The sequence below is a fragment of the Hydrogenophaga sp. genome, assembly GCF_019264445.1.
Taxonomy (GTDB): domain Bacteria; phylum Pseudomonadota; class Gammaproteobacteria; order Burkholderiales; family Burkholderiaceae_C; genus Hydrogenophaga.
Genome location: NZ_JAHVAB010000055.1, coordinates 1 through 54,763 on the forward strand (window position 1 = coordinate 1; position 54,763 = coordinate 54,763).

The window sequence follows — 54,763 nt, forward strand, 5'->3', positions numbered from 1 at the left end:
CCGTCGCGCGCTCCTTCACCGTCGCCGACTTCGACTTCCACCTCCCCCCGAGCTGATCGCCCAGCACCCCGCGCCCGAGCGCAGCGCTTCGCGCCTGCTTGATGGCACCGGCCCCGCGCCGGCCGACCGCGTGTTCCGCGAACTGCCCACCTTGCTGCGCGACGGCGACCTGCTGGTGTTCAACGACACGCAGGTGGTCAAGGCCCGCCTCTTCGGCAGAAAAGCGCCCCCCCTGCAGCCGCATTCGCGGCCGCTCCCCCAGGGGACTGGGGAAGGCTTGGGGCGGCCCGGCGCCTCCCCGGCCAGCGGCGGCAAGCTGGAGATGCTGATCGAGCGCGTGCTGCTGCCGCAGGAAGCCAGCGACGGCACCGCGCACGAAGTGGTGGCACACCTGCGCGTGAGCAAAAAGCCGCAGCCCGGCGGCCGGCTGCACATGGCCGGCGGCGTGACGGGCGGCGGCTTTGACGCCGTGTTCCTGGGCCGCTGGCCCGACGAACAAGGCCAGCTGTTTCGCTTCCGCCTGCACGGCCCGGCCGGCGAAACGCCCTACGAGCTGATGGCGCGCCACGGCCATGTGCCGCTGCCGCCCTACATCACCCACGCCGACGAAGCCGACGACGAACGCCGCTACCAGACCGTGTTTGCGCGCGTACCCGGCGCCGTGGCCGCCCCCACCGCCGCACTGCATTTCGACGAGGCCGTGCTGGCCGCGCTCGAAGCACGCGGTGTGCGGCGCGCCAGCGTCACGCTGCATGTGGGCGCGGGCACCTTTGCGCCCATGAAGGCCGGGCGCATTGAAGACCACGTGATGCACCACGAGCGCTACGCGATCCCGCCCGAGACGCTGCAGGCCATCGCCGACTGCCGCGCTCGCGGCGGCCGCGTGGTGGCGGTGGGCACCACCACCGTGCGCACGCTGGAGAGCTGGGCCCGCAGCGGCGACACGCAGGGCGACACCAACATCTTCATCACGCCGGGCTTCGACTTCCGCGTGGTCGACCTCATGGTCACCAACTTCCACCTGCCGCAGTCCACGCTGATGATGCTGGTGAGTGCCTTTGCCGGCTACGAACACATCCGCGCGCTGTACGACCACGCCATCGCACAGCGCTACCGCTTCTTCAGCTACGGCGACTCGATGTTGCTGCAACGCGCATGAGCCCCTTCAGCCTGCGCCGAGCCCTCGTCGCCCTGGTGGCGGCGCTGCTGTGGCCCGCCGTGCACGCCGCCGGCCCGCTGTACGCCGAGCAGGGCCGCTGCAGCGGCCACCCCGGCGTGGCCCTGAAAGTGCCCACGGGCTGGTGCGCCGGCCTGGTGGCCGACGCGCGCGACGGCCTGCGCATGCCCCGCCGCCTGCTGCAGGTGGCGCCGCACCGCTTCTGGATCGTGGACATGGGCAACTGGGAGCCGCGCCGCGGCCGCCTGCTGGAGCTGCGCACCGACATCGAACGCGGCCAGCCCGGGCGCGTGCGGGTGCTCGCCTCCGGCCTGGACCGCCCGCACGGCCTGGTCCGGGGGCCTGACGGGCGCCTCTACATCGGCGAAGCCGGCACCGTGTGGCGCACGCCGCCGGGCGATGCCGTGCAGCGGCAGGACGTGATCACCGGCCTGCCCGCCGACGGCGCGCACCCCCTCAAGGAACTCGCCTTCACGCCCGACGGCCGCCTGCTCGTCAACATGGGCTCGGTCACCGACGCCTGCCGCAGCGACGACCAGCAGCAACCCGCGCCCTGCCCCGAACTCGCCGGCCCACAGCCGCGCGCGGCGGTGTACGTGGCCAGCTTCTCAGGGGCCGACTTCGCCCTGCAAAGCTTCCAGCCGCTGGCCACCGGCCTGCGCAACTCGCTGGGCCTGGCGAGCACCACCGCGCGCGACGGTACGGTGCACCTGTGGCAGGCGGAGAACTCGGTGGACTACACCGACGCGAACCTGCCCGCCGAAGAACTCAACGACCTCAAGGCAGGTGCCTCGTACGGCTGGCCCTACTGCGTGAGCGATGCCCGCGGCCAGGCCGTGCCCGCGCGCGGCTACGAAGGCCGCGCACGCTGCGCCAGCCACACGGCGGCGCACGCGGCGTGGCCGGCGCATGTGGCGCCGCTGCAGTTGCTCACCGCTCCTGCGAACCTGGCCACCGGCAGCCCGTTTTCGGGCCGGCTGCTCGCGGTGTGGCATGGCTACCGCCAGAACGGCCAGCGCATCGTGGCTTGGCGGCTCGACGAACAAGGCCGGCCCGGCGGCACACGCGAAGACCTCGTGAGCGGCTGGCACGCCCAGGCCGGTGTGCGCCCGCTCGGCACCCCGGCAGGCGCCACCTTCGACACCGAGGGCCGCCTGTGGATCGTTGAAGACCGCAACCGCAGCGTGATCGTCGTGGCCCCGCGCCAACCCTGAACCCTTTTCCCGAGAGTCCCACCATGCTCCAGTTCGACCTGCTCAAGACCGACACGAACAGCCACGCGCGCCGCGGCCAGCTCACGCTCAACCACGGCGTGGTGCAAACCCCCATCTTCATGCCCGTGGGCACCTACGGCACGGTCAAGGGCGTGATGCCGCAAAGCCTGCACGACATGGGCGCACAGATCATCCTGGGCAACACCTTCCACCTCTGGATGCGCCCGGGCCGCGAGGTGATGCAGAGCTTTGGCGGCCTGCACGCCTTCGAGCAGTGGCACAAGCCCATCCTCACCGACTCCGGCGGCTTTCAGGTGTGGAGCCTGGGCGCCATGCGCAAGATCACCGAAGAAGGCGTGACGTTTGCGTCTCCCGTCAACGGCGACAAGCTCTTCATGTCGCCCGAGGTGAGCATGCAGATCCAGACCGGGCTCAACAGCGACATCGTGATGCAGCTCGATGAATGCACGCCCTACGAAACCAACGGCCACCTCACCACCGAAGCCGAGGCGCGCAAGAGCATGGAGATGAGTTTGCGGTGGGCCAAACGCTCGCAAGACGAATTCGCGCGGCTGGAAAACCCCAACGCGCTCTTCGGCATCGTGCAGGGCGGCATGTTTGAGCACCTGCGCCAGGAGTCGCTGGACGCGCTGGTGGAGATGGATTTCCCCGGCTACGCCATCGGTGGCGTGAGCGTGGGCGAACCCAAGGATCAGATGCTGCAGATCATGGCGCACACGCCGCACCGCCTGCCCGCGCACAAGCCGCGTTACCTCATGGGCGTGGGCACGCCCGAAGACTTGGTGCAGGGCGTGGCCGACGGTGTGGACATGTTCGACTGCGTCATGCCCACGCGCAACGCGCGCAACGGCACACTGTTCACGCGCTTTGGCGACCTGAAGATCCGCAACGCCCGCCACAAGACCGACCACCAGCCGCTCGATGCCACCTGCACCTGCATGGCCTGCGCCGGCAAGAGCGGCGTGAGCTGGGCCGACGGCGGGCGCGACGGCTTCAGCCGCGCCTACCTGCACCACCTGGACCGCTGCGGCGAAATGCTCGGCCCCATGCTGGCCACCATCCACAACCTGCACTACTACCTGAACCTCATGCGCGAAGTGCGCGAAGCGCTGGACGCCGGCACGTTCAGCGCCTTCCGGGCGCAGTTCAAGGCGGACCGCGCGCGCGGGGTCTAGCCAAACTGCAGGCAGCGCATGCTCAGCGTGCCGCTGTGGAATGCCTCGAACACATGCCGGGGCACCTGGCCCGCGTCGGCCGCGCCCAGGGCGTACAGGAAAGGCCAGTAGTGGTCCGGCGTGGGCACCGCCATGTGCGCGGACATGTCCAGCCCGACGTAGTCCTGCAGCGCGCGGTCTTCGCGCTGGTCCAGCGCGCGCTTGACGCGGTCGTCAAACGCCTGCGCCCAGGGCCGGCTGGCCGCCGCCTGCTCGGGCGTGTCGCGGTCGGTGGCGCGCAGGTTGTGCACGATGTTGCCGCTGCCGATGATCAGCACGCCCTGCTCGCGCAGCGCCTGCAGCTCGCGCCCCAGCGTGTAGTGAAACGCGGCGGGCTTGTCGTAGTCGATCGACACCTGAAACACCGGCACATCGGCCTTGGGAAACAGGTGGTGCAGCACCGTCCAGGTGCCGTGGTCCAGCCCCCATTCGGTGGTGGGCACGCTGGGGTTGCTGCGAACGAGGCGCGCCGCTGCGCGGGCCAGCGCGGGGTGGCCCTTGGCGGGGTACTGCATCTCGTGCAGTTCGCGCGGGAAACCGCCAAAGTCGTGAATCGTGGGTGGCACTTCGTTCACCGTCACGCCCGTGGCGCCCCGCGTGAGCCAGTGGGCCGACACGACAAGCACCGCGCGCGGCGTGCCCAGGCGCTGCCCCCACGCCGTCAGCGCACGGGTGAAGCGGTTGTCCGAAATCGCGTTCATGGGGCTGCCATGGCCGATGAACAGGACAGGCTGCCGCTGCGGCTTGCCCGCTGCGTGGGCGGCGGGCACCGTGGCGCTCAGCGAGACCAGCGCGGCGCTGACGCCGCTCAGGGAGGTGGATTCGAGGAACAGGCGGCGGGAGTACATGGGTGAAAGCGGGAGGGCAAAGAGCTACCCGGTGATTACCAGGCAGATCGTAGAGCCGCCGCTGCGAGGCCGGGTTCCCGCGCTGTTGACGAAAGTCGCGGTCAGAGTGCGTGCGAACGGGGCGAAGCGGCCAGGCCGCCGCGCGACAACCACTCGAACACCGAATCCACCGTCACGGTCTCGATGCGGGCGGAAAACCGCTTGTCGTTCGGGTGGTCGTCAAAGGCGACATTGGCCGTACCGGCGCGCGCACCCAGTCGCGTGAGCGCACCGAGGCGCAGCACCGTGGGCTGGTAGCCCTTGAAGCGCAACCAGGCTTGGGCCTGCTCGCGCGTGGTCACCGCGGGCTCGGCGGCCATGGCCAGCGTTTCGATGGCCCACTGGTTGGACTGCTGGTAGCGCTGGCTCCAGGGATAGCTCACCAGGTTGTAAGCGCGCTCGTGCAACAGCACCGAGCGGCGCGGATCGTTCAGCAGCGCAAGCAAGGGGGCCTGCAGTGTGGGCGCGGGCACAGCCCAGGCCGCCTCCTGGCGCCAGAGGTCGTCCAGAAAAAACTCGCCCAGGCCTTGGCGGTACAAATCACCGGTGGCGGTGCCGCACTGGTTGAGCTTGTGCAGCACGCGCCAGGGCCCCTCGTCGGTCTTGTAGGCCCAGCCCAGGTGCGAGTAGCGCAGCTGGTATTTGCTGAGGTCCTGACCAGCCCTCGCGAGCACCACCACCCGCGCCCCGCTGCGCGCATGCTCGGCGTCGAGCGCCTGCGCGGTGCGCTGCGCCAGCGCCATGCCTTGCTCGACGGTGTGCAAGGTAAGCGGCTTCTGTTCGCAGGAGCGGCCGGCGTGGACCGCGCCAGCAAACCCCAAAGCAAGGGTCAGGCTACAGACCAGGCGGGCAACGGCGCTCATCGCGTCACCCGCTCGTTGTGCAACAGCGCGCGACCCAGTTCGTTGGGGATGAAGGCCAGCACCTCGCCCGCCGTCGACAGCAGCACCCCTGTGCCGATCACGCTCAAGGCCACCACCGTGCCCACACCAATGACCACGCCCGACGCGGCCTTGCCGACCACCTCCACACTGGCCTGGGCGCCATCGGACGCACGCTCCAGCACGTACACCGTGCCCCGAGCGGTGCTCTGTACGGCTTTGACCGTCAGCACCGCTCCGGCGGTGGACAGTGCCACCGGCAGCACACTGACCGCGGCTGCACCGGCTGAAGCGGTGCCGACCACAGAGGCCATCGGCAGGAGGGACAACGCGGCAGAGGCCTCGCTCTGCGCATGCACGGGGGTGCTGGCCATCGACAACGCCAGACAGAGGCTGGCCAACACGGATTTCACATTGAACGACTTCATGAATGACTCCAGATGAATGGACGGTGGAGGAAGGGCGCCGCTCATTCGGCGTGAGCGACCGCGCGCTCCTGCAGGGCTTGCTGGCGCCCCAGCAACTCGCCGCGCACTTGCGCTTCGCTGAGGTCCGCCTCATGGCGATCGCGCAGCGTCTTGGCCAGCGTGAACGCAGAGGTGACGAGGTAGAGCCAGCTCACGCCGAGGTAGGCGCGGTAGGTGTCGTTGATGTCCATGCGCAGCAGGCCCCAGCCGGTCAGGCCCATGGCCACGGCAAAGCCACCCCACACGACGAAGCGCCACATCGGCGTTTCGCCCTCACCGGCATGGGCGGCCTTCTGGGCGTCGCGCACCGCCTTGGACAACACGAACACGGTCGACAGACAGAACACATAGCCCATCACCATGAACGCGCGGTCCAGCGCCTGACCGGGCAGGTACGCCAGGCCCGTAGCGCACAGAAACACAGCCACGCCAAACGAGACCCAGACCTGGAGCTGCCAGGCACGGGTGTCGCGCATCACGATGAGGGGGGAACGGTTCGAGGCCATGTAAAAACCCTTGGGGTTGTTGAGGAGCCGCGATGGTGCCGAGGGCCCACTCAAAAAGGCCCGAAAAACTCAACCCGTATCAAGGAGCGCGCAAGAAGGTATCGATTTGAGATACCGGAGGGCCGGGCCACACCCGGCCCAGGCTCAGTGCAGAAGTTGCCCGACGCGTGCGTGCAGGGTGTCAAGCGTGGCAGCAGCAGGCTGCATCGGCGCGCCCACGTTGAGTCCGACGCGGTTGAACAGGCCGCGGCGGAATGGCCGCACCATGGCGGTCTTCTCACCGTTGCGCACCTCCACACGACTGAAGAACGAGCCCCAGAGGTTGGTGAGCGCCATCGGGATCACCGACACGACAAGGCCGTCGGCCTCGGCCCGCTCGAGGATCTTTATCACCCCACCCTTGAACGGCTTGAGCTGGCCGTCGGCGGTGATGCCGCCTTCGGGGAAGATGGCCAACAGCTCGCCGTCGCGCAACACGGCGGCAGCGGCGTCGAACGCAGCGTCGTAGGCTGCCGGGTCTTCTTTTTGCGGTGCGATCGGGATGGCTTTGGCCAGCCTGAACAACCAGCCCAGCAACGGCACACGGAAGATGCGGTGATCCATCAGGAAGCGAATGGGGCGCGGGCTGGCGGCCATGAGCAGCACGGCATCGACAAAGCTCACGTGGTTGCACACGATCACAGCAGCCCCCTCGGTGGGAATGTGCACATCGCCCTGAACCCTGAAGCGGTAGACACAGCGCGAGGCCACCCAGGCCACGAATCGAAGCAGGTACTCGGGCACCAGCAGGAAGATGTAGAACGCCACCACCGCGTTGGCCAGGCCCACCAGCAGGAACATCTGCGGGATGGTGAAGCCCGCCTTGAGCAGCGCACCGGCGATCAGGGCGCTGGCGATCATGAACAGCGCGTTGAGGATGTTGTTGGCCGCAATGATGCGGGCGCGGTGCGTGGGCTGGCTGCGCATCTGGATCAGTGCGTACATGGGCACGCTGTACAGGCCGGCAAAAAGGCTCAGCAGCATCAGGTCCACCAGCACGCGCCAGTGGCCCGGCACCGCCATGAATTGCGACACGCCCTGGCTGGCCACAGGAGGCAGGCCGCGCGAGGCAAAGTACAGGTCGATGGAGAACACGCTCATGCCGAAGGCACCCAGCGGTACCAGGCCGATCTCCACGTGCCGGCGCGAGAGCACCTCGCACAAGAGCGAACCCGTGCCAATACCGACAGAGAACACAATCAGCAGCAGCGAAGCCACCTGCTCATTGCCGTGCAGCACCTCTTTGGCGAAGCTGGGAAACTGGCTGAGAAACACCGCACCAAAGAACCACATCCAGCTGATGCCGAGCACCGAGCGAAACACCACGGTGTTGCCATGCGCCAGCTTGAGGTTGCGCCAGGTCTCGGTGAAGGGGTTCCAGTTGATCTTCAGCCCTGGGTCGGTGGCCGGCGTGTCGGGCACGTAGTGCGCCGTGACGCGGCCGAGCACCGCCAGCGCCACGCAGCTGAAGCCGACGTGGTGCGCGCCAATCTCCGGCACCGCGATGATCAGTCCGCCCGCGAGGTTGCCCAGCAAGATGGCCACGAAGGTACCCATCTCGACCATGCCATTGCCGCCCGTGAGCTCTCGCTCGCCCAGGTGGTGTGGCAGGTAGGCGAACTTCACCGGACCGAACAGCGTGGAATGCAGCCCCATGAGAAAGGTGCTGACCAGCAGCAGCGGAATGTTCGTGCTGAAGAACGCCCAGGCGGCCAGCGCCATGATGAGCACCTCCAGCCGCTTCACGAACACGATCAGCGTCTTCTTGTCGTACTTGTCGGCCAGCTGCCCGCTGGTGGCGGAAAACAGCAGAAAAGGCAGGATGAACAGCGCACCAATGACGAGTCCGGCCAGCGCTGGCGGCAACCAGGCCACTTGCAGTTGGTACGTCACCAGCACGGTGAACGCGAATTTGAAAAGGTTGTCGTTTGCCGCGCCCAGGAACTGGGTCCAGAAAAATGGGGCGAAGCGGCGCTGGCCCAGCAGCGCAAACTGCCCGCCCTCGTGGCTGGGCGTGGGCGGGGCGTGGGCCACAGCGGGTGTAGCGGCGGTGCTGCTCATGCGGGTCTCCTCCTGTTGCGTTGTATTCATGAGGCGGCGAGCGCGGTGGCGCGGTCCGCCGCTCGCGGATTCTGCCGCAAGGCCCGCCATACCGGCCAAGCCGCCAGCGCCGCCACCAAGTGCTTGAGACTGTGGCCCGAGACCGTGCCACTGGTGAGGTGGAACACGGCCTCGTCGCCCAGCTCGAAGAGCTTGGCCAGCGCGTAGATCCCGACGAGTGCGCCCAGGTGCACGCCCAGCGCATCCGGACGCGGTGCGCGCCACGCCATGGCCACGATGAGCGCCATGCCACCGAACTGCACGATCACCCAAGGGAGCACGTTGTCGTGCGTCAGGGGCAACCATGCCGAGATTGAGGCCATCACCAGCGCGAGGCCCAGCGCAATGGCTGCGGTGCGCGGGCCGCCACGCTCGGCCACCGTCAGTGCGATGGCACCAGCAAACGTGATGGCCATGCCCATCCGGTCCAGCGCCAGACCAAACGGATCAGGTGCCCAGTGGTACCAGGCGGAGCCGACCGACGTGACCAGCAAGCCAGCAAAGAAAACCTGCAGGGGACGTCGCGTGTGGGCTCCGAGCCAGACACGACGCAAGGCCCAACTGCCGCACAAGCCGACGATGGTCAGGGGCAGATTGCTCAGCACGTCCATCGCATTGGGAATACCCCACAGCGTGCGAGCGTCCGCAAACGGATGGCCATGCGCATACAGGTGGGCATGACCATGGACGTTCACATCGGCACCCGCCGCAGACAAGAGAGCAGGACCGAACAGGCAGGCGATCAGCCAGACGGTGATGAGCGCCAGCGCAAGGCGAAAAGCGTTGTTGGACAACATGTCAAACACTCCGAACGTTGAGGTGCGCCGCAGTGTCTGGCCCGGGACCGGCGCAGGGCACAGCCTTCCGATACAGTCGCGCCAATCCGCACTTCAAGTACCGCGTCCCGGTACCGGACACCCGCATGAGCACCACCGCCGACCTCGTCACCGCCTTGAAGAAGGAACTCAAGGCAGCCCAGATGACCTACGCCGATCTGGCCCAGGCGATCGGCATGGCCGAGTCCAGCGTCAAGCGCATGCTGGCCGCTGGCGACATGTCCCTCTCGCGGGTGGACGAAATCTGCCGCGCGCTCAAGCTTGATTTCGCCGACCTCTCGCGCCGGGTGGCCGACGCCCAGCCGTTGCTCCGCGAAATGACACAGGAGCAGGAGCGTGCGGTGGTGGCCGACAAAAAACTGCTGCTGGTCGCCATTTGCGTGCTCAGCCAGTGGACGCTGGAGCAAATGACTGCGCAGTACCGCCTGACCGATGCCGAATGCGTGAAGTACCTCGCGCAACTTGACCGCATCGGCATCATCGACCTGCGCCCGCTCAACCGCTACCGGCTCAAGCTGGCCAAAACCTTCCGCTGGCGCCCACACGGCCCGGTGATGAACTACTTTCGTGAGCACGCTTTGCTGGACTACTTTGCGGGCGGCTTTGATGGTCCTGGCGAAGGCGTGATGCTGGTACACGGCTCGGTGAGCCGCACGCTCGCGCCGGCCTTCCTCGAACGACTGCAGCGCGTGGCCCAAGACTTTGCCCAACAGCATCAGACCGATCAGAAGCTCAGCGACAAGGACCGTGAGGGCTACACCCTGGTGCTGGCCATGCGCAGCTGGGAATTCGAGGCCTTCACGCAGCTGAGGCGCTGACCCCGCATGACACACCCACCGGGCGTTCCCCGCCACGTCCTGCCGCTGCTGGTGCTTGCCCAGTTCATGGGCACGTCCCCGTGGTTCGCGGTCAATGCGGTCATGCCCGACCTGCAGCGCGAGCTGGGATGGCCCACCAGCGCGGTGGGCACGCTCACCTCGGCGCTGCAGTTCGGCTTCATCCTGGGCACGCTGGTGTTTGCGCTGCTGGCCATTGCCGACCGCTTCGCGCCGCGCCGGGTGTTTCTGGTGTGTGCGCTGGCGGGGGCGGCCTGCACGGTGGGCGCGTGGTGGATGGTGCGCGACTTCACGGCTTTGCTGGGGTGGCGGTTTGCCACGGGATTCTTCCTCGCGGGCATCTACCCCGTGGGCATGAAGATCGCCGCGCAGTGGTACACGCGCGGCCTGGGTGCGGCGCTCGGTCTGCTGATTGGTGCGCTGGTGCTGGGTTCGGCCAGTGCGCACGCGCTGCGCGCCCTCAGTGGCGCCCTGCCCTGGCCCACGTTGATGCTGGGCGTGGCGGCGCTGGCCGCCGCCGGAGGTGTGTTGCTGTTCTTCGGCACCGGGGACCCGCCGGACGCACAGGCGCGCGTGACCACGCTGCAATGGCGCGCACTGGCCACGCTGTGGACCGATGCCCGCGTGCGCAGCTCGGTGCTGGGCTACTTCGGCCACATGTGGGAGCTCTACACCATGTGGGTGCTGGTGCCGCTGGTGCTGGCCACGCGGCTGCAGGGCACTGCCCTGTCCTGGGCGGCGTTTTTCGTGCTTGGTGCCGGGGTGATCGGTTGCGCGGGTGGCGGGTGGTGGGCACAGCGCTGGGGCAGTGCGCGGGTGGCGGGCACTCAGCTGGCGATCAGCGGGCTGTGCTGCCTGGCCGCGCCCTGGGCCATCGGTGCGCCGGCGGGGCTGTTCTTTTTGTGGCTGGTGCTCTGGGGCATCACCGTCTCGGGCGACTCGCCCCAGTTCTCCACCCTGACGGCGCGCAACGCGCCGCCGCAGGCCGTGGGCAGCGTGCTGACACTGACCAACAGCATCGGCTTTGCGATCTCGATCGTGAGCATCCTGCTGTTTGTGTCGCTGGCAGAGCGCGTGCCCTTGGGGCAGCTTCTGCCCTGGCTGGCCCTGGGCCCTGCGCTGGGCTTGTGGGCGCTGCGGCCCCTGTGGAAGGAAGAGAGCGGCGCGCGGCGCGCCTGAAGGCTCAGCCTGCGCGCTGCTCGCGCAAGACGCTGGCGAAGCCCCTCACCGCGGAGCGCAGCGACACCAGCGACAGCGGCTCGGCCAGGCCCGCCGCGGCGTGCACCGGTGAATAGGGCGGGTCCTGGGCGTCGTCAAACACATGCAGGCGCGCCTGCGGTGCGGCGCGCGAGAGGAAGCGTTCGAAAGCCGGCACCAGCAGGTTGTCCATGGACATGTCCAGGATCAGCAGGTGCATGGGCAAATAGGGCGCCTGGGCCATCGCGTCGAGGTACGAATCGACCATGTGGACGTGGCAGTCGGGCGCCTCCTGCGTCACGCAATCGCGCAACTGGTCGCGCCGATGGGCGCTGGTGGCCAGCACCAGCACGAGCAGCCGGTCGTCTTGGGTTTGCAGGCGGTGTGGAATGTCTCCGAGGGAGCGCATGGGCAGCGGGCGCAGCAGCCGGGGGCGGGAGGCGTTCGCGCTCCCGCCCGGGGTCCGTCAGCGCTTGCGGATCAGGCCCATGACGACCGACACCAGCGCCATCACCAGGAACACCACGAACAGCAGCTTGGCAATGCCCGCTGCGCTGGCGGCAATGCCGCCGAACCCGAGCACGGCAGCGATCAGGGCGATGACGAAGAAAACAACGGCGTAGTGCAGCATGGCGGACTCCTGTGGGAGGGTCGGTGGACCGACCTTTCGGGTTTGTTCACAACGACCACCGTTGTGATGGCTCCACTGTAGGGACGCCTGCCCGCCGCCCATGACGGCCAGCGTGCCGACTCCGCGTAGGAGAAGGCCGACAGCCCGGACCGCCTTGCGGCTTTTACTGGATGAGCCCGTTCTTCAGCGCGTAGTAGGTGAGGTCGCTGTTGCTGGTGAGCTTGAGTTTTTCGAGCACGCGCGTGCGGTAGGTGCTCACCGTCTTGATGCTCAGGAACATGGCCTCGGCCATGTTGCCGATGGTCTCGCCCTTGGCCAGGCGCAGGAAGACCTGCAGCTCGCGCTCTGACAGCAGTTCGTGCGGCGGGCGCTCGGCGTCGCCGGCGGCGTTGTCGGCCAGCAGCTCGGCCACCGCCGGGCTGATGTAGCGACGGCCGCGCGCCACGGTGCGGATGGCGTTGACGATGTCGTCGGGCGCGCAGTCCTTGTTCAGGTAGCCGCTGGCGCCGTAGCGCAGCAGCGTGGTGGCGTACTGGGCCTCCGGAAAGCCGCTGAGGATGAGCACGGGCAGATCGGGAAAGCGCGCCTTGATGGCCTGCAGCGCATCGACGCCGCTGTGGTCGGGCATGGAAATGTCCATCAGCAGCACGTCGACTTCGCCGGCGCGCACCAGCTCCAGGGCTTCGCGCCCGTTGTTGGCTTCGCCGGTGACACGGATGTCCACATGCTCGCCGAGGAACTGGCGAAGGCCAGAACGCACGATGGCGTGGTCGTCAACGATTCCTACTTTGATCATGTTGTCCTTGGCGCTCGTTGAAATGGGGGCCGCCGCAATTTAACAGGGACGCCTGGCAGGAGCCGTCAGACGGTTCCTACAAAAGCGGCGGGCGCATCGGCGATGTCCTACACGCGGGCGGCCATCCGCCCGACATCGCGCGGGCCGCGGATTTTCTACAGTGACCTCACGGCACAACGCAACCAGCGTTCAAGCCGCAGCCAGTCTCTCGACCGGCACTCTGCAACCCAACCATTCAAGGAGTCACTATGAACTGGGACCGCATCGAAGGCAACTGGAAGCAAGTCAAGGGAAAGATGGTCGAACAGTGGGGCAAGCTCACCGATGACGACTTCGACGTCGTCGCAGGCCGCCGCGAACAGCTCGCCGGCAAGATCCAGGAACGCTATGGCGTGGCCAAGGACGAAGCCGAACGCCAGGTGGCCGACTGGGAGCGCCGCGTGACGGACGACTGGTTCGAGAAGCCCAACAGCAAGAAGCCGCACTAAGCCGGTTTCACGCCCTACCCCTCATCACCCAGCGTCGGCCCCGGCCGGCGCCATGAAAGGAAACACACCATGAAACGCAATACCCGACTCGCCGCCCTCGCCGCCGCCGCCATGGCCACCTCGCTCATCGTGGCTTGTGGCCAGCGTGAAGACGAAACCGTGGGCCAGCGCCTGGATGGCGCGGTGGAACAAACCCAGAGCGCCACCGCCGAGATCCGCGCCGACGCCAACAACGCCGCGCAAGACATGAAGGCCGCCGGCAGCGAAGCCGCCGACAAGATGGCAGTGGGCGCAGCCGACGTGGCGATCACCGCCAAGGTGAATGCCGCACTGGCGGGCGACTCGCAGCTCAGCGCGCTGAAGATTGATGTGGACACCACCAACGGCATGGTCGAACTCAAGGGCACCGCACCGGACCCGGCCGCCCGTGACCGCGCCACCGTGCTGGCTGCTGCCGTCGAGGGCGTGGTCAAGGTGGAGAACCGCCTGACCGTGGAAGCCAAGGGCTAAGCCCCGCGTCCATTCCCCATTGATTCCATGACCTCTGCCGAGCCGGGCGGGCACTGATGACAGTGACCCGCCCGCCAGGCAGCCCCGAACCCCCTGGAGGAGAAATTCCATGAAACTCGCTCACGCCCTGCTCGCTACCGCCGCCGCATTCACCCTCGTGCAAGTCACCGGCTGTGCCGTGGCTCGAGACCAACAGACCGTGGGTTCGTACATCGACGACGCCACGCTCACCACCCGTGTGAAGGCCGCCTACGCCAAGGACCCTGTGGTCGCCGCCACCTCGATCAACGTGGAAACGCTCAAAGGCACCGTGCAACTCTCGGGCTTCGCCAAGTCCGATGCGGAGCGCAGCACCGCAGAGCGCCTGGCACGCAGCACCGAGGGCGTGAAGTCTGTGCGCAACGACATCGTGGTGCGCTGACCCAGCCTGCGCCGCCCATGTAGGACAACTCCTACGTGAGAATCAGATGTTCTGAAGGCGCAGACGCGCACAAACGCGGCATGATGGCCGCGTTTGTGCTGAAGCGAAGGCTTTTGCCCCGATCCTTGCAACGGACTCATTGACCGAACAAAGCCCCCCGCTCTCCCATGTCCCCGCTCCGAACTTTCATCGTCGAAGACAACAAAGTCATCTACGACAACCTCGTGTCCACGCTTGAAGAGCTGGCCAACGTCGAGGTGATCGGCCACGCGGTGGACGAACAAGGCGCGGTGCAATGGCTGAGCCAGGGCGACCGGTTCGATCTGATGATCGTGGACATCTTCCTGCTCAGTGGCTCCGGACTGGGCGTACTCAAAGCCGCGCAAGAGGCCCAGGTGCCCGCGCGGCGCGTGGTGCTCACCAACTACGCCACCGCCGACATTCGCAAGCGTTGCACGCTGCTCGGCGCCGATCGCGTGTTCGACAAGTCCTGCGAACTTGAAGACCTGATTGCCTACTGCGAACGCATTTCCGACGGTTCGGCCACGAAGCCGGGCAGTCTGCAGTAAGCGGGTCGACCCCAGGTACTGCGAACGCGCGATCCATGCCCTCCACCCTCCCCAGGCCCGCCGCGCCATGGCGCACGCCGCTGGCCATCTTTCTGGCGGCGGTGCTGGCATTGGGCGTGGTCATGGGCTCGGAGTGGACGTACCAGCGCGCGCTGCAGTCACTCGCCAGCGTGGGCGCTCGCGACAACGCGCGCACCGCCATCCAGACCGTGATGCGCCGCCTGCTCGATGTGGAAACCGCGCAGCGCGGCTACCTGCTGACCGGGCGCGCGCAGTACCTGGCGCCGTACCAGGCGGCGGAGTCCGACATGGCACATGCGATCAGCCGCCTGCGGGAGCACTACCGCGACGACAAGGAGCTGCTCGCGCTCGTCGACAACCTCGAGATCCGTGTGCTTGAGAAAAGCTCGGAAGTCGCCGAGACCATTGCGCTGTACAACGCCGGCTCCGGCAACGCCTGGCGCGAGCTCATGCTCACCGACATCGGCCGCGAAAAGATGGAGGGCGTGCGCCGTGTGGCCGACGTGCTCCTGGTCACCGAAGAGCGCCGCGTGGCGGGTGAACGCGCCGAGGTGTACCGCACGCTGGCGATTGGCCGGGTGGGGGTGCACAGCCTGGCGTTGCTCAGCCTGCTGGCCTATGTGTTTTTCCTGCGCAAGAACGCCGCCCTGCAGACCAGCCAGGTCGAGCACGCCCGCCACCTGCAGGCCGAGCGCGACTCGCTGGAGCGCCAGGTGCGCGAGCGCACCGAAGAACTCGCGCACCTCAACCTGAACCTGCAGGAGCTGCGCGATGGCGAGCGCAGCCGGCTCGCGCGCGCCCTGCACGACGACCTGGGTGCCCTGCTCACCACCGCCAAGCTCGATCTCACTCGGCTGCGCCACGCCCTGCGCAACACGGAGCCCGAGGTGGCCGAGCGCCTGCAGCACCTGAGCGTGGCGCTGGACGACGGCATCGGCACCAAGCGCCGCATGATGGAGGAGCTCATGCCCTCCACGCTGCACAACCTGGGCCTGCAAGCCGCCATCGAGCAGCGCGCAGACGAATTCCAGCAGCGCACCGGCGTGCCTGTGGAACGGGCGATTCAATCGATGCAGCTGGATGTGTCTTCCGGCCAGGCGCTCTTTGCGGTGGTGCAAGGGGCGCTCGCCAATATCGAACAGCATGCGGGCGCCCGGCACGTGTCGTTGCGGCTGGCGTCCGAAGGCACGCAGGTGCTGGTGGAAGTGATCGACGACGGCAGAGGCTTTGACGGGCACATGGGCTCGACCTCTGCCAGCGGCTTGAAAAACCTGCGTCACCGCATTGAATCCCTGGGCGGCCAGTTCCTGGTGCGCTCCGTTCCCGGCTCGGGCACCCGCATCGAAGCGCGTGTGCCAGGCCTCCCCCGTCCGTCCCCCTCCACCCCTCACAGCGCGATGAGCAACCCATGATCAAGTCGTCGATCGAACGCGTGGCGCGCAACCGCTACGGGATGCCCATCATCCTGGCGCTGGCCCTGATCATGGTGGTGGTCAATGAGAGCAGCTACCAGCACTCGCGCTCCACACTGGCGCAGGGCATCACGCTGAGCGATGCCCGGCAGAAGGCCGCGCGCACCCTGCAGGCGCTCACCGATGCCGAAGCGGCGGCCCGCGCTTTCATGCTCGGGGCGCAGCAGGTCGACCTGGCGAACTACCGGGAGGCCATCAACGAGATGGAGGGCGTGCAGCAAGACGCCTTTCAGCGGCTGGCCGAGCTGGACCCGCAGCGCACGGTGTCGGTGGACGACGTGCGCAAGCGCCTGGACGAGCGCAAGGCCACGCTGGACGAATGGATCCGCATGACCGAGCAGGGCCGGCGCACCGCTGCGCAAGCGCTCGCCGTGAGCGACCAGGGCCGCCTGCGCTACGCCGAGCTGCGCCAGGCGTTCGAATTCGTGCTGGAGCGTGCGGCGGCCATCCAGCAGACCGCGCGCGTGTCGCTGTACGACGCGATGATGATCAACCGGCTGGCCATTCACCTGCTGGTGCTGGTGGCGCTGGTGGCGCTGGTGCTGTTCATGCGCCAGTTGCGCGAGAGCGATGCACGCAAGGCCGAGGAGCACCAGCGGCTGGCCACGCAAGTGGCCCTGCGCACCGCCGCCCTGCGCAACCTGGCGGGCCACCATGTGCACGCCCGGGAAGACGAGCGCGGCCGCGTCGCGCGCGAGCTGCACGACGAAATGGGCGGCCTGCTCACCGCGATGAAACTGGAGATCGCGCGCCTGCGCCGCGTGCCCGACGTGCCCGCCGCCGCCATGGAGCGCCTGGCCAGCATCGAGCTGCGGCTGAACGAAGGCATTGCGGTGAAGCGCCGCATCATCGAGCACCTGCGTCCCTCTTCGCTGGACCAGCTGGGCCTGATTCCCGCGCTGGAGATGTTGTGCGAAGACGCCGCTGGCCGCCTGGGCATTGCCGTGAACACCCGGCTGGCGCCGGTCCAGCTCGACAAGGACGCCGAGCTCACGGTGTACCGGCTGGTGCAGGAGTCGCTCACCAACGTGCAGAAGTACGCCAAGGCCCGCGAGGTGCAGGTGGTGCTGGAGCAAGAGAGCGACACCGTGCGCATTTCGGTGCAGGACAACGGGCGCGGCTTCGACATCGACAGCGTGCCGTCCGGCCATCACGGCCTGCTGGGCATGCGGGTGCGCGTGGAGTCGCATGCCGGCCAGCTGCACATCCGCAGCAATGCGCGCGAAGGCACGCGCGTGGAGGCCGAGCTGCCCGCGCGCAAAACGCCGGACGCCGCGACCGCCTGATGGGTGCACACTCCAGCCCATCGTGTCCCACCCACCCCCGGCCCACCATCGCCTGACCCACCTCTCGGCCTGGCAGCGCCAGGCGGCGGCGCTCCTGCCGGCTGCGGTGGTGGGCATGGCCGGCGCCACCTGGGTGCCCGGCGCAGGGGTGGTGCCCTGGCTGATGGCGTGGGTGGCCTACTGCCTGGCTTATGTGGGCCTCGTGTGGCACCTCGCCTCCAGGCTGGATGCCGCGGCCACGCGCCAACGCGCGCAGCGCGAAGACCCGGGCGCCGTGATGCTGTTTGTGCTGGTGACCGCCGCCGCGTGCGCAAGCCTGATGGCCGTGGCCATGAACGTGAACGCGACGCAGGCGCTGCAGGGATGGTCGAAGGCGCTGGGGCTTGTGTTGATGGGCCTGTCGCTGACGGGCGCGTGGCTCCTGATCCAGTGCGTGTTCACGCTGCACTACGCGCGGGTGTACTACCGCAGCGCGGTGGGCGATGGCGAGCCCCGGCGCGGGCTGGCCTTTCCCGACCACAAGGACCCGGACTATCTGGACTTGCTGTACTACAGCGCGGTGGTGGGCATGACCTCACAGGTGTCTGACGTGTCGATCCGCAGCCGCGCCATGCGGCACCTCACGCTGCTGCACGCCCTGCTCTCTTTCGCTTTCAACCTGGTGGTGCTGGCCACAGCGGTCAACGTGTTTGCCGGCGCGGGCCACTGACCCGAAAAAGACGCAGGAGACACTCAGGGCGAGGGCGTGAAAGTCAGGGACGTGACGGCCGTGCCCAGGCTGGACACCGCCCGCACGAAATGGGCTTCGACATCAAACCACGGGTGCACCGCCGCCGCGGACAGCGCGATCAGCAGCGTGGCGACATAACCAACAACGGCGCGGGCAGGTAGGTGCATGACTCCTCCGGTACAGGGGGCTTGAGCGGAGGGCATTCCTGGCCGCATGAGAGCACTGTAGGGGCGGGGACCCGGCTGCAACACCGGACAAAATCCTGTCGCTGCGTCAGCGCATTCCTACATCGAAGGACCGCAGGCAGGCGCTGCGTAACCGGGCCGTAACTGGTTTCACAGATAATTGAAACCAAATTACAAACCGGCCTTGACGGCCTTTTCGGAGACCCCTTCCATGAAGATCATGCGCGCCACCAAAATCGTTGCCACCCTGGGTCCTGCATCGAGCGATCCCGACCTGCTCGAGCGGATGATCCGCGCCGGTGTCAACGTGGTCCGGCTCAATTTCTCCCACGGCACCGCCCAGGACCACATCGACCGCGCCGAGCTGGTGCGCGCGGCCGCCCAGCGCGCCGGCCGCGAGGTCGGCATCATGGCCGACCTGCAAGGTCCCAAGATCCGCGTGGGCAAGTTCGCACAGGGCAAGGTGTTCCTGGAACCGGGCATGCCGTTCGTGCTGGATGCCTCGCGCACGGAGCTGGGCGACATCGAAGGCGTGGGGCTGGACTACAAGGAACTCCCGCGCGACGTGGCCGCCGGCGACACCCTGCTGCTCAACGACGGCCTGATCGTGCTCACCGTGAACAAGGTGGTGGGCCCGGCGGTGCACACCAGCGTGAAGCTCGGCGGTGAGCTCTCGAACAACAAGGGCATCAACAAGCAGGGCGGCGGCCTGACCGCGCCCGCGCTCACCGCCAAGGACATGGACGACATCAAGACCGCCATGGGCCTGAAGGCCGACTACGTGGCGGTGAGCTTCCCCAAGAACGCCACCGACATGGAGCTGGCGCGCCAGCTCTGCAACGTGGCCGGCGCCGCGCTGGGTCACAAGCCTGCCCTGATTGCCAAGATCGAACGCGCCGAAGCCATTCCCGAACTGGCCAGCATCCTCAAGGTGTCCGACGGCATCATGGTCGCGCGGGGCGACCTCGCGGTGGAGGTGGGCAACGCCGCGGTGCCGGGGCTGCAGAAGCACATGATCCGGCTCGCCCGCGAGATGGACAAGGTGGTGATCACCGCCACGCAGATGATGGAATCGATGATCGTCAACCCGGTGCCCACGCGCGCCGAGGTGAGCGACGTGGCCAACGCCGTGCTCGACGGCACCGACGCGGTGATGCTCAGCGCCGAAACCGCCGCCGGCCGCTACCCGCTGGAGACCGTGATGGAGATGGCCAACATCTGCTCGGAGGCCGAGAAGGCGGAGTACCGCGAGCTCTCCGCCGACTTCCAGGGCAAGACCTTCAAGCGCATCGACCAGTCCATTGCCATGGGCGCGCTGTTCACGGCGCACCACCTGGGCGCCAAGGCCATCGTGGCGCTGACCGATTCGGGCTCCACCGCGCTGTGGATGAGCCGGCACAACGTGCGCATGCCGATCTACGCCATGACGCCCAACCTCTCGACGCAGCGCCGCATGACGCTCTACCGCAACGTGCGCCCGCTGCTGATGGACAACAGCACCGACCGCGACTCGGCCCTGCTCGATGCCGAGGCGCACCTCAAGAAGCGCGGCATCGTGCAGACCGGCGACGTGTACGCCATCACCGTGGGCGAGCCCATGGGACAGCCCGGTGGCACCAACACGCTGAAGATCTGCAAGGCGGCCTGAAGCCCTGCACGGGTGTCGCCGCGGTCCTCAGTCCAGGCGCAGCGACACACCCGTGACGAACATCGCGTCACCCTTGCGCAGGGTGCCGCCCGGATCGCTGTCGTAGCGGTAGCTCAAGCCCGCCGAGAGGTTGAGCGACTGCGTCATGGCGACGGTGAGGCCGGTGTCGAACACGGCGCGGTACTTGCCCGAGTCGCGCAGGTCGGGGTACAGCGCAAACTTCTGGCGCAGGCTCGTCGTCTCGGTGAGCTTGTGGCTGGACTCCTCCGCCAGCACCAGCTCCAGCCGGCCATAGCGGTCGCGCTGCGCGCCCGCGATGTCGGTGGCGTTGACGTAGCGGTCGTAGGTGTAGCCCAGACCGCCGGACACATCGAAATACCCGCGCTCATTGGCCCAGACGTGCCGGCCCACACCGCTGGCCACCGAATAGCGCGCCGAGATGTTGGCCAGCTTGTCGCGCAAGGTTTCCCCCGAGCCGAAGCCGAACCAGTCGGTGGAGAAGTCGCGGTTGTACTGGGTGCGCAGCGCGTAGCGCTCGGTCGTGTTCACGCCATCGTTGCGCGCGTAGTCGGCCTTGGCGTTCCAGGTCCATTTGTCGTAGGTGGTCTGGTTCGCGCCCTCGGCCGCGAGGTTCAGCGTGCCGGCGTTGTTGTTGCCGGACGAGACGTTGGCGCCTGCGGTGAGCAGGTAGCGCCACTGGCCATCGGGTTTGAGCGTGACCTGCGCCTGGGACAGCGCCGGCAAGAGAAGACCAGCGGCAGAGGACAGCGTCACGATCAGGGTGCGACAGGGCATGAAAATCCTTTCTTTTTGTGCATCGAAGTGGCGGGTTCACACTGGAGGACTCCCCGTTGCCCCGTCGCAGTTCCCCGGGTTTTGTGACGATTCGTATCTGCAGCGCCCCCCGCGCTGAATCCAGGCGCAGCGCAACTGCGTATGTCCAAGATGTCCCAGCCGTCCTTCTCTTCATCTGCCACCCCGATGTCTCGCCGCCGCCGCTGGCTCGCCGCCCTCGGCCTGCTGCCGCTGCTGCAGGCGTGTTCGCCCCTGCGCCTGATCAACGCCACCGTCGCCCGCGACACGCACACCGTGCAGCGCGACCTGGCCTACGGCAGCGAACCCCGCCAGCGCGCCGACGTCTACCTGCCCGCCGTCACGGCCAGCCACGCCCCCATCGCTGTGTTCTTTTATGGCGGCAGCTGGAGCAGCGGCGAGCGGGGCGACTACCGCTTCGTGGGCGAAGCGCTGGCCTCGCGCGGCATCGTCACCGTGGTGGCCGACTACCGCCTCAGCCCCGAAGTGCGCTACCCGGTCTTTCTGCAGGACAGCGCGCAAGCGGTGCGCTGGGCGGCCGAGCGCGCAGCTTCGTTCGGCGCCTCGCGCGAGCGCCTCTTCATCGTGGGCCACAGTGCCGGGGCCTACAACGCGGCGATGCTCGCGCTCGACCCGCGCTGGCTGGCCGGGGTGAAGCTGTCGCCGCAGCAGCTTGCCGGCTGGGTCGGCCTGGCCGGCCCCTACGACTTCCTGCCCATCGGTATCCCCGAAGTGCAGGTGGCGTTCGAGTGGCCCAAGACGCCCGCCGACTCCCAACCCCTCTTTCATGCGCAGGCCGGCCATGCCAAGCCGCACCGAACGCTGTTGCTCGCGGCCAGGAGCGACCTGCTCGTGAACCCGCAACGCAACACCGTGGCGCTCGCGCAGACCTTGCAGCAGCAAGGCGCTGCCGTGGACATGGCGCTGTTCGAGCGCGTGAACCACGCCACCCTGATCGGCGCCATGGCCCGCCCACTGCGGGGGCTCGCACCCGTGCTCGAGCGCGTCAGCGGGTTTCTGAACCCGCCATCGGCCTGAGCGCGGGCGCGGCACGTCGACGACCCACCCAGGCCAGACATTGCCGCGCAGTCACGGCGCTCGCGATGCCCAAGGTCACACCGGCCGCCAAGTCCGAGACGAAATGCAGGCCCAGAAACACGCGGCTCCAGGCGATGGCCAGCGCCATCCCGCCCGCCACCACCAGCCACACCCGGGGGTGCCTGGGCGCAAACAGCGCCAGACCCAGGGCCCAGGCGGCGGCCACGGCCGCATGAAAGCTGGGAAAGCTGGCGCTGGCCGAATGCGCCAGCCACTGCTGCCCCACCCCCAGTTCGAACGGCCGCGCGACATGCACGGCCTCCCGGATGCCACGCACCGTCAACCAGGCCAGCACCATGGCCAGGCACACGCCCAGCAACTGCCGGCGCGCAGCCGGCCCGAACAGCACCAGCGGCACCAGGGCCACGATGGCCAGCGGGGGCAGATCGGTGGACACCCAGCGCCCCAGCGCGAGCAGCCAGCTCGGGGTGTGGGCGGTGGCGTTGAGGGCGAGAAAGAGCCAGGTGTCGAATGCGGTCATAGGCTGCCTTGGGTTGGCAACCAGTCTGGCTCGCACATATGAAGGCCGTGTGAAATGACACGCGCCGCCAGCTTCCCCGTTGCAAGTCGAAAGTTAAAATGCCGGGTTACATCACGGTTACCAACTGATTAAGGGGAATCTCATGGCGCTCGTTTCCATGCGCGAACTGCTCGACCACGCCGCGGCCAACGGCTACGGCATTCCGGCGTTCAACGTCAACAACCTCGAACAGGTGCAGGCCGTGATGGCCGCCGCCGACGAAGTGGGCGCGCCGGTGATCCTGCAAGCCAGCGCCGGTGCCCGCAAGTACGCGGGTGAGCCCTTCATCAAGCACCTGATCCTGGCGGCCATGGAGGCCTATCCGCACATTCCGCTGGTGATGCACCAGGACCACGGCACCTCGCCCAAAGTCTGCGAAGGCGCGATCAACCTGGGCTTTGGCTCGGTGATGATGGACGGCTCGCTGATGGAAGACGGCAAGACGCCCGCTTCCTTTGAATACAACACCGAGGTCACCCGCAAGGTGGTGGAGATGGCGCACAAGGTCGGCGTCACGGTGGAGGGCGAACTCGGTTGCCTGGGCAACCTGGAAACCGGCGAAGCCGGCGAAGAAGACGGCATTGGCGCCGAAGGCAAGCTGGACCACAGCCAGATGCTGACCGACCCCGAAGAGGCGGCCCAGTTCGTGAAGGCCACGCAGCTCGACGCGCTGGCCATCGCCATCGGCACCAGCCACGGCGCCTACAAGTTCAGCCGCCCGCCCACCGGGGACATCCTGGCCATCAGCCGCGTGAAGGAAATCCACAAGCGCATTCCCAACACCCACCTGGTGATGCACGGCTCGTCTTCCGTGCCGGCCGATCTGCTGGCGATCATCAACCAGTACGGCGGCAAGATGAAGGAAACCTACGGCGTGCCCGTGAAGGAAATCCAGGAAGCCATCAAGCACGGCGTGCGCAAGATCAACATCGACACCGACATCCGCCTGGCCATGACCGGCGCCGTGCGCAAGTTCCTGGCCGAAAACCCGGACAAGTTCGATGCCCGCGAATGGCTCAAGCCCGCCCGCGAAGCCGCCAAGCAGATTTGCAAGCAGCGCTACCTCGAGTTCGGCTGCGAAGGCCAGGGCAGCAAGATCAAGGGCGAGAGCCTGCAGGTGATCGCGGCAAAGTACGCCAAGGGCGATCTGGCCCAGGTCGTGAACTGAGCGCCACCCGCCTCTGCCAACGCCACCCTCGCGGTGGCGTTTTTCATGGGCATCAAGATGCGAAGTGCTTTGCTCCAGAGGCACCGCCGGGCCGGCTTTGCCGGACGGCCAGTGCCGCCCCCTTGAGGGGGTCGCGCGGAGCGCGGCAGGGGTGTTCAGTCTTCCCAACCCGCCGCCTGAATCGCCGCCACGATCTCGCGCCCCGTGCGCACCAGCGCAGGGCCGAAGTCGTCGTGCAGCAGCGCGCCCTGCAAGCGCGAAGCCGGCCCGCCGACGGTGAGCGCCAGCGGCTCGCGGCCGTCGCCCAGGTCGATGCCCACGCCAATGGCGGCGATCTCGCTCTCCCACTCGGACTCGGACGTGGCGTAGCCGAGCTCGGCGCAGTCGGCTTCGGCGCGCCGCAAGCCGGCTTCGCGGGCCGGCCAGCGCGCGGCATCCTGCGCCTGCAGGCGCCGCGCCATCAAGGCCCGGCTGCCCGCCGGGGCAGCGCACCAGATGGCGCGGCCCATGGCGGTCTCGGCAAACGGCAGGCGCGTGCCCACGTCCAGCCCGAGGATGAGCCGCGCCGTGCTGCGGCAGTGGGCCACGTACACCACCGAGGTGTCGTGCCGCACACCCAGCGAAATGGCGGCCTGGGTGTGCTCGGCCAGCGTCTCCATGAAAGGCCGGGCAATGCGCCCCACCTCGAAGTTGGACAGCACGCTGAAGCCCAGCGCCAGCACGGCCGGGCTCAGCGCGTATTCGCCCGTGGCCGCGCGGTGGCGCAGGTAGCCCAGGCTGGTGAGCGTGAACGTGAGGCGCGACACCGTGGCCTGCGGCAGGCCGGTGCGCCGCGCCAGCTCCTGGTGTGCGAGCCAGCGGTCGGCCGGGCCAAAGCTGCGCAGCACCGTCAGCCCGCGCGCCAGCGCGGTGACAAAACGGCGGTCTTCCGACGGGTCTGCCTGCACAAGCGGCGTGGAGGCGGTGTGGCGCTGGCGTCCCATGGTGCGTGTCCTTTTTCTGCAGATCGGAATATGGCGAGCCCCATCGGCGACCTGTATTCCGCACATCGGAATTCTCTGCCCAGACACACGGGCAACCGATGCTCGCTTTCCCTGATGAGCATTTACATGCCTCATCGTCGCGCCGTATATTGTGAATGCGATCACATGGTTTTCCGCTCAGCGGAATGACCGCCAGCCCACACCAGTCGCATGACGCCCTCCCTTTCGGCCCACTGGCCCCCCGGCCTGCCGCGCCACCTGACGCTGCCGCAGACGCACGTCTTCCACAACCTCGAGGTTTCGGCCCGGCGCTACCCCGACAAGCCCTTCATCGTCTTCTACGACACGCCGCTGACCTACGCCGATTTCCTGCGCGAGGCCGAGCACATCGCCGGCTACCTGCAGCAGGTGTGCGGCGTCAAGCCGGGCGACCGCGTGCTGCTGTGCATGCAGAACAGCCCGCAGTGGGCGCTGGCGTTCTACGGCATCCTGCGCGCCAACGCGGTGGCGGTGCCGGTGAACCCGATGAACCGCGTCGAAGAGCTGCGCCACTGCCTCACCGACAGCGGCGCGCAGGTGGCCTTCGTGGCCCAGGACCTGTTGCCACAGGTACGCCCGCTGCTCGCACCGGCCGGCGCGGCCGATGGCCTGCGCCATGTGGTGGTGGCCACCTACAGCGACCACCTCCGCGGCCCGACCGACCTGCGCGTGCCCGAATTCGTGGCCGCGCCACGCATGCCGGTGGCGGGTGAAGGCGTGGTGGCCTGGGCCGACGCCATTGCCGCCAAACACACGCCCGGACCCGTCATCACCGGCCCGGACGACCTGTGCACCATGCCCTACACCTCGGGCACCACCGGCCTGCCCAAGGGCTGCATGCACACCCACCGCAGCGTGATGAGCACGCTGGTGGGCGGTGCGCGCTGGTTCGGCACCTCGCAGGACACGGTGTGCCTGGCCGTGCTGCCGTTCTTTCACGTCACCGGCCTGGCCGGCAGCCTCAATGGACCCCTGTATGCCGGCGCCACGCTGGTCGTGCTCTCGCGCTGGGACCGCGAAGTCGCCGCCATCTGCATGCAGCGCTACCGCGTCACGGTGTGGCAGGCGATCTCCACCATGGTGATCGACTTCCTCGCCCACCCGCAGATCGAACAGGTGGACCTCGCCAGCCTCGCGTGCATTCGCGGCGGTGGCGCAGCCATGCCCGACGCGGTGGCCGCGCGCCTCAAGGCCCTCACGGGCCTGGACTACATCGAGGGCTACGGCATGTCAGAGACCATGGCTGCCACCCACATCAACCCGCTGCACCGGCCCAAGGCGCAGTGCCTGGGCATTCCGGTGTTCGATGTGGACGCCCGCGTGGTCGACCCCGACACGCTGGCGGAGCTCGCGCACGGCGACACCGGCGAGATCGTGGTGCACGGCCCGCAGGTCATGCAGGGCTACTGGCGCAATCCGCAGGCCACGCGCGAGTCTTTCGTCGAGATCGACGGCCGGCGCTTCCTGCGCACCGGCGACCTCGGGCACGTGGACGCGGACGGCTACTTCTTCATGACCGACCGCCTCAAACGCATGATCAACGCCAGCGGCTTCAAGGTGTGGCCAGCCGAGGTGGAGGCGCTCATGTACCACCACCCCGCCATCCAGGAAGCCTGCGTGATCGGCGTGCGCGACCCGCGCCGCGGCGAAACCGTCAAGGCGCTGGTGGTGCTGCGGCCCGGGCAGCGCGGCCAGGTCAGCGAGCAGGACGTGATCGACTGGGCGCACGGCCACATGGCCGCCTACAAAAGCCCCCGCATCGTTGAATTCGTGGAGGCGCTGCCCCGCTCGGGCAGTGGCAAGGTGATGTGGCGCGAACTGCAGGAGCAGCAAGCCGCTCGCGATGCCGCCCACCCTCCCTGACACCCACAGCACCCGCGCAGCGCCCACCCCCCCGCGCCGCATCCCCCGCCGACCCGGCACCCCCAAGAAGGAGACAACACCATGAAGAACACGACACCCCCATCGCAGCGCCGGCGAGCCCTGCTGCTGGCGGCCGCCGCTGCCACCGCCGGCGTGGCCCCGTTCAGCGTGGCCCAGGCGCAAGCCCAGGCCTACCCCAGCCGACCGGTCACGCTCATCATTCCGTGGCCCGCCGGCGGCTCCACCGACCGCCACCTGCGCGCACTGGCCGAGATCGCCAGCAAACACCTGGGCCAGCCCATCGTGGTCGAAAACCGCCCGGGCGCCGGCGGCACCCTCGGCCCCAGCACCATGGCGCAAACCGCCAAGCCCGACGGCTACACCATCGCCCAGTTCCCGCTCGGCCTGCTGCGCATGCCGCACATGCAGAAGACCAACTGGGACCCGCTGACCGACTTCACCTACATCATCGGCGTCTCGGGCTACACCTTCGGCCTCACCGTGAAAGCCGACTCGCCCTACAAGACCTTCAAGGAATACATCGAGGCCGCGCGCAAGCAACCGGGCGCCATCAACTACGGCTCCACCGGCACCGGCAGCAGCCCGCACCTGCTGATGGAAGAACTGGCCGGCAACGCCAAGGTGCAACTCACCCACGTGCCCTTCAAAGGCAACGCCGACCTGCAGGCCGCGCTGCTCGGCGGCCACGTGATGGCGCAAAGCGATGCCAGCGGCTGGGACAAATACGTCGACGGCGGCCAGATGCGCCTGCTGGTCACCTTTGGCGAGCAGCGCACCCAGCGCTGGCCCGAAGTGCCCACCGCGCAGGAGCTCGGCTACAACGTGGTGTCCACCTCGCCCTACGGCCTGGCAGGCCCCAAGGGCATGGACCCCGCCATCACCAAGGTGCTGCACGACGCCTTCAAGAAAGCCATGGAAGACCCCAAGCACATCGAAGTGCTGGGCCAGCTCAACCAGGCCATGTGGTACCGCAACGGCGAGGACTACCGCAAGTGGGCCGCCGAGACGTACGCCAAGGACAAGGCCCTCATCGAACGCCTCGGACTGGCGGCGAAGTAAGCGCAGCGCAGGCGGACCGCGCGTTCGACCCGGGCCGCCGCCAACTTGCGATAATCGCCCGGAATGGTTCAAAGCCCGTTGGCTGTTCAACGGGCTTTTTTCTTGTCCCGCTTATCCCCGATCCGACCATGACCTCTGCCTTGCACACCTCGGCCCTCACCTCCCTGCCCTTGCTGGCACGCGGCAAGGTGCGCGACAACTACGCCGTGGGCGACGACCGCATCCTGATGGTGGCCAGCGACCGCATCAGCGCCTTCGACGTGATCATGGGTGAGCCGATCCCCGGCAAGGGCGAGCTCCTCACCCGGCTCTCGCTGTTCTGGTTCGACCAGCTCGGCCCCAAGGGCCTGAACATCTGCCCGATCCACCTGACGGGCGAGGCGCCCGAGAGCGTGGTTTCCGCGGCGGAAGCCCCACAGGTCACCGGCCGTTCGATGCTGGTGCAACGCCTCAAGCCGATCCCTGTGGAAGCCGTGGTGCGCGGCTACCTCGCGGGCAGCGGCTGGAAGGAATACCAGGAGAGCCGCTCGGTCTGCGGCGTGAAGCTGCCCGAAGGCCTGCAAAACGCCTCGCCGCTGCCCGAGCCGATCTACACTCCGGCCGCCAAGGCGGCCATGGGCGAGCACGACGAAAACATCACCTTCGAGCGCACGGTGGAGATGATCGGCGCCGACCTGGCCGCGCAGATCCGCGACGTGTCGATCCGGCTCTACAAGGCGGCTGCGGCGATCGCGCTCAAGAAGGGCATCATCATTGCGGACACCAAGTTCGAGTTTGGCCTGGACCCGGCCGGCCAGCTCGTGTTGATGGACGAAGTGCTCACCCCCGACAGTTCGCGCTACTGGCCCGCCGAAAGCTACGTGGTGGGGCAGAACCCGCCCAGCTACGACAAGCAGTTCCTGCGCGACTGGCTGGAAACCGCGCAGGTGGGCGGCAAGCCCTGGGACAAGACCCCGCCAGCGCCGCGCCTGCCCCGCGAGGTGATCGAGAAAACCTCGGCCAAATACCAGGAAGCGCTCACGCGCCTGATGGGCTGAGCGCAACGCGCTCGGGCCAAGCCCCACTCCGCCGGACGGCACGCCCATCCGTTCGGGCTGAGACCCCACTCTGCTCGAACCGAGCCCCACTCCGTTCGGGCTGAGCCCCACTCCGTTCGGGCTGAGCCTGTCGAAGCCCCCGCACGCCAGGCTTCGCCAGCGCCCCTCACCAAGCTCGGGACGAACGGGGGCTTTTCAGCTCAGCTCAAGACGACGGACGACAGCCGGCGGCGGTAGGTCGCCACCGTCGGGTCTTCGGGTGGCACCTGGCCTTCGGCCACCTTGGGCTTGGGCGGGTCGATGATGTCCAGAATGGCGATGAAGGTCTTGCGCGCCAGGTCTTCGCTCCACGCCTTGTCGCGCATCAGGATCTCCAGCAACTCGTCCATCGCGGGCACCCACTGGCCGTAGGCCATGAGCAGCTGCGCAAGCGCAAAGCGCGCATCGAAGTCGCGCTTGTTGGCGGCAATCGCCGCCTGCAATTCGGCGGCACGGGCATCGGGGTCGTTCACGTTGGCCTGCGCGTCGCGCGCGGTCATCCAGCGCTGCAGGGAATCGAGGCGGCGCACACCGGCGGCCTTGGCAATGACGGGGGCAAAAGCCACCTTGGCATCGTCGTCCTGCCCCATTTCCAGCAGCAGCTTGACGAGGTCAAAGCGCGCGTCGTCGTTGTTGGGGTCGGTCTGCACGGCCTGCTGCAGCTTGTCCAGCGCGCCTTCCAGGTCGCCCTCTGCCAGCGCATCCTGCGCCTCTGCTTCCACTTCTTCGGCCTGCAGTTCTTCGGCGCTGGGCAGGTGTTTGTCAAGGAAGGCCTTGATCTGCCCTTCGGGCAACGCGCCCATGAAGCCGTCCACAGGCTGGCCGTTGATGAGCAACACACAGGTGGGAATGCTGCGAATGCCGAAGGCGGCGGCGAGTTGCTGCTCCTGGTCGGAGTCGATCTTCACCAGCTTGAAGCGCCCGGCGTAGTCGGTCTCGAGCTTTTCCAGCAACGGGCCGATCACCTTGCAGGGGCCGCACCACGGCGCCCAGAAATCCACCAGCACGGGGGTGTGCATCGAGGCCTCGATGACCTCGGCTTCAAAGTTGGCGACGGTGACGTTGATCATGGGAGGGGGCCTGGGCAAGGCCAACCGCGCAGGGTCGGCGGTCGGCAAACGTAAAATCGACACTTTACCGGAGACGCCCCGCACCGCGGCGCGCGCGACCGGCTCAGCCCCCTGCCGGGGGCCCATCGGCCAGAGGCACCTTCATGAACTCCATCCAAGTGGGCGTGCTCATGGGCTCCAGCAGCGACTGGGACACCATGCAGCACGCCGTGCAGATCCTGCAGGACTTCGGCATTGCACACGAAGCGCGCGTCGTGTCGGCGCACCGCATGCCCGACGACATGTTCACCTACGCCGAGGCCGCCGCCACGCGCGGGCTCAAGGCCATCATCGCGGGCGCGGGGGGCGCTGCCCACCTGCCCGGCATGCTCGCGGCCAAGACCACGGTGCCGGTGCTGGGCGTGCCCGTGGCGAGCAAGCACCTGAGCGGTGTGGACTCGCTGCACAGCATCGTGCAGATGCCCAAAGGCGTGCCCGTGGCCACCTTCGCCATCGGCGCCGCCGGTGCCGCCAACGCGGCGCTGTTTGCCGTGGCCATGCTCGCCAGCCACGACCCGGAACTGCGCCACAAACTCGACACCTTCCGCGCGCAGCAGACCGCTGCAGCCCGCGCGATGACCCTGCCCGCATGACCCTCAACACCCTTCTCCCCGGCAGCCCCTCCGTCAATGGCCAGCAGACCACGCTGGGCGTGATGGGCGGTGGCCAGCTCGGCCGCATGTTTGTGCAGGCGGCGCAGGCCATGGGCTACTTCACCGTGGTGCTCGATCCCGATCCGGCCAGCCCCGCCGGCCTCGTCAGCCACCACCACATCCGAACGGCCTACGACGACGAGCAGGGCCTGGCCCAGCTGATGCAGCGCTGCGACGCCATCACCACCGAATTTGAAAACGTGCCCGCCCATGCGCTGGCCGCGCTCGCCGCGCAGCGGCCGGTGGCACCTTCGGCCGCGTGCGTGGCCGTGGCGCAGGACCGCATCAAGGAAAAGGCGCACTTCGAGCAGTGCGCGCCCATCAGCGGCGTGGCGCCTGCACCGCACGCGGTCATCACCACCGACGCCTCTTTGCGCGCCGTGCCCGACCACCTGCTGCCCGGCATCCTCAAGACCGCGCGCATGGGCTACGACGGCAAGGGCCAGGTGCGCGTGACCACGCGCGAAGCCCTGGCCGCGGCCTGGGACGACCTCGACAAGGTGCCCTGCGTGCTGGAGAAAATGCTGCCCCTGCGTGCCGAATGCTCGGTGATCGTGGCGCGTGGTGCCGACGGCCAGGTGGTGACTTTCCCGGTGCAGAAAAACACGCACCACGACGGCATCCTGGCGCTGACGGAAGTCTTCGACGGCGCGGTGGACGCCACGCTGGCGCAGCGCGCGCAAGCCAGCACGGTCGCGATTGCGAACCACCTGCGCTATGTGGGCGTGCTGTGCGTCGAGTACTTCGTGGTGGACACCGCAGGCGGCACGCTCGACCTCGTCGTCAATGAAATGGCACCGCGCCCCCACAACAGCGGGCATTACACGCAGAACGCCTGCGACGTGTCGCAGTTCGAAGCCCAGGTGCGCGCACTCGCCGGCCTGCCGCTCACACCGCCTCGCCAACACAGCCCGACCATCATGGTCAACCTGCTCGGCGACCTCTGGTTTCAGGCCAACGCGGTGCGTGCGCTGCCCGGCCCGCAGGCGGAATCGCCGCCCTGGGGCGCGGTGCTCGTACTGCCCGGCACCCACCTGCACCTGTACGGCAAGCTCGGTGCGCGCCCGGGCCGCAAGATGGGCCACCTCAACATCACGGGCGCCAGCGTGGCGCAGGTGCGCGACACCACGTCACAGGTGCTGGCGCTGCTGGGCCTGCCCCCCCTGGACGCCTGACCCGCGCCATGCCGCTGCTGCTGTCCGCGAAAGACCCGGCTGCCATCGACGCCGCTGCGCAGCGCCTGGCCGAGGGCTCGCTGGTGGGCATGCCCACCGAAACCGTGTATGGCCTGGCGGCCGACGCCGACAACGCCACGGCGGTGCACCGCATCTTTGAAGCCAAGGGCCGCCCGGCCGATCACCCGCTCATCGTTCACCTCGCGGCCGGCAGCAGCGCCAGCGGCTGGCGCCACGGCGTGGACCACTACGCGCGCGACGTGCCGGCGTTCGCCGCCGCGCTGATGCAGGCCTTCTGGCCCGGGCCGCTCACCCTGATCCTGCCGCGCCGCGAGGGTGTGGCGGCGGTGGCAGCGGGCGGGCAGGATTCAGTCGGCCTGCGCTGCCCGGCACACCCGGTGGCGCAGGCGCTGCTGAAAGCAGCGGCAGCGCGCGGCGTGAATGGCGTCGCCGCGCCCAGCGCCAACCGGTTTGGGCGGGTGAGCCCCACCACCGCCGCGCACGTGGCCGAAGAGTTCACCGCACTGGCCGAGGGCGATCTGCTCATCCTGGACGGCGGTGCCTGCCCCGTGGGCATCGAATCCACCATCGTCGACTGCACGCGACCGCATCCCGTGCTGCTGCGCCCGGGCATGCTCACCACGGCGCAGCTGGAAGCCGCTTGCGGCCAACCGGTGCGCGAGCGCGACGAGGCCGCACCACGCGCCTCGGGCACGCTGGAATCCCACTACGCGCCGCGCGCCAAGGTGCGGCTGATGGATGCCCGCCAGCTGCGCGCCGCGTTTCAGGTGCTGGGCCATGACGCCAAAGGTATCGCGCTCTACGCACGCAGCGCCATGGAGCCGGCGCGCCAGGTGCCACGCCGTCGCATGCCCGACGACGCGGCAGCCGCCGCCCGCGAACTCTTTGCCGTGCTGCGCGAACTCGACGCCACCGGCGTGCGCCTGATCTGGGTGGAAACACCGCCCGAGGGCGTGGAATGGGATGGCGTGCGCGACCGGCTGGAGCGCGCCGCAGCCTGATCCGTCAGCGTCGCGGCGGACGCCCGAAGCGCAGCTTCATCACCAGGATGGCCAGCGCCAGGGCCAGCGTGATGGCGTTGGCCACCACCACCGGCCAGGCGCCCAGGCTCAAGCCGTACAGCAGCCACAGCGCCACGCCGAGGGTGAACGCGCTGTACATGCCCAGCGAAATGCCGCTCACGTCGCGCGTGCGAAACGTCAGCCACGCCTGCGGCACGAAGCTGGCCGTGGTCAGGAAAGCGGCTGCAAAGCCGATGAGGTCACCAAACGCGAGGGTCACGGGTCAGTCGGGCTGGGAGGCCGTCCACTCCAGCAACGCGTCCAGCGCGGGGCGGGCGGCGGGCGCGTTGGGGTGGTTGACGAACCCCACCACCGCGTAGCGCGCACCATTGACCGCGTTCACGTAACCCGCGATGCCGGTCACGTCGCGCAGGGTGCCGGTCTTCACCCAGGCGTTGCCCCGCGCCGCGCTCTGGTTGCCACGCGCCAGCCGCGCGGCCGTGCCGCTCACGCCGGCAACCGAGAGCGACTGCACGAACTGGCTGCCTTGCGGATGGCGCGCCGCATGGCGCAGCAAGCCCGCCAGCGCCTCGGGCGTGATGCGCTCTTCGCGGGAGAGGCCCGAGCCGTTGTCGAGCACCGGCCCCGGCACGCGAGGGCCAAAGGTGCGCTTCCACCAGTCGGTCACCACCTCGCGCGAGAGCTCGAAGCGCGCCGGACGCGAAGGCACCATGCGGTCGGCCGCCGAGCCCGGCGCCATCAAGGCCAGCTGCGGCGTGGCGGTCTGCGGCAGCGCGAGCTGGCCCAGCGTAAGGAACACCTGCTGCGCCATCACGTTGTTGCTCCACTGGTTCACGTCCACGATGATTTCGGACAGCGGCAGCGAGCGCGCTTCGTGCAGCAGCTGTACTTCGGCCGGCATCACGCCGTCGCGCACCCGCCCGGTGATGGAGCCGCCACTGGCGCGCCACAGCCCCTCCATGGCGCGCGCCGCGTAACTGGCCGGCTGCTGGTAGGCCACGGGCCACTTGAGTTCGCCACAGTTTTGCGGGTAGCGGCCTTCGAAACGGATGCGGTCGGGGTCGTCAAAACGCGCCTGCACCGCGCTGCGCCAGTCGCCGCAGGCGGTGCGCGAGAGCGGCACGGTGGCATCCACCGCGAGGCCCGCCATCGGCGGCTCGCTGACCACGTAGGCCACGCCATTGGCCGGGTCGGGCTGGAAGGTCAGGATGACCGACTTGAAGTTGACCAACAGCGCATCCGGCGTGGCGTTGTAGGGGCGCAGGGCCTCGCCATCGAACGCACCGGGGTCGATGGCCGGCAGCTCAAACGCGCTGTGGTCGAGCACCATGTCGCCCAGGATCACGCGCACGCCCTTGGCTTGCAGCGCCAGGTAGGCAGCCTGAATGCGCTCGAGCACCAGCTTGGGGTCGCCGCCGCCGCGCACGTAAAGGTTGCCGCGCAGCACGCCGTTTTCGACCGCGCCGTCGGTGTAGAAGCGGGTGTTCCAGGTGAAATCGCTGCCCAGCATGTCGATGGCGGCGTAGGTGGTCACCAGCTTCATGACCGACGCCGGGTTCACCGGCGTGCCGGCCCGGTGGCGCAGGCGCTCATGGGCATCGGGGTCGACCGAGATCACCAGCGCCGACAGCGCACTGGCCGGCACCTGCGCACGGTTCAGGGCGTCCATCACCGCCGGCGGCAGCGCGCCACCACGGCCCGCCATCTGCGCGCAGGCGGGCAGCGTCAGCCCGGCCAGCACACACAGCGCGAGCCCGCGCACCCAGCGCGGGGCACGTGAAAAGAGGGAAAAGGCGAGGTCGCGCATGGTGCGAGATTATGAAACGGCCCTGCACATGCATGGGCGCACACAAGGCCAATGGCCGACTGGCAAGACAGCCGGCGGCACCCGACTCCACCCAGGTCCAGGCACCCCGTGCCCGATAATCGCGCGATGCCTTCTGCCCTGCGCCTGCTTGCCCTGGAAACCAGCACCGACACCCTGTCGGTCGCGCTCGGCTCGGGCGCACCCGATGGCCTGGTGTGGCAGCACAGTGGCCCGGGCGGCGCCATGGCCTCGACGACCTTGCTGCCCCTGGTGAAACAGGCGCTGGATGCCACCGGCTGGTCGCTTGCCAGCCTGGATGCCGTGGTGTTCGGCCGCGGGCCCGGCTCATTCACCGGGCTGCGCACCGCCTGCGCGGTGGCCCAGGGCCTGGCCTATGGCGCGCAAGGCACAGAGCGCCCGGCAGGCTTGCCGGTGCTGCCCGTGGACACCCTGCTCGCCCTCGCCGAAGAAGCCCGCTGGACACGCGAGCAACAAGGGCACCCTGCGCCCGGCGCCATCTCGGCGCTGCTCGATGCGCGCATGGGCGAGCTGTACGTGGCCACGTACACCTGCACGCCGTCTGGCCTGGCGCCTCTGGCGCCGCCCCGGCTGTGCGCGCCGGCCGATGTGCAGGCCCACCTGCACACGCAGTGGCAGCAACACCTGCCCGCGGGCGGCGAAGTGCTGCTGACCGGCAACGTCTTCGACACCTGCGCGAGCGGTCTGGCCGGCGTGCCCGGCACACGGCAACCTGCCCTGCCCGGCGCGGCCGCGCTGCTGCGCCTGGCGCCCGCCCTGCTGGCCCAGGGTGCCGCGGTCGCCGCGCGCGACGCCATGCCGCTGTACGTGCGCGACAAAGTCGCCCAGACCACCGACGAACGCGAACGGCTGCGGGTGAACGCTGCCGCCACGCCGTGAGCCCGCGCCCCATGGACACCGAAGTGGACGACATGCTCGGCGCCATGGCCGAGGGTGTGGCCCAGGGTGTGGCCCGCTCGCTGGCCGACCAGGCCCGGGCGTGGCCCATGCCGCAGCACCCCGGCCCGGCACGACAGATCACCTTCGCGCCCATGACCACTGCCGACCTCGACGCGGTGCGCGCGGTGGAAGTGGCCGCGTACGCGCACCCCTGGTCGCAAAAGCACTTTCACGATTCGCTGCAGGCCGGCTACCCGGCGGTGATGCTGCTGGGCGAGACCTTGCCCGGTGACAAGCCCCAGACCGCGCGCCCCGATGGCCGCGTGCTGCTGGGCTACCTGGTGGCCATGCCGGGTGTGGACGAGGTGCACCTGCTCAACATCACCGTGGCCCCTGCGCACCAGCGCCAGGGCTGGGCGCGCTTCATGCTCGATGCGCTGGTGCTGTGGTCGCGCGGCCAGGGCGCGCAATGGCTCTGGCTGGAGGTGCGCCAGAGCAACGCCGCCGCGCGCCGCCTGTACGAGGGCTACGGGTTCTCGCAGGTCGGCCTGCGCAAGGGCTACTACCCCGCCGGGCAGCTCAAGCGCGAAGACGCGGTGGTGATGAGCCTGAATCTGATGACATCGGGTTCGGAGGACGCAGCGCCATGAACGATGTGACCCGCAGCTCTTTCGTGCCCGAGCTGGATGCGCGCCAGCGCGCCATGCTGGCGGAAATGGGCGTTCGCGTCTGGGCGCCCAAGCCGCAGCAGCCCGCCATGGCACCCCCTGCAACCGCCCCCGAGGTCACGGCACCCGCGGTCGCTTCAGCGGCGCCAGCAGCGGCCTCGGCGACAGCGCCGATGCGCGCGCCGGCCATGGCAGACGCCGTGGCGCCAGCGCCGGCATCTCGGCCGGCAACGCCAAGCCCCGTCGACCACATGGACTGGCCGGCGCTGCGCGAGGCGGTGTCCGGGTGCCAGGCTTGCGGACTTTGCAAGGGCCGCAAGAACACCGTGTTCGGCGTGGGCGACGAGCAGGCCGACTGGATGATCGTGGGCGAAGCCCCGGGCGAAAACGAAGACCTGCAGGGCGAGCCGTTCGTGGGCGCTGCCGGCCAGCTGCTCGACCAGATGCTGCGCGCCGTGGGCCGCAGCCGCAGCGGCACGGCAGACCAGGGCACCTACATCGCCAACGTGCTCAAGTGCCGCCCACCGGCCAACCGCAACCCGCAGCCCGACGAAGTCGCGCGCTGCGAACCCTACCTGGCGCGCCAGGTGGCGCTGGTCAAGCCCCGGGTGATCGTGGCCATGGGCCGGTTTGCCGTGCAGTCCCTGCTCAAGACCAACGAACCCATCGGTCGGCTGCGTGGCCGCGTGCACCAGTACGAAGGCGTGCCGGTGATCGTCACCTACCACCCCGCCTACCTGCTGCGCACACCCGCCGACAAAGGCAAGGCCTGGGCCGACCTGTGCCTGGCCATGGAGACGGTGCAGCCCGGCTGAGCCAGGCCACAAGATCCGGTGCAGGGCCGCCCCCAGCCGGATCAGCTCCCTCGGGGGGCAGCGACCCGCGCAGCGGTGGAGCGTGGGGGCCACAAGATCCGGCGCCGGGCCGCCCCCAGCCGGATCAACCCCCTCGGGGGGCAGCGACCCGCGCAGCGGTGGAGCGTGGGGGCCACAGCACCGCGGCAATCGCCACCATCACCAGCGCCACCGCGGCCCAGTCCTGCCAGTGCAGCACCTCGCCCAGCCACCAGGCCCCGGTGAAGACGCCCAGCACGGGAATGAACATCACCGACACCGTGGAGGCGATCGGCGGCAGTTCGCGCGCCAGCGAGAGCCAGGCCACTTGCGCGAAAGCGAAGATGCCCACAGCGTTGTAGACGATGGCCCACCAGATGCCGGTTGAAGGCCAGATCCAGGCGTGGCGCTCGAACACCACCGAGAGCACCGTCATCCACACCGTGGTGATGGCGGTGAGCCAGAAGGAAATGGTCAGCGTGGGTTGCGGAATGCGGGTGTGGCGCATCATCTGCGTGCCCAGCGCCCAGGTGGCCGCCGCCACCAGCATCATCAGCACGCCCACCGGTTTGCCACTGAGGTTCGTGAGCTCGTACCAGAGCAACAGCAGCACGGCCAGCGCAGCAGCAGCCACACCGATCCACGCACGACCAGCCAACCGCTGGCCAAACCACCACGCGCCCACCAGCGCCGAAAACACGGGCATGGTGTAGCCCAGAATGGCCGCCCGCCCGCTGGAGAGCGTCTGGATCGCCAGGATGGCCAGCGTGTGCCAGAAGAGCATGTTGAACACGGTGAGCCAGACCAGCGCAGGCCAATGCTCGCGCCCGATGCGAAACGGCACGCGCCGCCACCACAGGAACAGCCCCAGCACGGGCAGGCCGATCCACATGCACAGGGTGCGGAAGGTCAGCGCCGGGAACCCCGTCACGCCGAACTTCATGATGGGCCAGTTCGTGCCCCACACCAGCGTGATGAGAACCAGCATGATCAGTTGTTGTCGGGTCAGGGTGTGCATGCCAACGATCTTAGGCGGGCATGGCGGGAGCCTTCGTCGCCAGGGCGCCAAGGCTGCGCGGCGGGGCGCCAACTAAAATCGCGCCATGACCTTTCTCGACATGCTGCGCAACGCCGAGCGCGTGAACCGTTCCCTGCTGTGCGTGGGCCTGGACCCGGACCCCGCCCGTTTCCCAGCGCACCTCAAAGGCGACGCCTCCCGCATCTACGACTTCTGCGCCGCCATCGTCGAGGCCACGGCCGACACGGCCATTGCCTTCAAGCCGCAGATCGCGTACTTCGCCGCGCACCGCGCAGAAGAACAGCTGGAGCGCCTCATGGCGCACATGCGCCGCACCGCTCCGCAGGTGCCCGTGATCCTGGACGCCAAGCGCGGCGACATCGGCAGCACCGCGCAGCAATACGCCATTGAAGCCTTCGAGCGCTACGGAGCCGACGCGGTCACGCTCTCGCCCTTCATGGGCTTCGACTCGGTAGAGCCCTACCTGAAGTACCACGGCAAGGGCGCCTTTCTGCTGTGCCGCACCTCCAACCCCGGCGGCGACGACCTGCAGAACCAGCGCCTGGCCACCATCAGCGGCGAGCCGCGCCTCTATGAACACGTGGCGCGGCTGGCGCAAGGCCCGTGGAACCTCAACGGCCAGCTCGGCCTGGTGGTGGGCGCCACCTACCCCGCCGAGATCGAGCGCGTGCGCGAGATCGCGCCCACCTTGCCGCTGCTCATCCCCGGCGTGGGCGCCCAGGGTGGCGACGCCGTGGCCACCGTGAAAGCCGGCCTGCGCGCCTCGGGCACAGAGACCTCCGGCCCCATCATCGTGAACTCTTCGCGCGCCATTCTTTACGCCTCCGCAGGCACCGACTTTGCCGATGCGGCGCGCCGCGTGGCGCAACAAACGCGAGACGAACTGCACGCTGCGCGCAGCTGAATTTCGACGAATGGCTGCCGGAATACCCCCCGGCGGTATGGCCGTCGGGCGGATGCAGTGGCCGCGCCACAGGCACTTGTAACGACTTGAAATTCGGCCCGATCCGTTGAAGGCCACTCCCTACACTCGCGCTCGTCGAACCGAGGAGGGATCGCCATGACGGACATCGAAGCGCCAGACATCACCGCCGACACGCCTGCGGCCGAAGCACACCCGGCCCCCGTTGCGCCAGCGCAGGGCGCAGCATCGTCGCCCGCTCACGCACTCACGCCGCTGGCAGCTGCGGCGCTGCTCGCCGCCTGCGGCGGTGGCGGAGGCGGCGACAGCGGCAGCACCGCCGAGGCGCCACCCCCGGTGGGCGTGGTCGACTTCTCCACCGCCGGCTTCAGCCACCCCGCGGCCGCGACCAACGAAGACGCCGCGCGCTTTCTCCAGCAGGCGCAGTTTTCCTCCACCACCGCCGAGATCAACGAGCTGCGCGGCATGAGCTACGCGCAGTGGCTGGCCAACCAGTTCGTGCGCTACCAAGGCATCACCGGCTGGAACTGGCTGGAGGCGCGGGGCTATGGCGCCGTGGACACCAACAGCTATTTCTTCAACCACTACCCCGCGGACTTCATGATCTGGAGCCAGCTCCTCAGCGGCCCCGACATGATGCGCAAGCGCATCGCGCTGGCGCTCTCGGAGTTCTTCGTGTCGTCCCTGGCCTCGGCCGAATTCACCTGGCGCGCCCACGCCTACGCCAGCTGGTGGGACATGCTGATGCGCAACGCCTTCGGCAGCTACCGCACCCTGCTGGAAGACGTGACGCTGCACCCGGCCATGGGGTACTTCCTCAACACCAAGGGAAACCAGAAAGAGAACAGCGCTGGCCGCGTGCCCGATGAAAATTACGCGCGTGAAGTGATGCAGCTCTTCACCCTCGGGGTGTACGAGCTCAACCTCGACGGCACCGTGAAAACCAGTGGCGGCGTGCCGCTGGAGACCTACACCCAGGCCGACGTGACCGGGCTGGCGCGCGTGTTCACGGGCTACGACTTCGACACCTCCGATGGTGTGCGCCACACACCGCCCGGGCAGAGCTACACCATCGAGTCGCGCGCCTTCGCGAACAAGCGCATGTCGTTCAACGCCAGCCGCCATTCGATGCTGGAAGCGCGCTTTCTGGGCACCACGGTGCCGGCCAACACGGCGGGCGCCACGGCGCTCAAGATGGCGCTGGACACGCTGTTCAACCACCCCAACGCGGGCCCCTTCTTCGCGCGCCAGATGATCCAGCGGCTGGTCACCAGCAACCCCAGCCCCGCCTACGTCGCCCGTGTGGCGGCGCGCTTCAACGACAACGGCGCTGGCGTGCGCGGCGACCTCAAGGCCGTGTGGGTCGCCATCCTGCTCGACGACGAGGCGCGCGGCCAAGCCTCACTGCAGAGCACCACCTTCGGCAAGCTGCGCGAACCCATGCTGCGCTTCATTCAGTGGGCGCGCACCTTTGGCGTCACGTCGGCCGCCGGCAGCTGGAAGATCTTCGAGCTCAACAACGCCGCCACGCAGCTCGGGCAAAGCCCGCTGCGCTCGCCTTCGGTGTTCAACTTCTTCCGACCGGGCTATGTGCCGCCGGGCACGGCGCTCTCGGCCTCGGGCGCCACCGCACCGGAGTTCCAGCTGGTCAACGAGACCACGGTAGGCGGCTACCTCAACTTCATGCAGGGCGTGATCGAGCGCGGCATCAACTGCCCCAACCCGGCCGTGCCCCAAGCCGCCTGGGACAACTACGCCTACGACGTGCAGGCCAACTACGCCACCGAACTCTCGCTGGTGGCCGACGCCACCGCGCTGGTCAATCACGTGTGCCTGGTGCTCGGTGCCGGCCAGATATCAGGCGCGTCGCGCAGCACCATGGTGGCGGCACTCAACGCCACCCCCGTGACCACCGCCAGCACCCAGACCGTGAAGCTGCGCCGCGTGTGGGCTGCGATCCTCATGGTCATGGCCTCGGCCGAATACCTGATCCAGAAGTAAGGGGCCCACCATGCACTTCCTCCAGCCCGACAAGCACACCCGCCGCGCCTTCCTGCGCCGCGCCGGCCAGCTCGCTTTCACCGGTGCGGCCCTGCCCACCGCGCTCAACCTCGCCGCCATGGGCGAGGCCGCGGCCTTCAACGCCACCGACTACAAGGCCCTGGTCTGCGTGTTCCTCAACGGGGGCAACGACTACGCCAACACCGTCATCAACTACGACAACGCCAGCTACGACCAGTACAGCGCCATTCGGGGTGGCGGCGCGGGCCGCACCGCTGGCGGCATTGCGCTGGCGCAGGCCGCGCTCACCCCCACGCGGCTGGTGCCCACGGTGGCGCTGCCCAACGGACGCGAATACGCCCTGCACCCGTCCATGACCGGCCTGGCGAACCTGTTCAACAGCGGGCAGGCGGCGGTGCAACTCAACGTGGGACCGCTGGTGGTGCCGCTCACGCGCCAGCAGTACAACAGCAACAACGCGGCCTATCCCAAACCGCCCAAGCTGTTCTCGCACAACGACCAGCAGTCGGTGTGGCAATCGTCCCAACCCGAAGGCGCCACCACCGGCTGGGGCGGACACATCGGCGATCTCGCGCTCTCCAGCAACACCAACCGGGTGCTCACCTGTGTGTCCGTGACGGGCAACACCGTGTTCCTCTCGGGCGACCAGGCGCTCTCCTACCAGGTGAGCACCGGCGGCGCGGTGAAAATCAACGCTCTCAACAACAACGTCTACAACTCGGCCAGCGTGCGCGCCGCCATCACGCAGTTGGCGCTGCAGACGCGCACCCACGTGCTGGAGAACGAATACAACCTCGTGACCGCACGCGCCGTGGGTGCCGAAAGCGCGATCACCTCGGCGCTGACCACCTGGCCCGCCACGCACGCCGCCTTCAGCAGCTTCCCCACCGGCAATAACCTGGCCGACCAGCTCAAGATGGTCGCGCGCCTCATTGCCGCTCGCGACGACCTGGGCAACCGCCGGCAGGTGTTCTTTGTCTCCATGGGCGGCTTCGACCTGCACGACAACCTCATCAACGGCCAGGCCACGCTGATGACGCGCCTGAGCACCGCGCTCACCGCCTTCTACGAAGCCACGGCCGCGCTGGGCATCGCAGACAAGGTGACCACCTTCACCGCCTCGGACTTCGGCCGCACGCTCACCTCCAACGGCGACGGCTCGGACCACGGCTGGGGCAGCCACCACTTCATGGTGGGTGGCGCGGTGCAGGGCAAGGCCTTCTATGGTAAGGCGCCACCGGTGAGCGTGGGCAACTCCACCACCGACGCCAACGACCAGTGGCACGTGGGCCAGGGCCGCCTGCTGCCCAGCACCTCGGTCGACCAGTACGCCGGGACGATGGCCACGTGGTTTGGCGTGCAGGGCGCCGAGATGAACGGCATCCTGCCCAACCTGGTGAACTTCAACAGCGCGGACTACCCGACCAACCTGGGCTTCATGGCCTGAGCGAGCGCGACCCGGCGCCGGGGAACATCGCGCCGGATCCAGGCAACAACATCGCCATCACCAGGCAATCCGCGCGCGCGGGGCATTCATAGACTGGGCTTCTGGCGCTCGCCGCCAGACGCGGAGACCACCACCGTTGCCGAACCCGAACCGCTGAGTCGAGCGCAAGACAGCGGGCACATCACGGGTTGGGCCCCACCCAGGAGACACGACATGCCGTTTTATACCGACGCCCAACGCAACGTCCAGGAACAGTTCGAATGCCGCCCGCTGGCAGATGCCGTGGAGAAAGCCATCGTCACCGACGAACTGGATGAAAACCACATTGCCTTCATTCAGTCGCGAGACTATTTCTTTCTCAGCACGGTCAATGCGGCCGGCGAGCCGACCGTTTCCTACAAGGGCGGTAACCCCGGCATCGTGAAGATTCTGGACAAGCACCACATTGCCTTTCCGGCCTACGACGGCAACGGGATGATGCTCTCGCTGGGCAACATCCATGACACGGCAAAAATCGGCCTGCTGTTCATGGACTTCGAAACGCCCAACCGCATTCGCATGCAAGCCACGGCGACGCTGCACGCAGACGATGAGCTGCTGGCCCAGTATCCGGGCGCCTTCATGGTGGTGCGCGCCAGGGTCGACCGCGTGTTCCTGAACTGCGCCCGGTACATCCACCCGCATCGCCGCCTGCACACGTCGAAGTACGTTCCGGCGGCCGATGGCAGCCAGCCCTACCCCGCCTGGAAGCGCATCGACGCACTGCAAGGTTCATTGCGGCCGGCCGACGAAGGCCTTGCGATGAAAAACGGTGGGCTGATCACCCAGGAGCAGTATGGCGAAGCGCTCATGAAGGGCGAATCCTGATCTCGCGACCTCTCACCCTGTAGCGCCGCACCGCGCCAGCATCCCGCCCACGCGGGCTCCGCGGTGTTCCCGATCTGACAGCCCGCTCGGCGGGTGTGCCCTCACAATGGCCCACCTCTCCAGCGGGCCTCTGCATGATCGATCTCCATACCGCCGCCACGCCCAACGGGCACAAGGTGTCCATTGCGCTCGAAGAACTGGGGCTGCCCTATGCGCTGAAGGTGCTCAACCTCACGGAAGGCGAACAGCGGCACCCCGACTTCCTGAAGATCAACCCCAACGGCCGGATTCCGGCGATCGTGGACCATGAAGCCGACGGCTTTGCGGTGTTTGAGTCCGGCGCCTGCCTGATCTACCTGGCCGAGAAAACCGGGCGGCTGATGCCCACGGATGCCAAGGGCCGCTCGCGCGTGCTGCAGTGGCTCATGTTCCAGATGGGCGGCATCGGTCCGATGATGGGCCAGGCCAATGTGTTCTTCCGCTACTTCCCCGAGAAGATTCCTGCCGCCATCGACCGCTACCAGGGCGAGTGCAAACGCCTCTTCCGCGTGCTCGACGGCCACCTCGCCGACCACGAATACCTGGCCGGCGACTACTCCATCGCCGACATCGCCAACTGGGCCTGGGTGCGCACGCACCGCTGGTCCGGCGTCGAGGTCGACGACCTGCCCCACCTCAAGCGCTGGCGCGACGCCATCCGCGCGCGGCCGGCGGTGCAGCGCGGCATCGAGCAACCCGCGTCCAAGGTGGATCTCTCGCGCGATGGCGACGCCGCTGCGCAGCGCTTCTCGGTGGAAGCACGGCGCCTGATGGAAACCGGCCAGAGCCTGCAGGCCGGCAAGGGGGCGGCATGAAGCTGTACGTGTCGCCACGCGCGCCCAACCCGCGGCGCGTGCTCATGTTCCTCGTCGAAAAAAACATCAACGGGCTGGAGCTGGTCAATGTCGACCTCAATGCCCAGGAGCACAAGAGCGCCGACTACCGCGCCAAAAGCCCGCTGGCGCGCGTGCCTGCGCTGGAGCTGGACGACGGGCGCGTGCTCACCGAAACGCGTGCGATCTGCACCTGGATGGAAGGCCGCTACCCCACACCCAACCTGATGGGGCACAACGCCGAGGAGCGCGCGTTCATCGAGATGGCCGACCGGCGCATGGAGTGGTATTTCATGCTGCCCATGGCCAACGCCATTCGCCACACGCACCCCGGTCTGGCGCCGCTGGAGCAGCCGCAGTTCGCAGACTTCGGCCACTCGCAGGTGGCCAAGGCGCGCGACACCGCCGCCTGGCTGGACGCCGAACTGCAGCGCCAGCCCTGGGTGGCTGGCGAGCGCTTCACCATCGCGGACATCACCGCGTTCTGCACGGTGGAGTTCGCCCGCCTCATGCGCTTCAAGCCCGCAGAAGAAGGCTTTCATGCGCTGCAGGCCTGGCGCGACCGCGTGGCCGCCCGGCCCAGCGCGCTGGTCTGAGGCAGCGCGGGTCAGCGCCAGGGTGTGGGTGTGCGCAGCAGCGCGCGCTCCAGCCCGGGCAGCGCCAGCAAGGCGGCATCGAGCTGCTGCGCCAGGTCCGCCTGCCAGTGGGCCACCCAGCCGTCGGCCAGGCCGGCCGGTACACGGGCCAGCAGGCTCTGGGCCGTGCTCAGGTCATTGAGCTGCCCGAGCAGTTCCTGTGCATCGGCCAGCATGGCCGCGCTGCGCGCGCGCCGCCGGGGTGGCAACACGCTGGCCAGGAAGGACTGGGCATAGCGCAGCTTCTTCAGCGCGATGCGCAGCTGGTGCCGGCCTTCGGCGCCCATGCGCTGCGCCCGCCGCGCCTCCTGGCGCAGCGCCGCATGGCGCGCGCGCAAGGTGGTGCACGCCCATCCGGCGAGGTCTGCGGTGTGGGTGGCGGGCACGGGCAGTGCCAGCACCGCGCGCGTGAAGGCCAGCAGGCGCAGCGCATGCGCAGACCGGCTCACGGCCTCGGCCGCACGCTGGTGGGCGGCACGGCGCTGTTCAACCAGCCAATTCACCAGGGCCTGCGAAGGGGCCGCCGTGTGGGGCACCTCGTGCGCGTCCGGGCCCCATTGGGGCAGGCGCTCGGTGGCGAACACGTCCCAGTCGCGCGCCGGCCCCAGCTCGGCAGCGAGCGCTTTCCACTCGCCAGCCCAGTGCGTGGCAAAGCGCGGCGGCAGGTGCGGGCGAAACAGCCGCAAGCCGGTGCGCAGCCGGCGCAGCGCCACGCGCGCCTGGTGCACAAACTCGGGGTCGGGGGTGGCGCCATCGGCGCCGCGCTGCCGCACACCCGCTTCGTTGGCCTGCAGGTGGGTCAGGCAGCTGAGTGCCGCCGCCTGAAACGCCTGCACGGGATGCCATGACGCATCGAGCGTGAGCTCGGCGGCCTTGAGGGGGCGCAGCCGCTCGCCGGTGAACAGGGCATAGCCGCGCTCGGCCTTGCTCTGCTGCGCAGGCAGCAGGCGCAACGCGCTGCTGGCCCGGCCCTGCGGCCCCAGTGCAAGGGTGTGCGCCAGGTCCAGCAGCGCATCCACCGGGCCACTGAGCAACTCCAGTTCCATCTCCAGGATGCCTTGGCGGTGGTTGCCCTGCGCATTGCCGGTGGTGATGGCGCCCGCGTCCAGCGCCACCTCCACCACCGCGCCACCGTGGCGCAGCTGCCAGCTGCGGCGCGTGAAGTCGGTGCGAAACACCGGCACCAGTTGCCAGGCCACGCGGGTGAGTTGCTGCGCCAGGGCTTCGTCGTCGACCAGGGCCGCAAAGTCGAATTGGCCCGGGCGGCACGCCGCCTCCCACTCGCCGCGACGCGAGAGCCCACCCACGGAGGTGCCGGCGGTCTTCACCGTGAGCAAGGTGCGCCGGCCCACGCGGCGTTCGCGCACGGCCATGCGCTGCGCGCGCAAGGCCAGCGTCGAGGTGTCGAAGTAGGTGTTGAACAGCCGCTCGCGCCGTGGCGGCTGTGCACTGAGCAGCGGGTGCGCGAGCAGCCGGGGCAGGTCCTCGGGGTGCAGTTCGAGCTTGAGTTCGGTTTCCTGGGGCATGGAGAAAGAAGATCACGGGCGCGGAAGAAGCGGCGAGTCTGCCAGCTCACACCGGATTCATCTACCGCGCCGGGCGCGCCGCAGCGCATGCGCGCGGTTACAGCCCGTAACGCGCAACCCTCCACCCAGGCCCAGAATCACCGCTCGCCTGCGACGCCCGCCTCACGCCCATCAAGACCCTCTGAAAAAGCCCCATGACATCTCCTTCTCGCGCGCTCGCGCCATGCCTGTTGATGGCCTTCGCCTTGCTGGGCGCCCTGCCGGCCCAGGCGGAGAAACCCGACTGGGCCGGCAAGCCTGGTCGCCAGCACGAAAAACACGAGAAGTACGACAAGCACGATCGGCGCGATGACGACCGCCGGGCCGATGACCGACGCGGTGACGACCGCTACGACCGCGATGACCGTCGTGAGCGCCCGCGTGCCACGCCGTCGACGAACGTGTCGGTGAACATCCAGATTGGCGGCTACTTCGCCGAGCCCCAGCGCCACGCCGCATACGCGTACTACGAGCCGCGCTTCAAGGCCGGCAACTGCCCGCCTGGCCTGGCCAGGAAACACAACGGCTGCATGCCACCGGGGCAGGCGAAGAAGTGGCGCATGGGCCACGCGCTGCCGCGCGATGTCGTCTACTACCCCGTGCCCAACAGCGTGTCGGTGCAGATCGGCCTGCCGCCTCAGGGCTATCAGTACGTGCGCGTGGCCGCCGACATCCTCATGATCGCCGTGGGCACCCGGCTGGTGGTGGACGCCATCGAGGACCTGGGGCGGTTCTGACGCTCACCACGGAGAGCGCGTCTGGCGGGCGCGCTCAGTCGCTCGTGATGTCCAGCAAGCGCCGCAGGTAGCGCCCCGTGTGGCTCCCGGCGTGTGCCGCGATGGTCTCGGGCGTGCCTTGGGCCACCACCGTGCCACCGCCCGCGCCGCCCTCCGGGCCCATGTCGATGACCCAGTCGGCCGTCTTGATGACATCGAGGTTGTGCTCGATCACCACGATGGTGTTGCCGGCATCGCGCAGCTGGTGCAGCACCTTGAGCAGCAGCTCGATATCGGCAAAGTGCAGGCCGGTGGTGGGTTCGTCGAGGATGTAGAGCGTGCGGCCGGTGTCGCGCTTGGAAAGCTCCAGCGCGAGCTTGACGCGCTGCGCCTCGCCGCCCGAGAGCGTGGTCGCACTCTGCCCGAGCTGGATGTAGGTCAGGCCCACATCCATCAGGGTCTGCAGCTTGCGGTGCAGTGTCGGCACCGCACTGAAGAACGCATAGGCCTGCTCCACCGTCATGTCGAGGATCTGCGCGATGTTGCGGCCCTTGTACTGCACGTCGAGCGTTTCACGGTTGTAGCGCTGCCCATGGCAGACCTCACACGGCACGTACACGTCAGGCAGAAAGTGCATCTCCACCTTCACCACGCCATCGCCCTGGCAGGCCTCGCAGCGGCCACCGGCCACGTTGAAGCTGAAGCGGCCCGGGCCGTAGCCGCGCTCGCGCGCGGTCGGCATCTCGGCCATGAGCTCGCGGATGCCGGTGAACAGGCCCGTGTAGGTGGCGGGGTTGCTGCGTGGCGTGCGGCCGATCGGCGACTGGTCCACGTTGATGACCTTGTCGAAGTGCTCGATGCCTTCGATGGCGTCGTGCTCGGCGGGCTCGTCGTGCGAGCGGTAGAGCGTGCGCGCCACGGCGGCGTAGAGCGTGTCGTTGACCAGGGTGGATTTGCCGGAGCCGGAGACACCGGTCACGCAGGTGAGCAACCCCACCGGGAACGCCACGCTGGCGCCCTTGAGGTTGTGCCCCGTGGCGTTGACCACGCGGATCTCCTGCAGCGTGCCCAGCGTGGCCTGGTGCGCGGCTTCGCGAGCAGCGCGGCGTTCGGCCGCAGGACTGGGCGCCACGCGCGGCTTGAACGCTGCGGCTTTTGCCGCCTCTGCCGCCTTGTTCACCGGCAGCCAGGGCGTACGGCGCTCGGGCACCGCGATCCGGCGCGCACCGCTGAGGTACTGCCCGGTGAGCGAATCCGGCGACGCCAGCACTTCTTCGCAGGTGCCTTGCGCCATCACGCGCCCGCCATGCACGCCAGCGCCGGGGCCCATGTCGATCACATGGTCGGCGGTACGGATCATGTCTTCGTCGTGCTCGACGACCAGCACGGTGTTGCCCAGGTCGCGCAGGTGCTGCAGCGTGGCGATGAGGCGGTCGTTGTCGCGCTGGTGCAGGCCGATGCTGGGCTCGTCGAGCACATACATCACGCCCGTGAGGCCGCTGCCGATCTGGCTGGCCAGCCGGATGCGCTGCGCCTCGCCGCCCGAGAGCGTGTCGGCGCTGCGGTCCAAGCTGAGGTAGTTCAGGCCGACGTCGTTGAGGAACTTCAAGCGCTGGCGGATTTCGTTGATGACGCGCGCCGCAATGTCGCCCTTGGCGCCCTTGAGCTCCAGCTTCTGGAAGTAGGCCAGCGCTTCGCCCAGCGTCACATGGCTGATCTTGTAAATGGGTTGCTTCTGCTCGCCTTCGCCCACGAACACGTGGCGCGCTTCCCGGCGCAGCCGTGAGCCACCGCAGTCGGGGCAAGGCTGCACGGCGCGGTAGCGGGCCAGCTCTTCGCGCACTGCGGCGCTGTCGGTCTCGCGGTAGCGGCGCTCGAAGTTGCGGATGATGCCTTCGAAGGGGTGCTTCTTGCTCACCTTCTTGCCCGCGCGCTCACCGGATTCGAGCGCGTAGCTGAACTTCACCTCTTCTTCGCCCGAGCCGTAGAGCAGCACCTGCTGCACGGGCGCGCTCAGGCTGTCCCAAGGTGCTTCGGCATCAAAGCGGTAGTGGGCGGCCAGGCTTTCGATCATGGCGAAGTAGTAGCCGTTGCGACGGTCCCAGCCCTTGATGGCGCCGCTGGCCAGGCTCAGCGTGGGAAAGGCGACCACGCGCGCCGGATCAAAAAACTCGGTGTGCCCCAGGCCATCACAGGTGGGGCAGGCGCCCATGGGCGAGTTGAACGAGAAAAGCCGCGGCTCGAGCTCGCCCACGGTGTAGTGGCACAGCGGACAGGCGAACCGCGCAGAGAAACCGTGCTCGTGCGGCGTGGCGCCGGGCGCGTCGTCGGCGTCCATCTCCATGGCAATGGCGCGGCCATCCGCCAGGCGCAGCGCGGCCTCAAAACTCTCGGCCAGGCGCTGGCGCAGCGGGTTCACACCCTCCTCTTCGGCATCCGCGCGCACCTTGATGCGGTCGATCACCACGTCGATGTTGTGCTTCTCGGTTTTCTTGAGCGCAGGCAACGCCTCTGCCTCCAGCACCGTGCCGTCGACGCGAAAGCGCACGTAGCCTTGTGCCTGCATGTCGGCGAAGAGGTCAGTGAACTCGCCCTTTTTTTCGCGGGCCACAGGCGCCAGGATCATCAGGCGCGTGCCCTCGGGCATCGCCAGCACGGCATCCACCATCTGGGAAACGCTTTGCGAGGTCAGCGCCAGCCCGTGATCGGGGCAATGCGGCGTGCCGGCCCGGGCAAACAACAGGCGCAGGTAGTCATGAATTTCCGTCACCGTGCCCACGGTCGAGCGCGGGTTGTGGCTGGTGGCCTTCTGCTCGATGGCAATTGCGGGCGAGAGGCCTTCGATCAGGTCGACATCGGGCTTGTCCATGAGCTGCAGGAACTGCCGCGCATACGCCGACAGACTCTCGACATAGCGGCGCTGACCTTCGGCATACAGTGTGTCAAACGCAAGGCTGGACTTGCCCGATCCTGACAGCCCGGTGATCACCACCAGCGCGTGCTTCGGGATGTCCAGGTCGATGTTCTTGAGGTTGTGCGTGCGCGCACCCCGCACCGACAGGAACGTGCTCGGCGCCCGTGCGCCGTGCGCCGGATGGCCAGCCCGCACATCGCCCTCGGGGGGCAAAGAGGGTGTGTCGGCGCCGGTCGATCCAGGCAGTTTCAGGTCCGGGGGCAGGTTCTGGTTCAAGGCTCGGCACGCGTGTTCAGGGCAACCCGACATGATAAGCCGCCACGCGGTTTTGCGCCCCTCCGCCCGGCGGGCATTCCGCTTTCGCGGACAATACCCCTCCCCGTACCGCCCCACTGGCCCGCGCCCCGTGTCCACCCTGAGCCCCACCTCCAACCTCCCCACGAGCACCCCGGACGACGACGCCCGCATGACGCCGGCCGAGCGCCGCGCCAGTGCGTCGCTGGCGCTGGTGTTCTCGTTGCGCATGCTGGGGCTGTTCATCGTCCTGCCCGTGTTTGCGCTGGAGGCGGCGCGCCTGCCCGGCGGCGATGACGCAGCCCGGGTCGGGCTGGCCATGGGGATGTACGGGCTGACGCAGGCGTTCCTGCAGATCCCGCTGGGCCTGGCTTCCGACCGCTTTGGCCGCAAGCCCGTCATCGTGGCGGGCCTGCTGGTGTTCGCGCTGGGCAGCGGTATCGCGGCCTGGGCGCCCGACCTCACCTGGCTGGCCATCGGCCGGGCCGTGCAGGGTGCCGGTGCCATTTCCGCGGCTGTCACGGCGTTCCTTGCCGATGTGACCCGCGACTCGGTGCGCACCAAGTCGATGGCGCTGGTGGGCGGCAGCATCGCCCTCATGTTCGCGTTGTCGCTGATATTCGCACCTGCGCTGGCGGGCTGGGTGGGTCTCTCGGGCATCTTTGCGCTCACGGGCCTGCTGGCGCTGCTGGCCATTGCCATGGTGATATGGGTCGCGCCGGCCGAGCCACAGGAGCACCGGCCGTCGGACATGCAACACCTGAGGGCCGGCATGGCCGAGGTGCTGCGCCACCGCGGTTTGATGCGCCTGAATCTGGGTGTGTTTGTGCTGCACGCCGTGCAACTGGCCATGTGGATGGCGCTGCCCGCGATGCTGGTCAGCGCGGGCCTGGCCAAGGCCAGCCACGGACACCTCTACCTGCCCGCCGTGGCGGCTTCGCTGGTGGTGATGGGTGGTGTGCTGTTTCCCATGGAACGGCGAGGCCGGCTGCGCGCAGCGTTCTTGCTGGCTGTTGCGCTGATCGGCGCGGTGCAGCTTGCGCTGTGGGCCCTGGCCGATGCGAGCCCGGGGCTGTGGGCGATGGGCTTGTTGCTGTTCGTGTTCTTCATCGGCTTCAACACCCTTGAAGCCACCCTGCCCAGCCTGGTCTCCCGGCTGGCACCCGCCCACGCCCGAGGCGCCGCGCTGGGGGTCTACAACACGCTGCAGTCGGTCGGCTTGTTTGTCGGTGGTGTGGTGGGTGGATGGCTGGCCCATGCACACGGCGCGCAAGGGCTCTTTGCGGTGTGCAGCGTGGCCATGCTGGTGTGGCTCGTTGTGGCCTGGCCCATGCAGGCGCCTTCGTCAGCGGCCCGGCGCTGAGCCGTCCCTGCCCGGTGCATCCTGCGCTGGCGCACCCTCCCGAATGGACCGCATCATCAGCTGCGACATGGTGCTGTAGAGCGGCCGGCTGATCATGCGCGAGACCAGGCTGGCCAGCAGCGCGCAGGCCATGAGGCTGAGCACCATGCTGTGCCCATCGGTCATTTCCATCACGATGATCATGGCGGTGATCGGTGTCTGCGTGACAGCCGCCAAAAAGCCGCACATGCCCAGCGCGATCAGGGCCGCGCCATGCGGCGAGTTGAGCAGCCAGGCCACGTCCGCCCCCACCCCGGCACCCAGCGACAGGCTGGGGCCAAAAATGCCCCCGGGCACGCCCGCCCACGCCGAGAGCCAGGACGCCACGAACTTCAGGCCGGTGAACAACAGCGGCTGATGCTCGGCACCGACGGCCCCGGCGTGGTCCAGCAAGCCCTTGGTGTGCTCGTGCCCCACCCCCACCGCCGCGCCATCGCTGACCACGGCGATCACCGCCACGACGAAGCCGCAGAGGGCAGCAAAGGTCACGGGGCGCTTGCGGCGGTAGGCACAAAAGCGGTCCGGCAGGCCCGTGAAAGACGCCAGCATGAGGCGCGAGAGCAGACCGCCCAGCAGGCCGGTGGCCAATGCCACCAGCGCGCCGGGCAGAAGCAGGCTCCACGACAACACCTCGGCGCGCACCCGGCCGAAATAGGACAGATTGCCAAACGCCGAGACCGCCACCAGCCCGGCGATCACGATGGCCGCCAGCATCAGTCCACTGCTGCGGTCCTGCAGCCGACGCGAAAGCTCTTCGATGGCGAACACAATCCCGCCGAGCGGCGTGTTGAACGCCGCCGCAATGCCGGCCGCGCCTCCGGCCACCAGCAGTTCGCGGTGGCTGATGCCGGAGGCCGGCGAGAGCCAGCGGCGCGCATGCAGCATCACCCCGGCCGCCACCTGAACCGATGGCCCTTGACGCCCAATCGACAACCCCGCGAGCATGCCCCCCGACACCGCCAGTATCTTGACCACGCTCAGGCGCAACGAGACAAAGCGCGATCGCTCGCGCAGCGGTGTGGCGGGGTCGAGTGCCGTCAGCACCTGAGGCACGCCCGACCCGGCAGCCCCTGGCGCCCAGCGGCGGATCGCCCACACCACCAGCGCCGTGACCGCGGGCGTCCACAGCAGCGGCGCCCACCACCACCCGCCGCGAAGCTGGCTGTACAGTGCAAACGCGCCATCGGCCAGCAAGGTGAACACCACCACCGCCAGACCGGCGAGCACGGCGTACACCATGACGATGGCCCGGTCCAGCCATTGCCTGCCGCCGCCCATTTCGTCGCGCAGGTTCTGCAGGAAGTCGGGTTCGCCTTTCATGAGCGGCCAGTGTATCGGCCCAACCCGCTCCCCATGTTCGCCAGGCCGCATGGCGGAACAGTTGCGGCACAATGTCGGACCGTCTCGCGGCCGCGCGCGGGCACGCCCCCGGGCTCTCTCTTCAGGACATCACCACCATGGCATCCGTCAACAAAGTCATCCTCGTCGGCAACTGCGGCCGCGACCCCGAAATCCGCTACCTGCCCTCCGGCCAGGCAGTGGCCAATGTGAGCGTGGCCACCTCCAGCCGGCGCAAGGACAAGAACAGCGGCGAGATGATCGAAGACACCCAGTGGCACCGCGTGACCTTCTACGACCGTCTCGCCGAGATCGCGGGCGAATACGTCAAGAAGGGCCGCCCGATCTACGTGGAGGGCCGCCTCAAGTACGGCAAATACACCGACCAGTCCGGCGTCGAGAAAAACACCGTCGACATCATTGCCACCGAGCTGCAATTGCTGGGCGGCCGTGAAGGCATGGGTGGGAGTGATGAAGGCGGTGGGGGTGGCGGTTACTCGCGCCCTGCGGCCTCGCCACGCGCACCCGCGCCCGCTGCACGCCAGGCACCCGCTGCAGCACCGGCCCGCCAGTCCAGCGGTTTTGACGACATGGACGACGACATTCCGTTCTAAGTTCGTCTCTGCGGCCGTCTTCAACGAAGATGGCCTTGCTCCCCCGGTTCTGAATGCCGCCAGGACGCATGCGTTGTTCGCGGCAGGAAATCCCGGGTCGAGTTGTTCGGGCCACGCTCCTTTCACCACCGTCGCCTGGGTCGCAAGTTCAACGCTTTAGTTGCAATTTGTTACTCGATCAACACTTTGTTGGAGGCATGATGATTTATCCCTCCCCCGGTTGATGCACATGGTCAAAGTCGTCGTTGCTGAAGATCACGCCCTGGTCCGGCAGGGCATTGGTCTGCTTCTGGGTGCCAGCGGAGGCTTCGAGCTCGTGGCGGAAACGGCCATGGGAAGCGAAGTCGAATTGCTGGTGCAACACCACCGACCCGACCTTCTCCTGCTCGACCTCGCCTTGAGCGACAGCTCCGGCATTGAGGTGGCGCGGAAGGTCAAACGCGCAGAACCTCGAACCCGCATCCTGGTTGTGACGGGCAACGTGTATCCCGGTTCGGTGGCAAACGCATTTGCAGCAGGCGCAGACGGGTTCGTGCTCAAACACGAGCAGGGCGCTGATTTGCTCGAAGCCATTTACACCGTGCTCGCGGGCCGTCGTTACATCAGCCCGCAGGTCGCCAAAGCGTTGGGCCCGTCCACCAACCGTCAATCCTTGGGCTCGGACACATCGCAAAGCCTGACGGGTCGCGAACAGCAGATCGTCCGGATGATTGCCAAAGGCGGCAGCAATCAAGACATTGCAGACGCACTGCACATCAGCGTTCTCACAGCACGCAAACACAGGCAGAACGTGATGCTCAAGCTCGGCCTGCACAACGGTGCAGAGATCGCCGCCTATGCGATCAAGTCGGGGCTGGCAGAGGCGCCGGACGTCGGCAGCAACCTGTAGGCGATTCGGCGCAAGGCGCTTGAATTTGCTGGGGCTTTTTCGCCTCCCAGCAAAATAGTGCTCATGCATTATGGAGACCAACTCCCTGCAAACCGATACTTTCCTCACGGTGATTGCGAGGGTTCTGGCGAAATAAGTCCGGACTTTGCAATAGATGTCAACGCAGTCGAATGAGGTCCATCATGAGCATGCATGCAGTGACGCAAGAGGTCATCAAACGCCTTGGGTTCAAGCAGCCCACCCCCATGC

General features: G+C 68.1%; 54 protein-coding genes and 1 pseudogene (1 of these 55 cut by a window edge). 35 read left to right on the plus strand and 20 right to left on the minus strand.

Going from position 1 to position 54,763, the window contains the following annotated elements; all coding sequences use genetic code 11:
* From queA to tgt, 3 genes and pseudogenes are all read left to right on the plus strand, one after another.
* Positions 1 to 1,159 (plus strand): annotated as a pseudogene (queA, locus tag KXJ60_RS09980) (tRNA preQ1(34) S-adenosylmethionine ribosyltransferase-isomerase QueA); the annotation flags it as partial.
* Positions 1,156 to 2,391, plus strand: coding sequence for a PQQ-dependent sugar dehydrogenase (locus KXJ60_RS09985; RefSeq protein ID WP_291126805.1), 1,236 nt, complete (start codon positions 1,156 to 1,158; stop codon positions 2,389 to 2,391). The pseudogene queA and the gene KXJ60_RS09985, both read left to right, overlap by 4 nt.
* 23 nt (positions 2,392 to 2,414) lie before the next feature.
* Positions 2,415 to 3,587: a tRNA guanosine(34) transglycosylase Tgt gene (tgt, locus tag KXJ60_RS09990; RefSeq protein WP_291126807.1), complete on the plus strand. Its 1,173-nt coding sequence runs from the start codon at positions 2,415 to 2,417 to the stop codon at positions 3,585 to 3,587.
* Here tgt and ygiD read toward each other — a convergent pair.
* The 6 genes from ygiD to KXJ60_RS10020 form a co-directional block, all read right to left on the minus strand.
* Positions 3,584 to 4,474, minus strand: a complete 891-nt coding sequence (ygiD, locus tag KXJ60_RS09995; RefSeq protein WP_291126809.1) for a 4,5-DOPA dioxygenase extradiol — start codon at positions 4,472 to 4,474, stop codon at positions 3,584 to 3,586. The genes tgt and ygiD overlap by 4 nt on opposite strands.
* A gap of 101 nt (positions 4,475 to 4,575) precedes the next feature.
* Complete coding sequence (locus KXJ60_RS10000) at positions 4,576 to 5,376, minus strand: DUF2145 domain-containing protein (RefSeq protein WP_291126811.1); 801 nt, start codon at positions 5,374 to 5,376, stop codon at positions 4,576 to 4,578.
* Entirely contained in the window at positions 5,373 to 5,822 is a 450-nt protein-coding gene (locus tag KXJ60_RS10005; RefSeq protein WP_291126813.1) for a hypothetical protein, read from the minus strand. The genes KXJ60_RS10000 and KXJ60_RS10005 overlap by 4 nt, the downstream gene beginning before the upstream one ends.
* 41 nt (positions 5,823 to 5,863) lie before the next feature.
* Complete coding sequence (locus KXJ60_RS10010; RefSeq protein ID WP_291126814.1) at positions 5,864 to 6,367, minus strand: YiaA/YiaB family inner membrane protein; 504 nt, start codon at positions 6,365 to 6,367, stop codon at positions 5,864 to 5,866.
* Between the two features lie 144 nt (positions 6,368 to 6,511).
* A complete protein-coding gene (locus tag KXJ60_RS10015; protein ID WP_291126816.1) occupies positions 6,512 to 8,467 on the minus strand; it encodes an MFS transporter in 1,956 nt (651 codons plus the stop codon).
* Between the two features lie 26 nt (positions 8,468 to 8,493).
* Positions 8,494 to 9,303, minus strand: coding sequence for a hypothetical protein (locus KXJ60_RS10020; RefSeq protein WP_291126818.1), 810 nt, complete (start codon positions 9,301 to 9,303; stop codon positions 8,494 to 8,496).
* Positions 9,304 to 9,428: 125 nt separating this feature from the next.
* Here KXJ60_RS10020 and KXJ60_RS10025 point away from each other — a divergent pair, with 125 nt between their 5' ends.
* Together KXJ60_RS10025 and KXJ60_RS10030 are read left to right on the plus strand one after the other, a co-directional pair.
* On the plus strand, positions 9,429 to 10,160 hold the full coding sequence (locus tag KXJ60_RS10025) for a helix-turn-helix transcriptional regulator (RefSeq protein WP_291126820.1): 732 nt from the start codon (positions 9,429 to 9,431) through the stop codon (positions 10,158 to 10,160).
* A gap of 6 nt (positions 10,161 to 10,166) precedes the next feature.
* Entirely contained in the window at positions 10,167 to 11,357 is a 1,191-nt protein-coding gene (locus KXJ60_RS10030) for an MFS transporter (RefSeq protein WP_291126822.1), read from the plus strand.
* 4 nt (positions 11,358 to 11,361) lie between these two features.
* Here KXJ60_RS10030 and KXJ60_RS10035 read toward each other — a convergent pair whose 3' ends face one another.
* From KXJ60_RS10035 to KXJ60_RS10045, 3 genes are all read right to left on the minus strand, one after another.
* Positions 11,362 to 11,784, minus strand: a complete 423-nt coding sequence (locus tag KXJ60_RS10035; protein ID WP_291126824.1) for a hypothetical protein — start codon at positions 11,782 to 11,784, stop codon at positions 11,362 to 11,364.
* A gap of 57 nt (positions 11,785 to 11,841) precedes the next feature.
* Complete coding sequence (locus KXJ60_RS10040; RefSeq protein WP_291126826.1) at positions 11,842 to 12,006, minus strand: DUF1328 domain-containing protein; 165 nt, start codon at positions 12,004 to 12,006, stop codon at positions 11,842 to 11,844.
* Positions 12,007 to 12,169: 163 nt separating this feature from the next.
* Entirely contained in the window at positions 12,170 to 12,802 is a 633-nt protein-coding gene (locus KXJ60_RS10045) for a response regulator transcription factor (protein ID WP_291126828.1), read from the minus strand.
* A gap of 248 nt (positions 12,803 to 13,050) precedes the next feature.
* On the opposite strand from KXJ60_RS10045, the gene KXJ60_RS10050 reads away from it, so the two are divergent.
* From KXJ60_RS10050 to KXJ60_RS10080, 7 genes are all read left to right on the plus strand, one after another.
* Positions 13,051 to 13,290 (plus strand): CsbD family protein, encoded by a 240-nt coding sequence (locus KXJ60_RS10050; RefSeq protein WP_291126830.1) that lies wholly within the window; start codon positions 13,051 to 13,053, stop codon positions 13,288 to 13,290.
* Positions 13,291 to 13,359: 69 nt separating this feature from the next.
* Positions 13,360 to 13,800, plus strand: coding sequence for a BON domain-containing protein (locus KXJ60_RS10055; RefSeq protein ID WP_291126832.1), 441 nt, complete (start codon positions 13,360 to 13,362; stop codon positions 13,798 to 13,800).
* A 109-nt stretch (positions 13,801 to 13,909) separates the two neighbouring features.
* The gene (locus tag KXJ60_RS10060; protein WP_291126834.1) at positions 13,910 to 14,221 is read left to right on the plus strand and encodes a BON domain-containing protein; all 312 of its coding nucleotides are present in this window, start codon (positions 13,910 to 13,912) and stop codon (positions 14,219 to 14,221) included.
* A gap of 167 nt (positions 14,222 to 14,388) precedes the next feature.
* Positions 14,389 to 14,790, plus strand: coding sequence for a response regulator (locus KXJ60_RS10065; RefSeq protein WP_291126836.1), 402 nt, complete (start codon positions 14,389 to 14,391; stop codon positions 14,788 to 14,790).
* Between the two features lie 35 nt (positions 14,791 to 14,825).
* Positions 14,826 to 16,223, plus strand: a complete 1,398-nt coding sequence (locus KXJ60_RS10070) for a CHASE3 domain-containing protein (protein ID WP_291126838.1) — start codon at positions 14,826 to 14,828, stop codon at positions 16,221 to 16,223.
* Positions 16,220 to 17,569: an ATP-binding protein gene (locus KXJ60_RS10075; protein WP_291126840.1), complete on the plus strand. Its 1,350-nt coding sequence runs from the start codon at positions 16,220 to 16,222 to the stop codon at positions 17,567 to 17,569. The genes KXJ60_RS10070 and KXJ60_RS10075 overlap by 4 nt, the downstream gene beginning before the upstream one ends.
* A 22-nt stretch (positions 17,570 to 17,591) precedes the next feature.
* Positions 17,592 to 18,278, plus strand: coding sequence for a DUF1345 domain-containing protein (locus KXJ60_RS10080; protein WP_291126842.1), 687 nt, complete (start codon positions 17,592 to 17,594; stop codon positions 18,276 to 18,278).
* Between the two features lie 23 nt (positions 18,279 to 18,301).
* Here KXJ60_RS10080 and KXJ60_RS10085 read toward each other — a convergent pair whose 3' ends face one another.
* On the minus strand, positions 18,302 to 18,466 hold the full coding sequence (locus KXJ60_RS10085) for a hypothetical protein (protein WP_291126844.1): 165 nt from the start codon (positions 18,464 to 18,466) through the stop codon (positions 18,302 to 18,304).
* A 229-nt stretch (positions 18,467 to 18,695) separates the two neighbouring features.
* Here KXJ60_RS10085 and pyk point away from each other — a divergent pair, with 229 nt between their 5' ends.
* Positions 18,696 to 20,132, plus strand: a complete 1,437-nt coding sequence (gene pyk, locus KXJ60_RS10090) for a pyruvate kinase (protein ID WP_291126846.1) — start codon at positions 18,696 to 18,698, stop codon at positions 20,130 to 20,132.
* Positions 20,133 to 20,159: 27 nt separating this feature from the next.
* Here the strand turns inward: pyk and KXJ60_RS10095 are convergent, their stop codons facing one another.
* Positions 20,160 to 20,927 carry a DUF481 domain-containing protein gene (locus KXJ60_RS10095; protein WP_291126848.1) on the minus strand — a complete coding sequence of 256 codons (768 nt, stop codon included), beginning with the start codon at positions 20,925 to 20,927 and terminating at the stop codon, positions 20,160 to 20,162.
* A gap of 141 nt (positions 20,928 to 21,068) precedes the next feature.
* On the opposite strand from KXJ60_RS10095, the gene KXJ60_RS10100 reads away from it, so the two are divergent.
* Positions 21,069 to 21,983, plus strand: a complete 915-nt coding sequence (locus KXJ60_RS10100) for an alpha/beta hydrolase (RefSeq protein ID WP_291126850.1) — start codon at positions 21,069 to 21,071, stop codon at positions 21,981 to 21,983.
* Here the strand turns inward: KXJ60_RS10100 and KXJ60_RS10105 are convergent.
* Positions 21,952 to 22,524, minus strand: coding sequence for a phosphatase PAP2 family protein (locus KXJ60_RS10105; protein ID WP_291126852.1), 573 nt, complete (start codon positions 22,522 to 22,524; stop codon positions 21,952 to 21,954). The genes KXJ60_RS10100 and KXJ60_RS10105 overlap by 32 nt on opposite strands.
* 142 nt (positions 22,525 to 22,666) lie before the next feature.
* Between KXJ60_RS10105 and fba the strand changes: the two genes are divergently transcribed.
* Positions 22,667 to 23,731, plus strand: coding sequence for a class II fructose-bisphosphate aldolase (gene fba / locus KXJ60_RS10110; RefSeq protein ID WP_291126854.1), 1,065 nt, complete (start codon positions 22,667 to 22,669; stop codon positions 23,729 to 23,731).
* Positions 23,732 to 23,886: 155 nt separating this feature from the next.
* On the opposite strand, the gene KXJ60_RS10115 is transcribed toward fba, so the two are convergent.
* Positions 23,887 to 24,714: an IclR family transcriptional regulator gene (locus KXJ60_RS10115; RefSeq protein WP_291126857.1), complete on the minus strand. Its 828-nt coding sequence runs from the start codon at positions 24,712 to 24,714 to the stop codon at positions 23,887 to 23,889.
* Positions 24,715 to 24,924: 210 nt separating this feature from the next.
* On the opposite strand from KXJ60_RS10115, the gene KXJ60_RS10120 reads away from it, so the two are divergent.
* From KXJ60_RS10120 to KXJ60_RS10130, 3 genes are all read left to right on the plus strand, one after another.
* Positions 24,925 to 26,616, plus strand: a complete 1,692-nt coding sequence (locus KXJ60_RS10120) for a long-chain fatty acid--CoA ligase (protein WP_291126859.1) — start codon at positions 24,925 to 24,927, stop codon at positions 26,614 to 26,616.
* 81 nt (positions 26,617 to 26,697) lie between these two features.
* Positions 26,698 to 27,696, plus strand: a complete 999-nt coding sequence (locus KXJ60_RS10125; RefSeq protein ID WP_291126861.1) for a tripartite tricarboxylate transporter substrate binding protein — start codon at positions 26,698 to 26,700, stop codon at positions 27,694 to 27,696.
* Between the two features lie 128 nt (positions 27,697 to 27,824).
* Positions 27,825 to 28,733: a phosphoribosylaminoimidazolesuccinocarboxamide synthase gene (locus KXJ60_RS10130; protein ID WP_291126863.1), complete on the plus strand. Its 909-nt coding sequence runs from the start codon at positions 27,825 to 27,827 to the stop codon at positions 28,731 to 28,733.
* 200 nt (positions 28,734 to 28,933) lie between these two features.
* Here KXJ60_RS10130 and trxA read toward each other — a convergent pair whose 3' ends face one another.
* Entirely contained in the window at positions 28,934 to 29,842 is a 909-nt protein-coding gene (gene trxA, locus KXJ60_RS10135) for a thioredoxin (protein WP_291126865.1), read from the minus strand.
* A gap of 143 nt (positions 29,843 to 29,985) precedes the next feature.
* On the opposite strand from trxA, the gene purE reads away from it, so the two are divergent.
* From purE to KXJ60_RS10150, 3 genes are read left to right on the plus strand one after another with little or no spacing between them, the layout of a single operon-like run.
* Complete coding sequence (purE, locus tag KXJ60_RS10140; protein ID WP_291126867.1) at positions 29,986 to 30,474, plus strand: 5-(carboxyamino)imidazole ribonucleotide mutase; 489 nt, start codon at positions 29,986 to 29,988, stop codon at positions 30,472 to 30,474.
* The gene (locus tag KXJ60_RS10145; protein ID WP_291126869.1) at positions 30,471 to 31,709 is read left to right on the plus strand and encodes a 5-(carboxyamino)imidazole ribonucleotide synthase; all 1,239 of its coding nucleotides are present in this window, start codon (positions 30,471 to 30,473) and stop codon (positions 31,707 to 31,709) included. The genes purE and KXJ60_RS10145 overlap by 4 nt, the downstream gene beginning before the upstream one ends.
* 14 nt (positions 31,710 to 31,723) lie before the next feature.
* Positions 31,724 to 32,731, plus strand: a complete 1,008-nt coding sequence (locus KXJ60_RS10150; protein WP_291126909.1) for an L-threonylcarbamoyladenylate synthase — start codon at positions 31,724 to 31,726, stop codon at positions 32,729 to 32,731.
* Positions 32,732 to 32,735: 4 nt separating this feature from the next.
* Here KXJ60_RS10150 and KXJ60_RS10155 read toward each other — a convergent pair whose 3' ends face one another.
* Entirely contained in the window at positions 32,736 to 33,011 is a 276-nt protein-coding gene (locus KXJ60_RS10155) for a SemiSWEET transporter (RefSeq protein WP_291126871.1), read from the minus strand.
* A 3-nt stretch (positions 33,012 to 33,014) separates the two neighbouring features.
* Positions 33,015 to 34,559 (minus strand): D-alanyl-D-alanine carboxypeptidase/D-alanyl-D-alanine-endopeptidase, encoded by a 1,545-nt coding sequence (gene dacB, locus KXJ60_RS10160; protein ID WP_291126873.1) that lies wholly within the window; start codon positions 34,557 to 34,559, stop codon positions 33,015 to 33,017.
* A gap of 126 nt (positions 34,560 to 34,685) precedes the next feature.
* Between dacB and tsaB the strand changes: the two genes are divergently transcribed.
* The 3 genes from tsaB to KXJ60_RS10175 all read left to right on the plus strand — a co-directional run bounded on the left by tsaB (position 34,686) and on the right by KXJ60_RS10175 (position 36,960).
* Complete coding sequence (gene tsaB / locus KXJ60_RS10165) at positions 34,686 to 35,477, plus strand: tRNA (adenosine(37)-N6)-threonylcarbamoyltransferase complex dimerization subunit type 1 TsaB (RefSeq protein ID WP_291126875.1); 792 nt, start codon at positions 34,686 to 34,688, stop codon at positions 35,475 to 35,477.
* 107 nt (positions 35,478 to 35,584) lie between these two features.
* The gene (gene rimI / locus KXJ60_RS10170; protein ID WP_291126911.1) at positions 35,585 to 36,127 is read left to right on the plus strand and encodes a ribosomal protein S18-alanine N-acetyltransferase; all 543 of its coding nucleotides are present in this window, start codon (positions 35,585 to 35,587) and stop codon (positions 36,125 to 36,127) included.
* Positions 36,124 to 36,960, plus strand: a complete 837-nt coding sequence (locus KXJ60_RS10175) for a uracil-DNA glycosylase (RefSeq protein WP_291126877.1) — start codon at positions 36,124 to 36,126, stop codon at positions 36,958 to 36,960. The genes rimI and KXJ60_RS10175 overlap by 4 nt, the downstream gene beginning before the upstream one ends.
* Positions 36,961 to 37,084: 124 nt before the next feature.
* Here the strand turns inward: KXJ60_RS10175 and KXJ60_RS10180 are convergent, their stop codons facing one another.
* Complete coding sequence (locus KXJ60_RS10180) at positions 37,085 to 37,996, minus strand: DMT family transporter (protein ID WP_291126879.1); 912 nt, start codon at positions 37,994 to 37,996, stop codon at positions 37,085 to 37,087.
* A gap of 85 nt (positions 37,997 to 38,081) precedes the next feature.
* Between KXJ60_RS10180 and pyrF the strand changes: the two genes are divergently transcribed.
* From pyrF to KXJ60_RS10210, 6 genes are all read left to right on the plus strand, one after another.
* Positions 38,082 to 38,921, plus strand: coding sequence for an orotidine-5'-phosphate decarboxylase (gene pyrF / locus KXJ60_RS10185; protein WP_291126881.1), 840 nt, complete (start codon positions 38,082 to 38,084; stop codon positions 38,919 to 38,921).
* Positions 38,922 to 39,077: 156 nt separating this feature from the next.
* A complete protein-coding gene (locus KXJ60_RS10190) occupies positions 39,078 to 40,940 on the plus strand; it encodes a DUF1800 domain-containing protein (protein ID WP_291126883.1) in 1,863 nt (620 codons plus the stop codon).
* Positions 40,941 to 40,950: 10 nt separating this feature from the next.
* Entirely contained in the window at positions 40,951 to 42,408 is a 1,458-nt protein-coding gene (locus tag KXJ60_RS10195; protein WP_291126885.1) for a DUF1501 domain-containing protein, read from the plus strand.
* A gap of 213 nt (positions 42,409 to 42,621) precedes the next feature.
* On the plus strand, positions 42,622 to 43,275 hold the full coding sequence (locus KXJ60_RS10200; RefSeq protein ID WP_291126887.1) for a pyridoxamine 5'-phosphate oxidase family protein: 654 nt from the start codon (positions 42,622 to 42,624) through the stop codon (positions 43,273 to 43,275).
* A gap of 134 nt (positions 43,276 to 43,409) precedes the next feature.
* A complete protein-coding gene (locus tag KXJ60_RS10205) occupies positions 43,410 to 44,129 on the plus strand; it encodes a glutathione S-transferase N-terminal domain-containing protein (RefSeq protein WP_291126889.1) in 720 nt (239 codons plus the stop codon).
* Positions 44,126 to 44,743 carry a glutathione S-transferase family protein gene (locus tag KXJ60_RS10210; RefSeq protein ID WP_291126891.1) on the plus strand — a complete coding sequence of 206 codons (618 nt, stop codon included), beginning with the start codon at positions 44,126 to 44,128 and terminating at the stop codon, positions 44,741 to 44,743. Before KXJ60_RS10205 ends, KXJ60_RS10210 begins: the two co-directional genes overlap by 4 nt.
* A gap of 11 nt (positions 44,744 to 44,754) precedes the next feature.
* On the opposite strand, the gene KXJ60_RS10215 is transcribed toward KXJ60_RS10210, so the two are convergent.
* Positions 44,755 to 46,308: a CYTH and CHAD domain-containing protein gene (locus KXJ60_RS10215; protein WP_291126893.1), complete on the minus strand. Its 1,554-nt coding sequence runs from the start codon at positions 46,306 to 46,308 to the stop codon at positions 44,755 to 44,757.
* Between the two features lie 194 nt (positions 46,309 to 46,502).
* Here KXJ60_RS10215 and KXJ60_RS10220 point away from each other — a divergent pair, with 194 nt between their 5' ends.
* The gene (locus tag KXJ60_RS10220; protein ID WP_291126895.1) at positions 46,503 to 47,084 is read left to right on the plus strand and encodes a hypothetical protein; all 582 of its coding nucleotides are present in this window, start codon (positions 46,503 to 46,505) and stop codon (positions 47,082 to 47,084) included.
* 34 nt (positions 47,085 to 47,118) lie between these two features.
* Here KXJ60_RS10220 and uvrA read toward each other — a convergent pair whose 3' ends face one another.
* Positions 47,119 to 50,172 carry an excinuclease ABC subunit UvrA gene (gene uvrA / locus KXJ60_RS10225; RefSeq protein WP_291126913.1) on the minus strand — a complete coding sequence of 1,018 codons (3,054 nt, stop codon included), beginning with the start codon at positions 50,170 to 50,172 and terminating at the stop codon, positions 47,119 to 47,121.
* A 271-nt stretch (positions 50,173 to 50,443) separates the two neighbouring features.
* On the opposite strand from uvrA, the gene KXJ60_RS10230 reads away from it, so the two are divergent.
* The gene (locus KXJ60_RS10230) at positions 50,444 to 51,634 is read left to right on the plus strand and encodes an MFS transporter (protein ID WP_291126915.1); all 1,191 of its coding nucleotides are present in this window, start codon (positions 50,444 to 50,446) and stop codon (positions 51,632 to 51,634) included.
* Here KXJ60_RS10230 and KXJ60_RS10235 read toward each other — a convergent pair.
* On the minus strand, positions 51,617 to 52,993 hold the full coding sequence (locus KXJ60_RS10235) for a chloride channel protein (protein WP_291126897.1): 1,377 nt from the start codon (positions 52,991 to 52,993) through the stop codon (positions 51,617 to 51,619). The two genes, KXJ60_RS10230 and KXJ60_RS10235, sit on opposite strands and share 18 nt — an antisense overlap.
* A gap of 137 nt (positions 52,994 to 53,130) precedes the next feature.
* Here KXJ60_RS10235 and ssb point away from each other — a divergent pair, with 137 nt between their 5' ends.
* The 3 genes from ssb to KXJ60_RS10250 all read left to right on the plus strand — a co-directional run.
* The gene (gene ssb / locus KXJ60_RS10240) at positions 53,131 to 53,625 is read left to right on the plus strand and encodes a single-stranded DNA-binding protein (RefSeq protein WP_291126899.1); all 495 of its coding nucleotides are present in this window, start codon (positions 53,131 to 53,133) and stop codon (positions 53,623 to 53,625) included.
* Between the two features lie 229 nt (positions 53,626 to 53,854).
* Positions 53,855 to 54,514, plus strand: a complete 660-nt coding sequence (locus tag KXJ60_RS10245) for a response regulator transcription factor (protein WP_291126901.1) — start codon at positions 53,855 to 53,857, stop codon at positions 54,512 to 54,514.
* A gap of 188 nt (positions 54,515 to 54,702) precedes the next feature.
* Positions 54,703 to 54,763: the 5' portion of a hypothetical protein gene (locus tag KXJ60_RS10250; RefSeq protein ID WP_291126903.1), read on the plus strand. 350 nt of this gene lie beyond the right edge of the window; the window shows 61 of its 411 coding nt (coding positions 1-61); it begins with the start codon at positions 54,703 to 54,705; its stop codon lies off the right edge, out of view.

What these genes read in the sequence shown, in the direction of transcription:
- tsaB (WP_291126875.1), top strand. Translation starts at nt 34,686, where the DNA reads ATGCCTTCTGCCCTGCGCCTGCTTGCCCTGGAAACCAGCACCGACACC.
- KXJ60_RS10105 (WP_291126852.1), bottom strand. Translation starts at nt 22,524, where the DNA reads ATGACCGCATTCGACACCTGGCTCTTTCTCGCCCTCAACGCCACCGCC.
- purE (WP_291126867.1), top strand. Translation starts at nt 29,986, where the DNA reads ATGAACTCCATCCAAGTGGGCGTGCTCATGGGCTCCAGCAGCGACTGG.
- KXJ60_RS10050 (WP_291126830.1), top strand. Translation starts at nt 13,051, where the DNA reads ATGAACTGGGACCGCATCGAAGGCAACTGGAAGCAAGTCAAGGGAAAG.
- KXJ60_RS10220 (WP_291126895.1), top strand. Translation starts at nt 46,503, where the DNA reads ATGACATCTCCTTCTCGCGCGCTCGCGCCATGCCTGTTGATGGCCTTC.
- KXJ60_RS10205 (WP_291126889.1), top strand. Translation starts at nt 43,410, where the DNA reads ATGATCGATCTCCATACCGCCGCCACGCCCAACGGGCACAAGGTGTCC.
- KXJ60_RS10145 (WP_291126869.1), top strand. Translation starts at nt 30,471, where the DNA reads ATGACCCTCAACACCCTTCTCCCCGGCAGCCCCTCCGTCAATGGCCAG.
- KXJ60_RS10010 (WP_291126814.1), bottom strand. Translation starts at nt 6,367, where the DNA reads ATGGCCTCGAACCGTTCCCCCCTCATCGTGATGCGCGACACCCGTGCC.
- KXJ60_RS10045 (WP_291126828.1), bottom strand. Translation starts at nt 12,802, where the DNA reads ATGATCAAAGTAGGAATCGTTGACGACCACGCCATCGTGCGTTCTGGC.
- KXJ60_RS10025 (WP_291126820.1), top strand. Translation starts at nt 9,429, where the DNA reads ATGAGCACCACCGCCGACCTCGTCACCGCCTTGAAGAAGGAACTCAAG.
- KXJ60_RS10230 (WP_291126915.1), top strand. Translation starts at nt 50,444, where the DNA reads ATGACGCCGGCCGAGCGCCGCGCCAGTGCGTCGCTGGCGCTGGTGTTC.
- KXJ60_RS10175 (WP_291126877.1), top strand. Translation starts at nt 36,124, where the DNA reads ATGAACGATGTGACCCGCAGCTCTTTCGTGCCCGAGCTGGATGCGCGC.
- ssb (WP_291126899.1), top strand. Translation starts at nt 53,131, where the DNA reads ATGGCATCCGTCAACAAAGTCATCCTCGTCGGCAACTGCGGCCGCGAC.
- KXJ60_RS09985 (WP_291126805.1), top strand. Translation starts at nt 1,156, where the DNA reads ATGAGCCCCTTCAGCCTGCGCCGAGCCCTCGTCGCCCTGGTGGCGGCG.
- trxA (WP_291126865.1), bottom strand. Translation starts at nt 29,842, where the DNA reads ATGATCAACGTCACCGTCGCCAACTTTGAAGCCGAGGTCATCGAGGCC.
- KXJ60_RS10030 (WP_291126822.1), top strand. Translation starts at nt 10,167, where the DNA reads ATGACACACCCACCGGGCGTTCCCCGCCACGTCCTGCCGCTGCTGGTG.
- fba (WP_291126854.1), top strand. Translation starts at nt 22,667, where the DNA reads ATGGCGCTCGTTTCCATGCGCGAACTGCTCGACCACGCCGCGGCCAAC.
- KXJ60_RS10195 (WP_291126885.1), top strand. Translation starts at nt 40,951, where the DNA reads ATGCACTTCCTCCAGCCCGACAAGCACACCCGCCGCGCCTTCCTGCGC.
- KXJ60_RS10070 (WP_291126838.1), top strand. Translation starts at nt 14,826, where the DNA reads ATGCCCTCCACCCTCCCCAGGCCCGCCGCGCCATGGCGCACGCCGCTG.
- KXJ60_RS10180 (WP_291126879.1), bottom strand. Translation starts at nt 37,996, where the DNA reads ATGCACACCCTGACCCGACAACAACTGATCATGCTGGTTCTCATCACG.
- dacB (WP_291126873.1), bottom strand. Translation starts at nt 34,559, where the DNA reads ATGCGCGACCTCGCCTTTTCCCTCTTTTCACGTGCCCCGCGCTGGGTG.
- KXJ60_RS10085 (WP_291126844.1), bottom strand. Translation starts at nt 18,466, where the DNA reads ATGCACCTACCTGCCCGCGCCGTTGTTGGTTATGTCGCCACGCTGCTG.
- KXJ60_RS10115 (WP_291126857.1), bottom strand. Translation starts at nt 24,714, where the DNA reads ATGGGACGCCAGCGCCACACCGCCTCCACGCCGCTTGTGCAGGCAGAC.
- pyrF (WP_291126881.1), top strand. Translation starts at nt 38,082, where the DNA reads ATGACCTTTCTCGACATGCTGCGCAACGCCGAGCGCGTGAACCGTTCC.
- KXJ60_RS10065 (WP_291126836.1), top strand. Translation starts at nt 14,389, where the DNA reads ATGTCCCCGCTCCGAACTTTCATCGTCGAAGACAACAAAGTCATCTAC.
- KXJ60_RS10120 (WP_291126859.1), top strand. Translation starts at nt 24,925, where the DNA reads ATGACGCCCTCCCTTTCGGCCCACTGGCCCCCCGGCCTGCCGCGCCAC.
- KXJ60_RS10040 (WP_291126826.1), bottom strand. Translation starts at nt 12,006, where the DNA reads ATGCTGCACTACGCCGTTGTTTTCTTCGTCATCGCCCTGATCGCTGCC.
- KXJ60_RS10060 (WP_291126834.1), top strand. Translation starts at nt 13,910, where the DNA reads ATGAAACTCGCTCACGCCCTGCTCGCTACCGCCGCCGCATTCACCCTC.
- tgt (WP_291126807.1), top strand. Translation starts at nt 2,415, where the DNA reads ATGCTCCAGTTCGACCTGCTCAAGACCGACACGAACAGCCACGCGCGC.
- KXJ60_RS10100 (WP_291126850.1), top strand. Translation starts at nt 21,069, where the DNA reads ATGTCCAAGATGTCCCAGCCGTCCTTCTCTTCATCTGCCACCCCGATG.
- KXJ60_RS10055 (WP_291126832.1), top strand. Translation starts at nt 13,360, where the DNA reads ATGAAACGCAATACCCGACTCGCCGCCCTCGCCGCCGCCGCCATGGCC.
- KXJ60_RS10235 (WP_291126897.1), bottom strand. Translation starts at nt 52,993, where the DNA reads ATGAAAGGCGAACCCGACTTCCTGCAGAACCTGCGCGACGAAATGGGC.
- KXJ60_RS10075 (WP_291126840.1), top strand. Translation starts at nt 16,220, where the DNA reads ATGATCAAGTCGTCGATCGAACGCGTGGCGCGCAACCGCTACGGGATG.
- KXJ60_RS10125 (WP_291126861.1), top strand. Translation starts at nt 26,698, where the DNA reads ATGAAGAACACGACACCCCCATCGCAGCGCCGGCGAGCCCTGCTGCTG.
- KXJ60_RS10210 (WP_291126891.1), top strand. Translation starts at nt 44,126, where the DNA reads ATGAAGCTGTACGTGTCGCCACGCGCGCCCAACCCGCGGCGCGTGCTC.
- KXJ60_RS10190 (WP_291126883.1), top strand. Translation starts at nt 39,078, where the DNA reads ATGACGGACATCGAAGCGCCAGACATCACCGCCGACACGCCTGCGGCC.
- KXJ60_RS10035 (WP_291126824.1), bottom strand. Translation starts at nt 11,784, where the DNA reads ATGCGCTCCCTCGGAGACATTCCACACCGCCTGCAAACCCAAGACGAC.
- KXJ60_RS10000 (WP_291126811.1), bottom strand. Translation starts at nt 5,376, where the DNA reads ATGAGCGCCGTTGCCCGCCTGGTCTGTAGCCTGACCCTTGCTTTGGGG.
- pyk (WP_291126846.1), top strand. Translation starts at nt 18,696, where the DNA reads ATGAAGATCATGCGCGCCACCAAAATCGTTGCCACCCTGGGTCCTGCA.
- rimI (WP_291126911.1), top strand. Translation starts at nt 35,585, where the DNA reads ATGCCGCAGCACCCCGGCCCGGCACGACAGATCACCTTCGCGCCCATG.
- KXJ60_RS10005 (WP_291126813.1), bottom strand. Translation starts at nt 5,822, where the DNA reads ATGAAGTCGTTCAATGTGAAATCCGTGTTGGCCAGCCTCTGTCTGGCG.
- KXJ60_RS10245 (WP_291126901.1), top strand. Translation starts at nt 53,855, where the DNA reads ATGGTCAAAGTCGTCGTTGCTGAAGATCACGCCCTGGTCCGGCAGGGC.
- KXJ60_RS10130 (WP_291126863.1), top strand. Translation starts at nt 27,825, where the DNA reads ATGACCTCTGCCTTGCACACCTCGGCCCTCACCTCCCTGCCCTTGCTG.
- KXJ60_RS10215 (WP_291126893.1), bottom strand. Translation starts at nt 46,308, where the DNA reads ATGCCCCAGGAAACCGAACTCAAGCTCGAACTGCACCCCGAGGACCTG.
- KXJ60_RS10020 (WP_291126818.1), bottom strand. Translation starts at nt 9,303, where the DNA reads ATGTTGTCCAACAACGCTTTTCGCCTTGCGCTGGCGCTCATCACCGTC.
- KXJ60_RS10200 (WP_291126887.1), top strand. Translation starts at nt 42,622, where the DNA reads ATGCCGTTTTATACCGACGCCCAACGCAACGTCCAGGAACAGTTCGAA.
- KXJ60_RS10015 (WP_291126816.1), bottom strand. Translation starts at nt 8,467, where the DNA reads ATGAGCAGCACCGCCGCTACACCCGCTGTGGCCCACGCCCCGCCCACG.
- KXJ60_RS10095 (WP_291126848.1), bottom strand. Translation starts at nt 20,927, where the DNA reads ATGCCCTGTCGCACCCTGATCGTGACGCTGTCCTCTGCCGCTGGTCTT.
- ygiD (WP_291126809.1), bottom strand. Translation starts at nt 4,474, where the DNA reads ATGTACTCCCGCCGCCTGTTCCTCGAATCCACCTCCCTGAGCGGCGTC.